Genomic DNA, 57,671 nt, shown 5'->3' on the forward strand with positions numbered 1-57,671 from the left:
GAAATCATAGATAAAAACATTGAATTATCCGGAGGTTTAACGAACTGGAAGCTTTTAAACTCAGTGTTGCTTCAGGGAAAAGTAGTGTTGGGGATCAAAGATGAATACCCTATAAAAATTTATCAGCAGCGTCCAAACCTTACCAAAACAATCATTACAATCGGAGGAAAAGAAACAGCGATAGAAGGCTTTGACGGAAATAAAGGGTATGCCATGAACTATGCTGCCAATAAACTTCAGGAATATCCTGAATATGTACCGGAAAGTTTTGATAATGACTTCATTGATTGGGAAAATAAAGGGTTTGATGCCAAATATCTTGGAAAAGAAAAAGTAGGAGAGATCTACTGCCATAAGGTAGAGCTTACCAAAAACGTAAATAAGAATATGTATTATTTTGATACAAAATCTTACATGCTTTTAAAAGAAGTAAAAAAAGACGAAACCGTAATATATTCTGATTATAAGAAAGTTGGGAATCTTATCATGCCATTTAGAATAGAATCTTCAAGCTCTAAGAAAGATGGAGATTATGTAATGCTGTTCAATAAGATTGACGTTAACAAAGTTTTCCCTTCCAATATTTTTAAGTTTTAAATCAATAGCAGTCTGACTGCATAAATTTATAAGAAATGAAAAATATTTTTTTAATGCTGTTTGCATTCGTTGCTTTACTGCAAAGCTGCACCAATCAAAAAAGTGAAATTTCTAAAGCTAAAACCACAGAACTTATGGGAAAAACAATATACGACTTCAAAGTAGAAAGCCTTGACGGTAAGGAAATCAACTTTGCAGATTTTAAAGGAAAGAAAATCCTTATTGTAAATACAGCATCAGAATGCGGATTTACCCCGCAGTATGCAGATTTGGAAAAATTGTATGAAGAATATAAAGACAAATTGGTAATCGTAGGTTTTCCAGCGAATAATTTCGGAGGACAGGAACCGGGAACCAATGCTGAAATCGGAACTTTCTGCCAGAAAAATTATGGAGTAACATTCCCGATGGCTGCAAAAGTTTCTGTAAAAGGTGATGATACAGCACCGATCTTTAAATATCTTACAGAAAAAGATCTGAATGGAGTGAAAAATTCAACCATTCTTTGGAACTTTACGAAATTTCTGATCGATGAAAACGGAAAGCTTATTGATTCTTATGTAAGTACTACAAAACCAACCAGTGAGTCCATTACAAAGCATTTAAAATAAATAGATAGATTTATAAAATAGAACGCGAATGATAATTCATTCGCGTTTTTATTTTGGATAAGATTGATTAAAAATATCGAATTTGATGTAACGCTTTACGTTAATAGTAAATAAATAGGCATAAAATTAAGCATCAATGACTTTGTCCGCAAAACAGAAAATATTTCCCAGTTTGATACTTGAATAGCCATTGCTTTTAATTTTAGAAGAATTAATCATTGCTTTTGCTAAAATATCAGTAGGTAAAGGTTTTTGGCTTTCCAATAATCCAAGCTTATTGGCAAATTTTATAATTCTGCTGCCTAAAACTTCACCCGTTCTTTCAGAATCTTTCCGCTCCAGCATTCCGGGTTTGAAAATCGTAATTTTATTGAAATGTAACTGTTTTACAGCTTCTTCCAATTCACCTTTCATTTTAGAATAGAAAATCTTAGAGGCAGGATTTGCTCCGTAGGCGGAAACCAAAACATAATCTTCCACATCATTTTCCCTTGCGGCTTTGGCAAAATCATACTGATAATCAAAATCTACTTTTTTTTGAGCTTCTTTACTCCCTGCATCCTTTAAAGTAGTTCCCAGACAGGAAAAAGCAACATCACCTTTTACCATTTGCTTCCACTCGTCAGGTTTTTCAAAATCGATGACATGAACCTTAAGCTTTTCATTATCAATATCCACAGGTTTTCTTACAAAAATATTTACTTCCTCAAAATCTTTATCATTGAGTAACTGATTGACTAAATCCTTTCCTGTAGCGCCTGTAGCACCGATTACTAAAGCTTTCATAACAATATAGTTTGATGTGATGATATTTCTTTCTTAAATTTACTAAATTTGAATAAAAGATGAAAGAATAATTTAAATCCTTAATTTTATTCTCTAAACTTATTGATCATTAATTGCCTGTTACTTATTACTAATAAAACTCATGGATGCCAACGAAATTTTAGAATATTGCCTTGCTAAAAAAGCAGTTACGGAAAGCTTTCCTTTTGATAATGAGACACTCGTATTAAAAGTAGATACTAAAATGTTTCTGTTGATGGGGCTGGAAAGGCAGCCATTGTCTATTAACGTGAAAACAGATCCGGAATGGAGCGCAGAGCTTCGGGAACAATATCCGCAGATTACAGGAGCTTATCACATGAATAAAACCCATTGGAATTCTGTATCTGTAGATGGGCTGAAAAGGGAGCTTATTTTTAAACTTATTGATCATTCTTATGATTTGGTATTTAAATCTTTAACCAAGAAAATTCAAAACACAATCCATAATTCTTAAAAAAACTAAACTAATAAACATGAGAAAAATTTTGATCTCGGCTGTCTATTTCCTGGCAGTCGGAGCATTTGCCCAGTCAAAGGACCACTCTAAAACGTGGGAACTTTTACTGAATAATAAGAGAAATGAAGCAAGAAACTATTACGATAAAACCCTTCAATCCCAAAAACTTAAAAACTTTGAAACTCTTTTTCTGGATGCTTTGATAGATCAGGAAATGGGGAAATTTATTTTTGATGAAACCTTTATCAAAAATTTTGTCAGTATTACTGATGAAGAAGCTTATCTGTATCCTATCGTCAGGGAGAAATTTATGATTGGTAATGTGGAAGAGAGCGGATATGATGATTATACCTATAAGAAGGCAGATATTCTTTATGAAAGTAAGAATTTCCAGCATCTGAACGGAGCTATAGAATATAAAACCTATTTTGATTTCCTGAGAAATAACATTAAAGGATCTGCAGAAGCACTTGCAAAGTTGGGAAGAATTGATAAATGGCAGTATGCCGGAGTTTTCGAAAACCTAAATGGCAGTGGAATGGATAACGAGTATGAACCCGAAACCTATGCCAAAAATGATAAACTTTTCAATACCGGAAATTTTGGAAATGTAGGTTGGTATAACAGGAAATATCCTGATAATGATGGGTTCAACTTTTTCTTTAATGAGCTAGAATACGGAAGAGGAATCATATATGCACAAACTTTCATTAATAATCCGGAGGAAAGAAAAGTCCTGTTGGAAGTGAATGCAACCAATGAACTCAAAGTTTTTCTTAATGATGTCGAAATATTATCCAGTACCAAAGACGGCTATACTTCCGCAGGATCACATCTCGTAGAAGTTGTATTGCCAAAAGGAATGAATCGTCTTCTTGTTAAAAATGATTCACAAACTAATAAAATAGCAGGATTACTGGTGGTTCCTTTTGATACAAATTATCAGAAAATCAGGGATCTGATGTATTTTGATACTTATCAGGAGTACAACAAGAGTACATTCGCACAGCTTCAGCCAAAAGAATTAGAATTAAAATTTGAACAAAGACTGAAAGAAAAAATAATACAGAATCCGGATGATTTCATTTATGAATTTATTCTCACCTTAGGCTATATTAATAATCAGCAGAATGATAAGGCAAAAGAGAAAATAGATGCTTTTATTCAGAAATATCCTAAATCATCCCTCATTCAGAATGTTCTTTCCCGATATTATGCTAATTTGGATGATAAAGTAAAAACCACGGAAATTTTAAAAAATATAGAAGCAAATGATCCTGAATATTATCAGGTTCCGGTCATGAAAATAGCAGATGAAAGCAGTTCAAGCACCATGAGTCTTCAGGATCTGGAAAAATATAAAGCTATTCTTACTAAGACGAAAGCTAAAGCTATGGTAGATCTTTTTGATATGATCATAGCTGCAAGAAATCATGATCTTGAGAAGATGAAGCAGCATGTGGCAAGCATTAAAACAGCATTTGCCAATAATGAAAAATATTTCGTTTTATTTACATCGCTGGAGGAAGCTGAGAAAAAAGATCAAAGCAGTATCATTAAAAAGCTTGAAGACTTTCTTGCCACAAGAAACAATATTGAGATCATGTATTCACTATTGGATTATTACGAAAAATCCAACAGAATAGAAGATGAAAAAAAACTTCTTAAAAGATTTATAGATACTTATCCGTCCCTAAATATATTAAGAACCAAATATGTTTCTCTTTTACAGGAAGATCCTAAAAATCCTGAGATTATGAAGCAGATTGATGAAGGGCTTGCTAACTTTCCTTATTCATATTCACTGCTTGCTTTAAAAGCGGAGATCATGGCATTACAGAAAAATAAAGACGAAGCTGTGAAATATGCCAAAGAATCACTTGCACACAATGCGGAAAATGAGCGTATGTATAAGCTGATTAGAGATTTGGGACAGACAGAGGATGAAATAGATCAGGTGGCTGTTAAAGACTTGAAAAAATTAGCCCAGGAAAGAAGAAATAAAGGCGTAAAAGGAAAAAAAGGAGTTACTACATTACTTGATGAATATATTGTGAACGTATATCCCGAAGGTGGTTTTAAGAAAAGAGTTACTTATGCTTATGAGATTACTTCAGAAAATGGAATTGAAGAACTTAAAGAATATTACATCAATTATTATGATGATGTAATAAAATCTGAAATCATTAAACCCAACGGAAACATTGTTCCTGGAGAAAAATCAGATGATCAGATTGTATTTACCAATCTTGAAGTAGGAGATGTGGTGCTGATACAAAGAGAAAGTATTGAAAGACGTGGTGGACGTTTTTATAAAGATTTTAATCTGAGTTCTTATTTTAATTCAGAATATCCTGTGGTGGAATCTGTTTTTACGGTAATAACACCCGAAAATATGCCTTATCAGGTAAAAACTAACAATGCAGAAGTAGCTTCAACTCAGAAGAAAATAGGAAATAAACTTTTCCAGACGTGGAAACTTAATAACCTCCCAGAAGTAAGTTTTGATGAAAATTATACTCCGACTTACTATGATGCAACAATTTCAGTTACAGCAAACTCAATAAAAACATGGCAGGAAATAGCTAATTGGTATTCGGACCTCACAAGAAAAAGCCTGGTTTCTGACAGAGTGGTAGAAAAAGCTTTCGCAGAAATATTCCCTAATGGTGTTTTAGGCATGAAAGACACGGAAAAAGCAGAGAAAATTTATAATTATATTGAAAAAAATGTGACCTATAGCTCTGTAGATTTCCGTCAAAGCGGATTTATCCCACAAAAACCCTCAAAAACATTGGTAACAAAGCTGGGAGACTGCAAAGATTTATCCACTTTATTCGTTATTCTGGGGAATCAGGCTGGATTAAAATCAAATCTTGTACTGGTACAGACCAATAACAACTCGCCACAACGCCTTCTTTTACCGAACCTGAGTTTTAATCACTGTATTGTAAAAGTACAGCTGGACGGTAAAGAAACCTTTCTTGAAATGACAGATAAATATCTTCCTTTCAATGCCATTGTAAAAGGAAATTATAAAGCAAAAGCACTGGTAATCTCTACCGATAAAAATAATAAAACTCCTGCTCAACTGATTGATATACCTGCTGATAATAATACAAAAAATCTTTTCAAATCAGTGAGTGAAGTGCAGATTAACGGAGATGATCAGAATTTTGTACTCAGACAATATACAATGGGAGAAACGAAAAGTTACTACAATAATTTGTTCCAGAGCTCACAGACTGAAGAAAACCGTAAAAAAAATATGGAAAAAGAATATGTAGGCACTCTAGACAAGATGATCAGTGTAAAATCTGTGAAATTACTAGATGGAAGAGACCTTACATCCAAACCTTTATCCTATGAGGTTCAGTTTAATATCAATGATAAACCCCAATCTGTAGGAAGTTTAAAAATTATGAAGATTCCGTTCTTAACCAAACCTTTTACCAAAGATATTGTTGCAACAGAAAAAAGGAATACCGATATTCAGTACACGCAATATGAAAGGCAGAATGAATATTTTGAGGAAATATATCTCAATATTCCTGAAGGGATGAAATTCATAGAAATTCCAGAGAATAAAACCCTTGCATACAATAATTTTAATTATTCCATTAATTATCAGCTGGAAAAAAATAATAGATTAAAAATTACAAGAAGTTCTCAAACACCTTGGGATAATATTAAAAAAGAGCAATATCCTGAGTTTAAAAAATTTGTAGAAGATGCTATTAATGCAGAAAATCAGATTTTAGGATACAAATAATAAACTTATTAACCGGATCAGCAATGATTCGGTTATTTTTTTAAATTTAGATTGATAAAAATCCTGTTAAAAATTCTATTATATATTGAGAATTGTGATTCAGGTACAGATTTTGTTGTCCAATAGAGGTGAATTAAATAAACCTTTATTAATTTAAAATAGAAACAAATGAGAAATCACCTTTTATTATTCATGGTAGCTGGCGCATTAACGTTATCAAGCTGTAATAAATCTGAGAAGAAAGACCCGTCCGCTACAACTGCGCCCGAAACTACTGAAAATGTAAAATCTGAAACTCTGAAGATAGAATTTACAGGATCAGAGACTTTTACAATTAAAAACCCTAAGCTTAAAGTGAGCTTATATGGTATAAGTGAAGGCTTACAGGATGCTCCTGCAACATTGATTACCGAGAAAGAAGTAGAAGGAAAAGCCATCCCTTTTACTATTGAACTTCCGGTACCTGCTGATGCAGAAAGTAAAATCAATCCTAAACCTACAAACGGTGCCAAATATTATATCGCTACAGAATGGGATTCTGATGGAAACGGAAAAGCTAATGAAAAAGGAGATATCTTCATAGACCATGATAAGGAATTTCCCAATGTGAAAATAAATAGTGAAACACCACAAAAAATTTATGTGAAAACATTGAAATAAATAAAAAAATAAACGGCTATTTAGTACTGAATAGCCGTTTTTATATTTTAGAATTTAAATTCTGCAGTTAACCGTTTATCTTCATCAAGTCTTTCGATAAGCTTTTCCAATCCCTCAAACTTGATTTCATCATGAAGGAAATCCCTGAACTTTACCGTTATTCTTTCATCGTAGATATCATCATTAAAATCAAGAATATACACTTCCACTGTTAATTTTTCTCCATTTACCGTAGGATTAGTTCCAATGCTCAGCATTCCTTTATAGTGTTGACCTTTTACGTCAACTTCTACAATATAAGCACCTTTTTTAGGTAAAAGCTTAATAGATTGCGTATCAATATTAGCGGTTGGATACCCAATTGTTCTTCCGATTTTCTTACCATGAACTACCGTTCCGGAAACAGGGTAGGAGTATCCCAGCATTTCATTGGCTTCTTTAATATTCCCTGTTAAAAGAGCATTACGAACCTTCGTAGAGCTGATATTGTTTTCATGAATATTGATAGCCTCCATTTGTTCTACCTCAAAATCAAGCTCTTTGGACAGCTTTTGAAGAAGTTCAAAGTTTCCGCTTTTATTTTTTCCGAAAGAATGATCATATCCTATAATAAGATATTTCACATTAAGCTTATCAATTAAAATCTGGCGCACAAATTCTTCACCGGTTAAATTCCTGAACTCTTCATCAAATTCTTTCAGGAATAAATTATCAATACCATATTTATCAATCAATTGCTGCTTTTCTTCTATGGTATTCAAAAGCTTTAAATCCTCATTAGGATTAAAAACAAACCTTGGATGTGGCCAAAAAGTAAGTATGGCAGTTTCCAGATTGTTAGCTGCTCCTACATTAATAAGTTCGTCGATAATACTTTTATGTCCCAGATGTACTCCGTCAAACATACCTAAAGATAATGCTAGAGGCTTTTGAGAGGAATAATCTTTAAAATTTTTAAAAACTTTCAAAACGGAAAAATTTTGACTGCAAATATAGATATAATGTAACAATCTATCAATATAACAATGAATCAATATTTTTTACTGTTAAATAGGGTTGTGAGATTGGTAAATGGCTACTTTGGCAAATTTGTAAAAAGTATGATAAAAATCTTTTTTTTACCAATTGCGGGTTTATGAAGAATCACTATATTTGCACCAAGAAAAAATTTAGCAATGGCAAACCAAATTAAAGGTAAAATTTCTCAAATTATTGGTCCGGTAATCGACGTTGTCTTCACAGATGTGGAAGCAGTTCCTGCAATCTATGACGCGTTAGAAATTACAAAAGAAAACGGTGAAAAAGTAGTTTTAGAGGTAGAACAACATATTGGCGAGGATACAGTAAGATGTATTGCAATGGACGCTACTGACGGTCTTAAGAGAGGTCAAGATGTAATCGGATACGGAAATCCTATTACTATGCCAATCGGAGAGGCTGTAAACGGAAGACTATTCAACGTTGTTGGTGATGCTATCGACGGACTTCAAGATATTTCTAAGGATGGTGGTCTTCCAATTCACAGACCAGCTCCAAAATTTGATCAATTATCAACTTCAGCAGAAGTTTTATTTACAGGTATTAAAGTAATCGACCTAGTTGAACCTTATGCAAAAGGAGGTAAAATTGGATTGTTCGGTGGTGCAGGTGTAGGTAAAACAGTATTGATCCAGGAGTTGATTAACAATATTGCAAAAGGACACGGAGGTCTTTCTGTATTCGCCGGAGTAGGTGAAAGAACGAGAGAAGGAAATGACCTTTTGAGAGAGATGCTTGAATCAGGAATTATCAAGTATGGTGATGATTTCATGCACTCTATGGAAAACGGAGGTTGGGATCTTTCTAAAGTAGACCTAGAGGCTATGAAAGATTCAAAAGCAGCATTCGTATTCGGACAGATGAACGAGCCGCCAGGTGCAAGAGCTAGAGTAGCACTTTCTGGTCTTACATTAGCTGAGTACTATAGAGATGGTGGAGAAAGCGGACAAGGTAGAGATGTACTTTTCTTCGTAGATAACATCTTCCGTTTTACACAGGCTGGTTCTGAGGTGTCTGCACTTCTTGGTCGTATGCCATCAGCGGTAGGTTACCAACCAACTCTTGCTTCTGAAATGGGTGCGATGCAGGAAAGAATTACTTCAACTAAAAATGGTTCAATTACTTCAGTACAGGCAGTATATGTACCTGCGGATGACTTAACTGACCCGGCTCCTGCGACAACGTTTGCTCACTTAGATGCAACAACAGTACTTGACAGAAAGATTGCTTCATTAGGTATTTACCCAGCGGTAGATCCATTAGCTTCTACTTCAAGAATCCTTGCTCCAGAAGTTATCGGTCACGATCACTATAACTGTGCTCAAAGAGTAAAAGAAATTCTTCAAAGATACAAAGCGCTTCAAGATATTATCGCGATCCTTGGTATGGAAGAACTTTCTGAAGAAGATAAAGCAGTTGTTTACCGTGCAAGAAAAGTTCAGAGATTCTTATCTCAGCCTTTCCACGTAGCAGAACAGTTTACAGGTATCCCAGGATCATTAGTAGATATCAAAGATACTATCAAAGGATTCAACATGATTATGGATGGTGAATTAGATCACTTACCAGAAGCTGCTTTCAACTTGAAAGGAACAATCGAAGAAGCTATCGAAGCAGGACAAAAAATGTTAGCTGAAAACGCTTAATAAATTAGACATAAGATTCTTAGACGTGAGATGAGAGACATATAATGTTTGTCAAAATCTTTTAATCTTTCAATCTTTTAATCTTTTAATCTAAATTAAAATGAATATAAAAATTTTAACACCAGAATACGTAGTTTTTGAAGGAGAGGTTAACTCTGTATTATTGCCTGGAAAAAATGGTGAATTCCACATCATGAAAAACCACGCAGGAATCGTTTCTTCATTAATCGGTGGTAAGGTAAAATTATTTACTAATTCAGTAGATGAAGCTTATGCTAAAAACCTTACTAAAGAAAATGATAAAGACTCTGTTTTTTCTTATGCTATCAAAAGCGGTGTTGTAGAATTTAATCACAACAAAGGAATTATCCTTTGCGAATAATTAAATGAAAAGCTAAATATATTTTCAAAAAAGTGTAACTTTGGTTACACTTTTTTTATTTCATTTTGTGTAAAAATCTGATTCTATGAAGAAAAGTATAATCATATTCTTTACAATACTGGGAATTGCCCTCTCCAATGCCCAGAATATTAAGACCAAAAGAGGGATTATTAATTTAGACGGAATTCCTGTTGCTAAAATATCAAATAAGTCCAATGAATATATTTTTATGGACTTAAAAGAAACACCTCTATATACAATTAAATTTATTGATAAAAGTATAGTAGACTCTGTGAGAGACAGCTATATTCAGATCAATAGAGTGTATAACAGGGATAAAACCATCGAAGTAGATTATATTTCGCCGTCTGCATTTTCCGGTGAAGAAAAGTCAGCAGTTTATACATCAATAAAAGGATTCAAAATCATTGATAATATGGGAATCAATGTAAAAAATCTTGATGATTTGTTTTCCAATGTACCGAAAAGAAAGCTTGATAATAAAACAAAAGATGCTTATACCGTCAGAAAAAAGATAGATAAGCTAAACCTTGAGGTGAATAAAGTTGGCGAAATCCTTAGTAATGGTGTTCCGGTAGGATATTTTACCAATTTGCCAGTTAGCTTTGGTTCCGATGATAAGATTATAGAGAAAAGCTTTATTGATATTGAAATTTATGATGCTAAAAGTAAATATATCGGAAAATATATTACCACTACAAAGCAGTTAAAAACCGCTGGCGGAAAATCATTTACCCTGTATAAAGAAATGTCAGGAAGGGCATCTATTCTAAAGTATCCTACTTACAAAGCAATTGCTGAAAGAATAGCCATTATGGATCCGAATTTTATTAAAATACAGGAAAAAGTATCGGTAGGACCTGTCTCAAAAGATACACCTAATTAATGTATTCCACGCAAAAGCATATAAAATAAACCCTTTGAAAATCTTTCGAAGGGTTTTTCTTTTTATCCAGATGGCACATATTTTTTTCAACTAATACACGAATTTTTCTTTTTTACAGTATAAAATAGTGCATAATCATCTGCAAAATCCGCGGAAGTTTTTTGAATTTTGTCATTAAGTAAGAACCTAAACATTGTAAAATAGATGGCTGATGATAATGGATAAAAACTTAAAATAGGAGTAAGAAGAATCTACTATAAATCCTCAAAATAATTTTAAGGTTTCATTTAAGTTTATATAATCTCACTTCATTCGTGCATTCGTGGCTGATATTTTTTGCCACGAATGCACGAATTTTTTTTAGTATATATAATAATTTTACTCTTATATTTTTATTTTTGGGGTCTTGTCATTCTGTAAGAATTCAAATAGAGATATTACCGAAGCTAATTAAATTTCCTAATGAATAAAGATTATTCTATTATCATAAAAGATATGTGAGGTTAAAGGTCATTCAATAGGAATGGGTTTTAGTCCGTTTAATAATAAACGATAAATTTCATTTGGCTTCCCAAACCCAAGATTAAACGTAAAATGTATGAAAATTTTCGAAATTTAAAAATCCTGATGAAAAATTAACCTGATTTTATAAACTTAAAATAACGCCGTTTTCTTTTAATTGTTGCATCGGTTTTGAGAACCAAAACAATTCAAAATCTTCAAAATTTTCTTCAAACTGATGCTTAAGTTGTTGAGCTGTAGGTTTTTTCTGGTTTTCAATAGAATTCTCTTCCAATATATTCATCAGCCATTCTGCTTTCTCCAGTTCCATTTCAACCTTTACAATATTGGTTTTTAAGTGGAATGTAAGAAGCGTGTATGTACCAGAATATTTCTTTTTATTTTTTACGCGATTCTCAGCGATTACGTTTTTCGTTAAAAATACAACTTTTGAGTTTCCTTTAAAATTAAACTGCCCATCGTCTAAAAGACAATCATGAATATAATCCGGATGAATCTGAGTTCTTGGAATTTTAAAATCAAACCATTCCTGAAGCGGAAGTTCGAAATTGACTCCATGCATATAATTGAACAAAGATTTTTTTAATCCAAAGCTAAACTTATTATGATCAATTCCTGTTTTATCTTTAAAGTCAACATCATTGTTGGCAAACAAAATTTCCTGCTTTACGGGAACAACATCAAAATTTTCAGGATTCATTCCCACAGGTGAATGAGCAGTCATTGCAAATTGATGCCAGAAGCCACTTTGAAGAATTCCCATTTCAAACATTTGTCTTACCATTTCCAAAGAGTCAACGGTTTCCTGAACGGTTTGAGTAGGGTAGCCATACATCAGATAAGCATGAACCATAATTCCGGCTTCTGTAAAATTTCTTGTTACATTGGCAACCTGTTTTACGGATACTCCCTTATCAATCAATTTTAAAAGTCGGTCACTTGCTACTTCAAGACCTCCGGAGACAGCAACACAGCCGGAAAGTTTCAGTAAATAGCAAAGATCGCGGGTAAAGCTTTTTTCAAAACGGATATTGGTCCACCAGGTAACCACAAGTTTTCTTCTGAGAATTTCAAGGGCAACTTCTCTCATCAAAGCGGGTGGTGCGGCTTCATCTACAAAGTGAAAACCAGTTTCCCCTGTTGTTGTAATAAGTTCTTCCATTCTGTCAACCAAAATTTTGGCGGAAATGGGTTCGTATATTTTAATATAGTCCAAAGAAATATCACAGAAAGTACATTTTCCCCAATAGCATCCATGAGCCATTGTCAGTTTATTCCATCTTCCGTCACTCCATAAACTGTGCATGGGGTTGGCAATTTCAATGACAGAAATATATTGATCCAGCTTTAAATCTGTATAATCCGGAGTCCCGATGTCGGCTTGTTTATAATCATGTCTCTTAGAGTTATTTTTATAAACAACCTCTGCATTTTCCAATAGAAATGTTCTTTTATATTCTGCTGTTTCTACTGGTGTTTCCAAACTTTGATGTAAAAGTTCAATAGGCAATTCACCATCGTCAAGAGTGATAAAATCAAAGAATTCAAATACTCTTTGGTCTTTTACTTCTCTTAATTCTGTATTGGGAAAGCCGCCGCCCATTGCAGTTTTGATATGTGGGAAATTTTTCTTTATAAGCTGTGCGCATTTGAAAGCAGAGTATAAATTTCCAGGAAATGGTATCGAAAAGCAAACTAATTTAGGCTGAACCTTTTCTATTGTTTCACGAAGAATAGTCAGGGTAAAATCATCAATGAATGTTTGCGGGTCAGATAATTTTGAATATAATTCATCAAAGGAATTAGCACTTTTCCCTAGACGTTCAGCGTATCTGCTGAAACCAAAATCAGGATCAATATTTTCAACAATATAATCTGAAATATCCTCCAGATATAAAGTGACAAGATGTTTTGCTTTATCCTGTAAACCCATATTACCAAAAGCAAATTCCATATCATCCAATTGGTTGAAACGGGAAGCTTCAGGCAGAAAGTTCATGCTACAGATTTGCCTTGCGAGTGTCGGGCTTTTTCCTTGTAAAAAAGGAATAACCTGATCAATAGTTTTTAAATATTCTTCTCTTAATGCATAAATTCTCTGAGAGTTTTCAGAGGTATTATGAATATCAATTTCTTTATTGAAAACCTTTTGTAGCCCACTTTTTGAAAATAATTCCAAAATAACATCTATTCCCAAATCAATCTGATAGCTGGAAATATTTTTAGTATTTAAAAACCCTTTAATATAAGCAGTTGCCGGATAAGGAGTGTTAAGCTGGGTAAAAGGCGGGGTAATAAGAAGTAGGTCTTTCAACAGAAATTTTTTGCAAAGTTATTCTAAAGTTTTTTTAGAAAAAAATTTTTTGCTCTGATTATAAACAGGTCTAAATGGTGTTGAAAAAATTCTCCCGCAGATCTAATAGGTTCCGTAGATAAAATGAATTGAATTATGTGAAAAGTGGAGTATGATATTGGAGATTTTTTGACGCAAAGGTTTTATGAAGGGTGCTACCTATTTTTAAGGAAGCAAAGTTAGGAATCAATTTCATTGATTCATTCTAAGCGAATGCATAAATATAGAGGTTCTTCAGCGACAAAGTCGCACTTCTTTTGCTTCCTAGAATAAGGCGTTAGAATAATTAGAACTTTGCGTCTAAAATTATTTAAATACTGAATCAGGTGGATGATTAGTGATAAAATTAAGAAAAGACTTTTCATCAAAATAACCATTCTCCTCTAGAATTGCAGGATTCAAAAATTCGGCTTCATTGGATCCGTCTAAAGTTATCTTTTCAATATATCTTCCTGCTTTTCCTTCTATTACATTATGAAGACTTATTAAATATTTTGAATGAATGCTGCCTTGAGCAACGGTGTACTGTCCGTTTTCAGCAATCAATGATGTGGTAATATTTCCATCAATATAAGTTTCATGATCATTGCCGGATGCGCCAAAGAGGACTTCACAAGTAATATTTCCTGAACAGTATAATGAACCATTAACAATGATATTTTTTGCTTGTATATTTCCGGTAACAATAAGGAAAATATATTCTTCAACAAAAAGATCTCCGGAAAGAACAATATCCTGATCAAACAAAATTACTTTAAATCCTTCTTCATCCCCGGTTGTTAAATCAAGAGACTCTGAGTTTTTATTTTCAGCAAGTATAATTTTAGGAAGTTTATCTTCATCCGTTGATGTTTCTTTTATCTTTTGTACAGTTTCTATATCCAATATTTCTAGAAATTCTGAAAGATCTTCTTCATCTAAGGTCTGATCTCCAAATAAAGAAAAATCTAAAGTTGATGAAACTGTTGTGTGAAAATTTTCTGATTGCTTATTAAGATAAGTATATAATTGATCTTTTGTAAGTTGTTGCAGTTCTTTCATTGAGCTTTGTACTATTTTATCTCTTTACTTTCAAATAGGAAAGTGCAATATAAGAAAATATAAACCCCGAAGAGCTTCAATTTTTCGGGGATATTTTATAATGTATTTGAATGTATTTAAGCATGGGCTATATTTTTCCGGTCAGAGATCACATTCAAAATAACGCCTAGTAAAATAAGTGTAATCCCGATTAATAAATTGGTTGTGAATTGTTCGTGAAACATGAATACACTTACCATGACAGCAACTACAGGTTCAAGTGCTCCTAAAATGGCAACGGGAGTAGAACCGATATATTTAATTGCATATACAAGACACAAACTGGAAATTACCGTTGTAAGGAATGCAAAAATAAGGAAGTTAATAAAAAGTGTTGTTGAAGGAATAGCAAATGATTGATGTCCTATAACAGATTTGGTCATAAAAAATAAAGAGGTAAAAAGCATAGAGTAGAAGGTAAGCTTGAACCCTGAAACTTTCAATTTTGATTTGTTAACAATCACCATATAAAGAGCATAAAATAATGAACTAAACATCACAATTCCTAACCCTGCAAAGTTAATTTCAAATCCATTTCCTTTAAGACATAAAACAATTACCCCTGCAAAGGCAAGAAGAAGTGAAACGATAGATAATTTTGTAAGCCTCTCCTTATAAAAGAAAAACATAATCAGAGCTACAATTACCGGATAGATAAAAAGAACTGTAGAAGCAATTCCCGGTGTAAGAAAATCATAACCTATAAACAGAAACTCTGAGGAAAGGGCATAACATATTCCGAGAATAGCAAGGATCAAAGCTTCCTTTTTATTAATTCTAAATTTTTGTTTGGAATAGATAAGATAAGCACCCACCATTAACGCAGAAAAGAAAAATCTGTAAAAAAGTGTAATGTCCATTGAAAAATGAGCCTGCTTGATCGGCAAAATAAAAATGGGGATCAACCCATATGAAACTGCCGATAAAACGCCCAATAAATAACCCTTAAGTTTCATTTGCTATAGTTTGTAGTTTTTAAAATAAAAAACCACTGAATTAATCAGTGGTTTTTTTATGTTGTTTAAAGATTAGATCGGTTTAAAACTTAATCCTTGTTCCTGCAGTAATATTTGTTCCTGCTCCTTATAGTAACCACTTACTAATTTATCGTGAATTGCTTCAAATGCGGCAAGAGTTTCATTAATCTCTGAATCCGTATGTGAAGCGGTAGGAATTAATCTTAAAAGAATCATCCCCTTAGGAATTACCGGATATACTACCACAGAGGTAAAGATTCCGTAATTCTCTCTCAAGTCTTTTACCAGTAGAGTCGCTTCTACAGGAGTTCCCTGCATCATTACCGGCGTTACACAAGTATTGGTATCACCAATATTGAATCCTCTTTCTCTTAATCCGTTTTGTAGTTTTCCTACATTTTCCCAAAGTTTAGCTTTGATTTCAGGTCTTGATCTCAATAGCTCTAATCTTTTTAAACCTCCGATTACCATTGGCATGGTAAGAGATTTTGCAAAGATCTGTGATCTAAGGTTAAATTTCAGGTATCTGATGATTTCTTTGTCACCCGCAAGGAATGCTCCGAAACCAGCCATTGATTTAGCAAAAGTAGAGAAATATACATCAATCTGATCCGTACAGTCTTGTTCTTCACCTACACCAGCTCCTGTTTTACCTAATGTTCCGAAGCCATGAGCGTCATCCACTAAAAGTCTGAACTGGTATTTTGATTTAAGTTCGCAGATTTCCTTGATCTTTCCTTGTTGTCCTCTCATTCCGAAAACTCCTTCAGTAATCACAAGAATACCTCCTCCTGTTTCTTCAGCTACTTTCGTTGCTCTTTGAAGATTTTTCTCAAGACTCGCCATATCGTTGTGCTTATAGGTAAATCTTTTACCTGAATGAAGTCTTACTCCATCCACGATGCAGGCATGAGAATCCATATCATAAACAATTACATCATTTCTGCTTACCAAAGCATCAATGGTAGAAACCATCCCCTGGTAACCGAAGTTCAATAAATATGCTGATTCTTTTTGTACGAAGTCTGCCAATTCTCTTTCCAACTGAAGGTGCTGGTCTGTTTCTCCAGACATCGCTCTTGCTCCCATTGGATAGAACATTCCGTATTCTGCAGCCGCCTTTGCATCTGCTTCTATTACTTCAGGATGATTACACAATCCTAAATAATCATTGGCACTCCAGAAAATTACTTCTCTACCCTGAAATTGCATCCTAGGACCGATAGGTCCTTCAAGTCTCGGGAAAATAAAATATCCTTCTCCGTAATCTGCAAATTGTCCAAGAGGTCCTGGATTTTCTTTTATTCTTTCAAAAATATCCAACATTGTATCGTAATTTTTAAGTAAAAAAGCCTTTTTTGTAGAACACGCAAAAGGCTTTATTTATATCGTGATTTTATTTATTCCTATTTAATAAACTCTGTTTTGAAAACTTCGTCATAGTTGTGAACACAGTTGTTGACAAACCCTTGTTCAGCCATCCACTTGTCGCTGTACACTTTTGTGATGTATCTTGAACCGTGGTCAGGGTATATTAAAACAATTACATCATTTTCTGTTAATTCATGAGATTGTGCGTACTGCATCAGTCCCTGAGTTACAGCTCCTGTTGTATAACCTCCCATAATAGCTTCTTTTAAAGCGATCTCACGGGTTCTGTAGGCTGCCATTTCATCATTTACCCTTACAAATTCATCCACCTTATCGAAAAGCAGGGCAGAAGGGATTAAATTTTTTCCCATTCCCTCAATCTGATAAGGATGTACATCTTCCTTGTGAATTTCACCTGTCTCGTGATAGCTCTTTAATATAGATCCGTCTGCATCCACCCCGATAATTTTAATATCCGGGTTTTTCTCCTTCAAAAACTTTGCTGAACCAGACAATGTTCCTCCTGTTCCGGTGCAGGCAAAAAGGTGAGTGATCTTACCTTCTGTCTGTTCCCAGATCTCAGGACCCGTAGTCTGATAGTGGGCATCAATATTCAGTTCATTAAAGTACTGATTGATGTAAATAGAATTGGGCGTTTCCAAAGCGATTCTCTTCGCTACTTCATAATAAGATCTTGGATCATCCGCAGGTACATTGGCAGGACATATATAAACAGTAGCTCCTAATGCTTTAAGATAAGCAATTTTCTCAGGTTTTGTTTTGTCGCTTACTGCGAGAATACATTTATATCCCTTAATGATACATACCATTGCAATAGAGAACCCTGTGTTTCCGGAAGTAGTTTCTACAACCACGGAATCTTCTTTCAATAAGCCTTTTTTCTCTGCGTTCTCTATAATATGAAGTGCGATTCGGTCTTTGGTGGAATGTCCAGGATTATATGATTCTAACTTGGCATAAACGGTTGCTGGAATATCTTTTGTAACAGTATTTAGCTTCACCATAGGAGTGTGTCCTATTAGGCCAAGAATATTATCGTAAACATTACTCATTATTTGTTATTTTCAATAAAAATCTGACTGCAAAAATACAAAAAAATAAATAATTACTAAACTTTTGTTTGATTTCTAGGGCACAGTTTCGTAAAAAAATATTTTCCTGTTTATACTTTTAGCACGAGTGTAATCACAAATTCTAAGCCAAATTTTTAAATTTTGTTAAAAACAATATAAAATAATATAAAAGCCTTATTTTCGCATAATTGATTTAATACTATGAAAAATTGGACTTTTAGGCAATGGAACACCGTTTTAGGATGGGTGATTTTCGTCATTGCGTTTTTCACGTACTTGTCCACAATAGAACCCAATTTCAGTTTTTGGGATTGTGGTGAGTACATTTCTTCTGCAGTAAAACTTGAAGTAACGCACGCTCCCGGAGCTGCATTATTCCAGATCGTGGGTGCCGTGGCAGCCATTTTTGCATTAGGGAAAGGCGAAAATTATTCCATCGTAATCAACGCGATGTCTGCATTGTTCAGTGCGCTGACTATTTTATTTTTGTTTTGGACAATCACGCATTTTGTGAGAAGACTGCTAAACAAAGATTTTGATGAAATTACGAAACATCAGGAAATTTCTATTTTATTTGCCGGAGCGGTAGGAGCACTTTGCTTCACTTTCTCAGATACATTCTGGTTCTCGGCTGTAGAAGGAGAGGTTTATTCTATGGCTTCTATGTTTATCGCGCTTTTGGTCTGGTTGATCACAAAGTGGGAAAATGAGTATAAAGCGGCAGACAGTGAGAGATGGATTATTCTTATTTTCTTTATCTTGGGACTTTCTGTTGGGGTACACATGATGTGTATGCTGGCGATTCCTGCTGTATGTCTGGTATATTATGCCAGAAATTATACATTTACCTGGAAAAACTTTATCTGGGCAAACCTTATTACCCTTGGGATTTTGATTATTGTTTTCAAAATTATCTTCCCTCTTATCATGACCATGTTCGGAAGACTGGAAATTTTCTTTGTGAACGGTCTTGCTCTTCCATTCCATTCAGGAACTATTGCAGCATTTATTTTAATGGTAGTAATTTGTTATTTCCTGATCAAATATGCGAGAAAAGCAAAAAGAAACATTTATCAGACAGTAGCTTTATCGGTAGTTTTCATGATGATCGGGTTTTCTTGTTGGATGGTTATTCCAATCAGAGCCAATGCTAATCCACCGATGAACCTTAACGATCCGGATACTGCAATCGGAATGTTGGATTATTATAACAGAGAACAATATGGTGACTGGCCAACAATGTATGGACAAAACTATACGGCATTCCTTGATGCTAACGGGATTGAAAAGAATGAAGACGGAAGTTTTAAAACAAAAAAGACCGGAGAAATCTACGAAAAAGATGAAAGAACCGGAACTTACAGAAAAACTGGAGATCGTTTCAACTATGTATTCAATAAGTCTCAGGTAAGTCTTATGCCTAGAATGTTTAATGAGGATAAAGATGTAATGGCAAACTATATTTCCATGTACGGAGCTCCTGATTTTACATTTAACTATGCAAATGAAGACGTGGCAGACAATCCTCAGGCTAAGCAGATTTTCGATGAGTTAAGAACAAAATACGAAGATAAATCGATTACGGCAGCAGATTATTTAAAGGTAAGACCTTATAACCTTATCAATGTTCAGAAGCCTTCACTGCTTCAGAATATGGATTATTTTATTACTTTCCAGAATGGTTATTACTTTGTAAGATATCTGATGTGGAACTTCGTGGGAAGACAGAATGATCTTGAAGGAAACATGGAAATTACTAAAGGAAACTGGATTTCCGGAATTCCTTTTATTGATAGCGTTAATGTAGGGAACCAGGATAAAATGCCTGCGAAATTTAAAAATGAAAGTACGGTTGCTTTCTTCTTCCTTCCATTAATTTTAGGTTTAATCGGATTCTTTTTCCAGTTAAACAGAGACTTCGGAAGATTCTATGCACTATTATCGTTATTTATTTTAACAAGTGTCGGAATTATTTTTTATACCGGAGTAAAACCTTTTGAGCCAAGAGAAAGAGATTATGCAATGGTAGGTTCTTTCTATGCTTTTGCAATCTGGATCGGATTAGGAGCTGGAGCTATTTTATGGTTCTTCCAATCTAAAATTAAATCTAACGGTGCTAATATTGCATTAGGAGTGGTTTTATTAGGAGTTCCTTTTATGATGGGCTTCCAGAACTATAATGTTCATGACAGAAGTGAAAGATATACTGCATACGATTATGCTTATTCAGTATTAAAGTCATTACCGAAAAATGATATCTTATTCGTATATGGTGATAATGATACTTATCCGGTTTGGGCTATTCAGGAAACAGAAAGGTTCAGAGATGATGTAAAAGTAGTGAACTTTACGCTTGCTTCTACTCCTTGGAATCTTGATCAAATCAAAAGAAAAACATACAACGCAGAAGGAATTCCAAGCCAGCTGACTCATGAAGATTATAGAGATGGTGTAAATGATCAGATCTATATGATGAAGAAAGAAGATTGGGAAGGAGTTTTCTCTATGTTAAAAGAGCAGGGAGTTCCTGATACAGAATTCCAGGCGTTCAGAAAGTACCTTACACAGGATTCTTTAACATTGAAGCAGGCAATCGAATTTATTAAGTTCAAATCTCCTGAAAAAGATCAGCTTTTGAAAATGTACTTCGGAGAAGAGAAATATGAAAAGTATAACATTCTTCCGGTAAACAAATTCATTCTTCCGGTAAACAAGGAAAATGCATTGAAGGCGGGAATCATCAATCAGGCAGATCTTCCAAACGTAGCCAACCAGATTATGATTACTTACAAAGGAAACACGCTTTACAAAAATAACCTAATCCTGTTAGATTTACTGGCAAACTTCGACTGGAAGCGTCCCATCAACTTCTCATCAGGTGGAATTTATGACAGCGAAAATATTTTCTACCTTAATGATTATCTTCAGTTTGACGGGTTCAGTTACAGATTAGTTCCAATTCAAACGCCACCTTCAGAAGACGGAGATATGGGAAGAGTAGATCCAAATGCGCTTTACAACGTAGTGAAAAACTTCAGATGGGGTAACTTCAAGAACCTGAATGCTCACTTTGATGAAACGGCGACTTCTAATATCATCAGCTACAGAATGTCAGCAAGCAGAGCAGCATCAGCATTGGCATTAAGCGGACAGAAAGCAAAGGCATTAGAAATTCTTGACCTTGCAGCAAAAGAAATTCCGGCTGAGAAATATAATGATCCACGTTCATTAAGCTCAATTGTAACAGGATATATTATCGCAGGACAGGAGCAGAAAGGATTACAGTTGGCAGAAGTTCTGAAGAAAGGAATATTTGAAGAATATGACTATTACATGAGTCTTTCAAAATCTGATCAAAGCTATCTGAGAAGACAGATGAGAACAAAACCAATGGAATATTCTTTAGTTGTAGCAGCAGTTACCGACGCTTATAATAAGATCGGACAAAAAGAAAAAGGATATGCTTATCTTGTAAAATCCATCGAGCCGATTGATAAAAAATTCAATGCTTTTATAAAAGAGCTTCAGCTTATGGGAAGAGAGAAAGCAATAAAAGAGTCTGACGATGTACAAAAGATCACGCCATTCTATCAATATTTATTTGACGTAATGCAGCCTTATGATTCTACTTACTCGAAAGAAAAGGAAAATCAGATTACTTCAGCAATGATGAAGGCGACACAATAAAATACTTTTAAAAACGGAACTTCGGTTCCGTTTTTTTGTTATTGGGAATCCTGAATTTTAAGATTATATTTGTGAATCTAAAAATGCATAATGGCTGAAACACAAAATAGCAAACTCCCAATTTATGCCGTAATAATTACGGTAGCTTTTAAACTTCTTTTTTTACTGACTCATTATATTCAGGAAGATGCTTTCATCACCTGGAGAGTGGCTCAGAATCTATTGGATTATGGCGTAATCGGTTTCAATGGAGATACTAAAATTTCAGCGTCTACCACCCATTTATATGTTTTTGTATCTTATATTTTCAATTTGATTTTTGGTAAAGGACACTTTATTGAACCTCTTTTGACCTTTAATTCTATCCTTTTTACAATAGGAACATTATTCTTATCTCATTTACTTCTTAAAAACCCTTGGCATAAAGCTATTTTTATATTTCTGATCGGAATTTTACCACCCGCAATTAAAATTTCAATTCTTGGGATGGAATATGGCATTCTGTTTTTCCTGGAAATGTCTCTGCTATATTACGGATTCAATAAAGGAAAAAAATGGGTGCTTACTCTTCTTCCGATTCTGATTATGTTTACAAGAATTGATACTGTTATATTCCTGGGAATTGTATTTCTTGTTGACCTGTTCTGGAATAAAAAAATCAGATGGAATTATATTTTTGGGGGAATATTAGGATTGTTTTCAACTGTTGCTTTCAATTGGTTTTATTTCGGAGAAATTGTAAATAATACCATTACTGCCAAAAAATTACTTTATGAACAGCAATTCACGTTTGCTCAAAATGTAGAGTATTTTCTGGTAAGCTTTGGTAATTTCTGGGGGATGTTAAAAGTTCCCGGAAACTTCAATCCGTTTACAATCATTGTCCTTATTTTTGAACTGCTTTGCTTTATTTATCTTATCAGACAAAGAGAAAAAAGAAATTATTTCTTGTGGATGATTTTCATTTTCGGATGGACAAAACAGATTATTTTTATTTCTCAAAAAAGCTTATTCGACTGGTATTATTGGGTGCCTCAATTACTGCTTTTCGTTCCTGTTCTTATTTTTGTGTTGGAGCAGAAAGAGAAAAGAAAACTTTGGCTTTCATTACTTGTGATGTTTTATATTGTGCCAATGCTGGCTTTCCAGACCATTCATGCATTTGCTACCGGAAATGGTGAGTGGAACTACAGAAGAAATATCGGGCTATTTTTAAATACCTACGAAAAAGATAAAAAACAATGGATTTTACTGGAACCTGCAGGATATATCCCTTATTTTTCAGGATTAAAAACTATTGATGAAGTTGGATTGGTAGATAAGCAAATTCAGGAAGAAATTAAGAAAGATAAACCCAATTACTGGATCAATACTGTAAAAAACAGGAAACCAAAATATCTTCTTTCTTACCAGAATTTGTACGAAGGAAAGAATGGAGAATATTATCAGGCTCATTATAAATTATTGAAGGAATTCAGAATAAAAGATCACTTAAAAAGCGATAATAAATTGCTTGAAAAAATCTATAACCTGAAGCCTTCCGGAACAGACTATAATTTATACATAAGAGTTGATTAAAAACTGAAGAAAAAGATTAAAATTTTTAAATTCCTGTACTATTTTTAAACCTAATGCCTAAAAAATGAAATATTGTGCTTTTCTCCGCGGTGTTAATGTAAAAGGAACCAATATGAAAATGGCAGAGGTCTGTCAGGTTTTTACAGACGCTGGAATGAAGGATGTAAGTTCTGTACTTGCTTCGGGAAATATTGTATTTTCATCTGATAAAGATGCTGGTGAGTTAAAAGTAATTTTGGAAAAAGCCATGTCAGACCACTTTTCTTATGAAGCCTTTCTATTCGTAAAATCGCATGAAGAAACAAAGGTTTTCTGGAACAGTATTCCTTATAAAAAGGATGAAACCCTTCATATTTATGGTTTTGTTGGAATGGCAGGAATAGAACATATTTTAATGAGAGAGTTTGCAAAAGCGACTCAAACAGAAAATGAAAAGGCTGAGATTGTGAATGATATATTTTATTGGCAGGTTCCAAAAGGAAATACGTTGGATTCTACTTTTGGAAAGGTTTTAGGAAAAAAAAGATTGAAAGATCAGTTTACCAGCAGGAATGTTAACACATTTGAGAAAATATTAAAGAAGATGGAGTAGATCATATTATAGTGCTTCAGATCAGAGAATAATCATGTAACTATGGGAATTTTGAAAATATTCTGGTGCTAACTAAATATGAAACGTTAAAAACATAAATAAATTATTTTGAAAAAAGTAGTTACAATAATAGGTTTAGCGTTTGACTGGCAGTCAAAAGATCATGGATTTTAGCGATTTGTTTTCCTTATTAATGAGGCTTATTGATTTGATGGTATTTTATAGAAGTAAATAGAGGTAAATCTGAAACTTGCGATGTTTTTACATTATTAAACTAGTTAAATGTACAGATCGTTATGAATTGTACTTTAGCATAAAAATGAAAAACAAGAACAATTAAACCTCATTATATACAGAGAATATCATGCATGAAAACTACTTTTAATACTGAGATTACTGCTCATCGTTATGCTGCTTGTCATGTTGGCACAAAGAATCAAAATTGCCTTTCCTATTTTTCTGGTTCTTGCCAGGTTGGGAATCAGTATGATTCCGGGAGTTTCCATATTAAAGCTGGATTCGGATATTATATTTCTTATTTCCTTACCACCATTATTGTATGAAGCGGCATGGTATACCTCATGGAATGACTTCTGGAAATGGAAACGTCCCATCAGTTTATTGGCTTTTGGATTGGTATTTCTGACCTCTTTACTTTTATGCTTGAAAATATCATTAAGAACATTACATGATTATTACCATTACTCCGGATGAATAAAAAATTTTCACAGAGGAATTGTTTGCAAAACATATCCTAAGAAAACCGTTTTATCAAGAAAAGGAGAAATCTGTCAGTTTGAAGGGTATATTCATAAGGGATGTTCCAAAGGAATTTTGCTATACTCCAAGGCTAGTTTGGTGAACACGATTTCAAAAGCCGCTTCAAACCTTGAATTTATCAAAAAGTATATCCTTTCATCCCGCAAAGAGTAGCACAATACTATATCTTATTACTCTAAATTTATAATATCAAAAAGGCTGAGATTTTGGATTTGTTAAAATTTCTGGTTATTTCCGGTTCGAACATTAATTGATTTTAGGAAATATAGAGGTTTTGATGATGGTTTCCAATGTTGATTTAGTGGTAAAAATTAAACAGTATCTTTTTTAAGAGTGAAATTACCTTTGAACTATCCAACAAAATGCCCCAACAACAAGAAAAAATCAACATCATCATAAAAATATATTAAAAATACACTGAAATGTAAAGTCGTAGAACTACGACACTTTTTAAAATAATAGCTATATCATTTTGTAGTGAATTCGAAAGAGTATATATTGCAAATACTCAATCACTAAAAAAACTTATGAAAAAAAACCAAAACCAATTTTGTAAAGGATTGTACCTCAATCTTTAAGTTATAAATTTCTTCCCAGAAATTTTTAAAGTGCCATCTCAAAGCAGAAAATAATTAGTATTGTTAAGAGACTAGCAAACTAATCCTGCTTCTTGAATGAGTCTGTCTCATCTATGACCATTAATCACAACTGAAAAAATTATGTCATGTTTCAAGAAGATAAGAACCATCCCACGTCAGGAATAAATTCGAATAAAACAGATTTTGTTGACAAAATAAAAGGAAAAGTGAACATTCCAGATGTTCAGCAAGCTGCCTCTCAAGTTAAGACTGCGGCAGATAGCGGAAAACAATTTTTCAATAAACCATTACTACCGAACGAACCAGCGATTACACACGATAAGGTCTGGGGAAAACAGCCAACTTCTAAAATATTTAATGCACAGGCTATCCCTGAGCATGCAATTACGGGCATAAACCGTGTTGTACGCCTAGATATCCATATAGAGGGTAAATCAATCAAATATTTCAAGCATTTTAAATTGGTTCAGAGTGCTACAAAACATCATGAGTTTGATCTGGTACTAGCACATGATACACTTGGAAAACCCGAAAATCATAATCTTGAGGAGGGGCAGAACTTCTTAGGTAAGAGAATAACCGTTGTTTTCAAATATAAAGATATAGAGGAAGGACCAGAAAGAAATTTTGTGGGGGTAATTACGGAAGTAGGGTTCAGTCAGGAAAAAGGCAGCTTAGGAAATCTAGTACTGAAGGGTTTTAGCCCAACTATATTATTGGATGCGGCTCCGCACATCCAGAGCTTTGGTGGTGCCAAACCAATAAGTTTAAATAGTATTGCTCAACAGGTGATAACTGAAGGTTTGGGACAGGGTAAATACGATTTTCGGGTTGATGCAAAACACGGAAACGTAAGTTACAGTTCTCAGTATGAAGAGACCCATTACAATTTTTTAGCCAGGCTTGCAGAGGCATATGGTGAACAATTCTTTTATGATGGTGAGGTATTGCATTTTGGACAATTGCCACCTCAGGAAAAACCTATTATTTTGACTTACGGAAGTAACCTGAGTGATGTGAGCATCAAAATGAAAGCACAGCATGTTCGTCCTTCTTTTTACGGTTATAATAGTAGCAAGAACGAAAAATTCAAAGGTGCTACAGTAAAAATAAATCATACTTCTGATATAGCTAAGCGTGCTTATGAAATTTCGGAGAAGACTTTCCAAACCCCGTCACTTCGAGTAGCTCCAATAAAGGCATCTTCTTTTCTGGATATCGATGCATCACAGAAAGGTACTGCAGGAAGCAAAGCTGCAGAGGTTTTTGTTACTTCTGGAAATACGACTGTACCATTTCTATATCCCGGCTGTATTGCAGATATAGAAATGCGTAAAAGTGATACCAACGATACTGCATATTTTACAAAACTTATGTTGATCGAGGTAACGCATGAGGTAGATGCCCGTGGTTATTATGATGGTTCATTTCAAGCAATTGCCTCCGATACGGGTTTTATCCCAAGACCAGAATTTACCGTTCCAGTAGCTGAACCGCAATTTGGAAAGGTAATCTCCAATGCAGATCCTGAGAACCAGGGACGTGTACAGGTGCAGCTTGATTGGCAAGGCGGTCAGGATACGACGGAATTTATTCGTGTGATGTCACCAGATGCTGGAAGCAGTGATAAAGTTGGCAAGAATCGCGGTTTTATGTCTATTCCTGAAGTTGGGGATCAAGTGATCGTAAACTTTGTCCATTTACATCCTGATAGACCATTTGTGATGGGCGGCATGTATCATGGAGGGATTGGTGCAGGAGGTGGAGCAGGGAATAATATTATGAGTTTTAGCGGTCGTAGTGGTGCTGAATTAAAATATGATAATGGTACCGGATCAATGAACCTTAAGGATCAGGGAGGAGCTAATATGCACTTTGATGGCTCAGGAAATGCTACAACCACAGCTAATACAAATCATACCGTGAATGCTGGAAGCACGAACATCATCAATGTAGGGGGAAAGAAGAATGCACCACCGCAGTCACTTTTGAAAATGGATGCTGGCGGTAATATTATATTAGATGGGAAAACAAGTATTACATTTCAGGTTGGGGGCAACAAGATCGTTATTGATGGAAAGGGAATAACCGGTACTGTTACCAATGGGAATATAAATTTTGACGCGAAGGCTGGGACTTTTACGATGCATAGCCAAGCAGCTATGGAAATAAAAACTGATGCTACGTTATCCGTGGATAGTAAAACATCTAAGATTAACTCAGCTGGTACAACAAACATCACCGGTGCGGATGTGGAAATTAATAAAGGTTAAATATGGAGTTTACTACTGAGGATATTGGGAAAAAGAGGAAATTTACTTTTTTACGTGAAGAACATTATAGGTTTCAGGGAATAGCAAATGAAAACTATATAGAGATGGATCTCGAAGTTGATCTTCTATCAATTAAAGATGCACAACCTGTTTTTAAAATAAACTTATTCAATTATAAGCAGAGCAATGCTCAGGGAGCCTACTCTTGGGTTGGCGATGTTCATGAAATAAGAAATGAATTGATTTGCACCCTCAATGACAAAGGACAGCTGGGTTCTATTTTAAACATTGAGGAGATCAGACAAAAATGGGAGAAAATTAAGCCTGAATTGCAGAAAAGGTATAAGGAAGAATCATATAAGAACATTTTTATTTCAGGCATTTCGGAACTTCTTGAAAATCCCAGAGGATTCGTCGATTCCCTGCGATTTGCACATCCTTATCTACTCCTGTTTCCAGGAATACATAAAAGTCGTTATAAAAGGGACGAAGCTTCGAGCGGATATCGTGAACTGCCAAATTTTTTAGCTGCAAAAATGATCCCGATTATAACCGATGAGAAATTAACTGAATTGCCGGATGGTAAATTTCAGATTGATGTTACTGGTAAAATAGATGAAGATCATTTCGAACAGGATAAAGTAACGGGTATGATACGTATACTTAAGAATAGACCACGAGTTCCAACGCAATTGGAACTCGGATATATAGAACGATATAGGTTGGAAGAATGGCCTTGGTCTGAGCAGAGCATGTGTATGAGTATAGCGGAGATACCAGGCACCCTATACCGTGAAGAGAAAAACATCCTTAAAGCATTATGATATTTAAGATAGAGGATATTGTATTTCAGAATGACCGATATTTCATGCTGTTCCATAATAAAGATGCTGAAATTCTAGCAGAATTACAATGTCTGGACATTTATGCTGACAATATTAAAATCAAACGATTATCACACTGTGAAGTATCGGAGATTTTAAGGATTCCGGATTTTACCGTTTTGGAATCGAAGGAAAACCTAAGTGAAGTGGAGCGGATTTTTAGAAAGATTAGACTTGTCGAAATCTGCACCTGCGTTAAAAACGTTAATTACAAATAACTGGAATATGGCAAAAAAATATGTGCCGGAAGGAGCATTTTTAGCCTGCAATAAAGGGACAAGTCCATCAACCTTACGTGTTAGCTATAACAAGAATACCACGATTTACGCTGTTCCCATGGCTACGGAAGCTGATAAATTTCCGTTTTTTCATTTAAAGCCTATGGGACTTTGTACTTGTCCGGCAAAATGGGCAACAGGTGTAACATGTGTCCCAACGACATTACAATGGGATAATCCCAAAGACGGTATCAAGATCAACGGAAATCGAATGTTGTTGGAAGATTCTACCTGTAACTGTATATTCGGGGGCAAAATAAGCATATTCTTTGACCGTGCCTCAGCGGTAGCATATGGTGTTGGCGAAGGAAAAATGCCCACCGATTATATCAAGGAAGGATTTGATTGGTTTGAACAAAAGACTAAAGAAAGTAGAGCAGAGCGTGATAAGTTCATTCCCGATTGGATGAAGCCAATTACAGGGGCTAAAGATTGGTTTGATGATTTGGGAACCGGGCTTGTAGAAGGCGCTGTAAATGGAGTGGTAGGTCTTGGAGAGGTTATCTATCAAGTAGGGCAGGATCCTGTAGGTACTGCTGAAGCAATCGGTGGAATGGTTAAGGATGGTTACAAAGGGGCCAAAGATGCCTATAAGTGGACGACTACACCTGGTAATCTGGAAAAGGCAGCCAATGCTTCTTGGGATTGGGCAAGTAAAGAGGAAAACTGGCAGAAATTAGGGAATGATGCTGTTCAGGGAGTAAAGAAAACTGGAGACTGGATTGGCAAAAATCCTCGTAAAATAGGGACTACCGTTGGAGAATTTATTCCTGATGCAGTTGCCGCAGCGTATACGGCAGGAGGTTCTTTAGCTGTTACAGCAGGAAAAACAGCCCTAAAAGAAGGTGCTGAAGTTGTTGTTGAAAAGACTGTGAAGGAGGTTGCCGAGGCTGGTGCTGAAAAAGCTGGTAAGGAAGCTTTGGAAGCTGGTACAAAGAAAGGAATAAAGGAAACTTTAGAGCAGTTGGCCAAGAAGGAAGGAGATGATATTGCCGCTGTAGTAACAACTGACGTTATAGATTGGGGGTTAATAAAAAAGTATATAAAGCATTTACAAGAAATTACCAATAGAAAGCTTCACCCTAAACAAATAGAAGAATTAAAGAAAGCCCTTAGAGGTAAAAAGTATGAAAAGCTCTCTCCAGCAGAAACAATAAAAAAACGTAAAGAATTTAATAAATTAAAAGATAAACTAATAAAAGAATGGGAAGAAAAAACTGGACAGGAATGGCCTACTTATACTGAAGACCTGGTAAATAAGGATGGGAAAATTATTAGAAAAAAAGGAGATAAGTATGATGCTCATCATATCATTGAAAATAATTATGATGGTAATGATGAATGGTGGAATATGCATCCAGCTAAGTTTCCTGATGAACATCAAGGAGGTATCCATGGAAAAGGTGCTCCTTCTAGAGATTTGTTTAAATAAAAATAGTAAATTAGCAATATGAGTAACTTCTTATTTTTAAATGAGTATAGGGTTCAGAATGAAACCCAAAGTAATGATTTGGATAATATATTTTATCCACTTTCACAAGATGACATCAAAAAAGCAGAGATAGAATTTGGATATGAATTACCCACTGAATTAAAAGAGTTTTATTTACAGATTGGTTATGGTTTCTTTCATAAAGCTCAAGGTGATATTAATAGGCTTATTGATACAACTTCATTATTTCAAATAAATTTGAAACAGGATGAATTCGAATTTGATCCAGATTTAGAAGTTTATGATGATTTGTATAATGGTGAAAAACTATTGTTTTTCGAAGTAAACGAAGGTGTTTATTTAGCAATTGACAAGATTGCTGAAAATGGGAAAAATAAAATTTATTATACAGATTCAAAAATATCGGATTCTTTGGAAGAATTTATTAAGTCTTTTCTCAATAATCCAGAGCTTATTAATCAGTTAGATTAATTGAGGATTTTCAAGCATTATTTGGAAATTTATGAAACCAACTGAAAGACAAAAAGAACTTTATAAAAAACTAGCCCCTATTATAGGTATTGAGCCTAGAGTAATAAAATATGGCGATGACACAGGTGATAATGCAATTTTCATAATGGAATGTCCCGATCCAACTGATAAGGAGGTAGTATTTTATTCAACTATTGGTTTATCGGATTATCCTGTAAGAAATCAAAAGTATGAACTGATGATTACTGGTTATTCTTCTGAGGATAAATTTGGAAATATTTTAAGTACCAGTGCTTTTTTTTGTATTAAGGATAATTGGAAGCTCTCACACGGTGCGGTTTTTGAAAAGTTAGTGGAAATGTATTACAAGGATTCTGAAATGAAACACTTGTATTTTACTAGCCCGTATATTTGGGAGGATAAATTAGAGGATTTTAAAGTTGAAAATGAAAATATATATTTTTTACTGTCCATTCCGATTTCTGAGGCCGAATTAAATTTTCTAAAAGACAAAGGTTCAGATGCTTTAGAGACATTGCTTGAGGAAAATGACGTTGATATCTTTGATATTAATAGGAAATCCCTTGTATAAGCGACTGCTTTTTACAAGCTAGATGCAATAAACATTAGTAGTAAATTTAATCTTAAAGAAAATCTATCAAAATTACTGTAAGATTAAAAAAGTATCTTCAAAATGAGCTTGAAGATATTGCAGGAAACTTTTGGTTACTCATCAAATTCTTATCAATAATATTTCTGATGAAAAAATGTCTAGGCTGAAAGGAAAAGCACCTATTTAAATGTGCATTTATGCCCATAATTTATTAAAAAAAAATTTGTAAAAGCGAAATGTTAAATATGTTTGAGGCATTTTTTAAACGATATCCTGATTATACCATTCAGGAAAAACCTACGAATGAAATTATTGAAAAATATCAGGACCAATTACCTGAAGGACTAATCGCTTTCTGGAAAGAGTATGGTTTTGGATCTTTTGGAGATGGCTATTTAAAAGTTGTAAATCCAGATGAATTTGCTACAATTCTAAATGAATCTTACAGTCCTGTTTATCAAAATCCTATTGTAATGTTTGCAACTGGATTGTCAGACTTGATTATATGGGAAAACAATTATACAATTCTGCTTGATTACCGACATGGCACATCAAAGGTATTAGAATCAGGTCTTAAATATTTTTTTGAAGATTTAGCAGATTCATCCTATATTGATTCAGATTTATTGGGCAAGAACTATCTGCCAGCTAAAAAGCGATTGGGAAATCTAAGCTTTGATGAATCGTTTGGTTATGTCCCTTTATTAGGTTTGGGTGGACCCGAAAAATCGGAAAACTTGGAAAAAGTAAATTTAATAGTACATATTTCTTTGATTGCTCAAGCTTTGGGTAAAATAGGTCAAGAATAATTGATTAAAGTTTGACATTCTTTCGGAGCAAATGAAACCAACGGAAAGACAAAAGGAGCTTTATAAAAAATTATCACAAATTGTAGGAATTCAGCCAAAAGTAATTAAATATGGTGATGATACAGGTGATAACGCAATTTTTATAATGGAATGTCCTGATCCAACCGACAAAGAAGTAATATTTTACTCAACTATTGGGTTATCGGATTATTCTGTTGGAGATAAAAAGTTTGAACTGATGATTACCGGTTATTCTTCTGACGATAAAGTTGGGAACATTTTAAGTACAAGCGCTTTCTTCTGTATTAAAGATAATTGGAAAGTTGCTGATGGTACGGTTTTCGAGAAATTAGTTGAAATGTATTATAATGATTCAGAAATGAAGCATATTTATTTTACAAGTCCTTATTTATGGGAGGATAAGTTAGAAGGTTTTGAAGTGCAAAATGAAGAAATATTCTTTCTGCTAGCTATTCCAATTTCTGATGCAGAATTAAATTTTCTAAACGACAAAGGTTCGGATGCTTTAGAAACATTGTTTGAGGAGAATGATGTGGATATCTTTGATGTTAATAGGAATTCATTTAATTTAAGCAATTGCCAAGCCGAAATAGACTGTTGTTAACACTAAAAACAAGATTGATAATACAGGAATTATGATACGGTCTTGAATATGAGATGAGTAGTAAATCAAAATTTAGTACAGAATTCTACGGCCTTCCATTTTTATTATTTCCTGTTTAACCATCTTTTTTACGGTTCTGATCACAGTTTCAACCCTCAATCCGGTTAGATCAGCAATTTGCTGGCGGGTAAGTTCCACAGGAAAACACTGCTGGCAGTCTCCGTCATGATAACTTTTCAGATAGTCCAATAATCCTTTAAGGCGTTGAATAGGATCTGCTGATGCCATATCACGTACCATTAGACTGTTATAATATAATCTTTGTGATAAACACATATTCATTTCCAGTGAAAGATCTGGGTAGGCTTTAATCATTTCTATGAAATTATTTTTAGGCATCCTGACCACTTCTGTGGCTTGTAAACTTATGGCATTGGTTGGATAAATTTTTTCGATAAACAGTAATGGGTCTCCAAAACTTTGATTTTTGCCAAGGATGTTATGGATAAATTCTCTCCCGTTTTCAGTAAACGTGTTTAGCTTGACTTTACCATCTATAATCTGGAAATAATATTGAGAATGTTCGCCTTCTTTGAAAATCAATTCCTTGGGCTTGTATATGACAGCTTCACCTCCAAATGAATAAAGAATTTCCACATCAATATTCATGCAGCTGATTGTTTTTTTCATAGTTTATTTTTTTGAAATTAGAACTTTTTTCTTATGATATTATAAACACTTTCAATCCCTGTGCCATTGATTTTTTTCATGTAAAATGTGGTATGGAATTATTATGGATTATCCTTTAAAAATTACTGTTTTTCGAAATATTGTGAGTATTTTTGATGCTAAAGTATCCGTAACTAATTATTGATTTTAACCTCTATGATTTTAATTGTTGATGACAACCAAAGTAACCTTTATTCACTTCAAAAATTACTTGAATCTAAGAATTTTCAGGTCGAAACGGCCAGCTCTGGTGAAGAGGCTCTGGGTAAAGCGCTGAAGAATGAATATGCCTTAATCATTTTAGATGTTCAGATGCCGGATATGGACGGCTTTGAAGTTGCAGAAACCCTTTCAGATTACAGCAAAACGAAAGATGTACCTATTATATTTTTATCAGCAGTCAATACAGATAAAAAATTTATAACACAAGGGTACGCTTCCGGTGCTAAAGATTACGTTACCAAACCGGTAGACCCTGAAATACTTTTACTTAAAGTAAAAACATTTTATAATCTTCAGGAGCAGAATCTTGCCATGAAAAAAACACAGCAGAATCTCGAACTTGAAGTGAAGGGTCGACGTGAATCTCAAGTTACCATGAAATCTCAGCTGGATCATTTTCACCTGATGTTAGAGTCTCTTCCTCAGATCGCATTTACGCTTAATGAAGAAGGAATTGTCGATTTTGTGAACGGTAAATGGTATCAATATTCCGACTCAGAACAAAGTTTTCCTGAAACACATCCTGATGATCGTAATATAAAAGAGGAATTAGAGAGGTGTAGAAAGAAAGGAAAAGCGCTGGAATTAGAAATCAGAATTAAAAATCTTGTCTCAGGGAAGTACCGCTACCATTTACTGAGAATCACTCCTGTATACGATGAAAATCGTATTAAAAACTGGGTAGGAACATTTACAGATATTGACGATCAGAAAAAAGTAGAAAAGGAAAAAGATGAATTTTTAAGTATTGCAAGCCACGAATTAAAAACTCCTCTTACCAGTATTAAAGCATACGTTCAGCTATTGGAAAGAAAGCTGAAATTAGATAAAGAAAGCCCCGAAGCAGGATTTGTTACTAAAGTTCAGGGTCAGATTGAAAAACTGAATACCCTTATCACAGATCTTCTGGATGTTTCAAAAATTGAAAATGGTAAACTTAAAATCAATAAAAAGCCTGTTAACCTGGAAAACGTTATCAGTAATGCCGTTGAAACGATATTACAGACCCACGACGAGCAACAGGTGAGGATAGAACGCCACGGAACAAAACCCGATATTTTAATTCCGCTGGATGAGATCCGTATTGAGCAGGTACTCATTAATTTTCTGACAAATGCTATTAAATATTCTCCTGACAATAACCAGGTCATTGTGACAACATTTGTAGATAAGGAAGCTCAGGAAGTCAGAGTAAATGTCACCGACTTTGGTATTGGAATCCCTGATTTTAAACAGGATGCCGTATTTAAAAAATTCTATCGCGTAGAAGAATCGTCACTGCAATTCCAGGGAATGGGAATTGGGCTGTTTATATGCGCTGAGATTATCAAGCAGCACCATGGAAGTGTTGGGGTTTCCAGCATCGTAAACGAAGGCTCTACCTTTTATTTCACTCTACCTTTAAATTAATTTTCATGCCGAGAAAAATTATACGAAATCTTCAGGTTGGGATAGGCCTTTCCCTTCTGATTTTAATAGCGAGTTCAGTAGCGTCATACTGGAGTATTCAGAATCAGATGAACCACCGTGAAAGTCTTTCCCAAAGCAGACGTTCTGTGACAGCTGTGAAAGATGTGTTGGTAGCCCTGCTGGATGCCGAAACAGGAAACAGAGGGTATCAGCTGACTGGCAGAGAAGACTTTCTTGAACCCTATAAACGAGGAGTAAGAGAATATTCTAAAGCGTTAGTTCTGGCAGAGTCATTAGGAGTACAGGATAAAAACCAGCAGGAAAGATTAAATGAATTAAAAACAGCAGTAAGCCATGTAATGGTTAATCTGAAAAATCTGGTTGAGAACAGACGGAAAGGAGTTGTGATGACCCAGGGACAGATTGTTGCCAGTAAAGCTTATATGGACGAATGCCGCAAAATTGTAAAAGATTTTGTACAATACGAAGAGAATCAGGTTGAAATTAAAAATAAAGATTTAACACGTTCCTCAGAAACAACGGTCATATTTATTGTTTTCTCTGCGCTGGCCGCCGTAGTGGTAACCGCATTTTTCTATTTTAAAATGCGCGCAGATCTTATCAGAAGAGATGAACTTGAGAAGATGCTGAGAGATAAAGATCAGGAAATGACACGCCGTGTAAGTGCCATTCAGAAAATTGCAAACAGAGTAGCCAACGGTGATTACAGTGAGAAAGCAGTGGATAACGCAGAGGATGATCTTGGTGGCCTTGTAGAATCACTGAATCATATGACTGAATCCCTGAAAACATCTTTTGATAAAATTAATAAAAGCGACTGGCGTCAGAAAGGCCTTGCATTACTGAATGAATCCCTGGTTGGAAATAAATCAGTACAGGAAGTCTCTAACAGGGCTTTACACCAGCTGATTGAATATGGAAATTGTATCAACGGTTCATTATATCTTTTTGATGAGGGTATTCTGAAGCTTAATAAAGCATTTGGATTAGAAACCAATATGAAGAGAACTTTTGATCCCGGAGAAGGAATGGTAGGACAGGCTTTCCTGAATGCTAAAACCCAGGTATATAATAATCTTCATGAAGAAGATTTTGTTGTAACCTTTGCCAGCAGTACCATTAAAATCTATGGCATAATTCTGATACCCATTTTCGCAGATGGACATGCAATAGGAGTTCTTGAATTGGGGTCTACCTCCAATTTTGAAGAAGACCGGATCAGTTATTTTGAAGAGTGTTCCGTGAATATAGGAATAGCACTGAATGCTGCCAAAGGAAGAGAAAAAGAACAGCAGCTTCTGGAAGAGACGCAGGCTCAGTCTGAAGAATTACAGGTACAGCACTCCGAGCTTGAGAATCTCAATACTGAATTGGAAGCCCAGACACAAAAGCTGCAAGCCTCGGAAGAAGAGTTAAAAGTACAGCAGGAAGAATTAATGCAGGCCAATGCAGAGCTGGAAGAACGCTCACGATTACTGGAAGAAAAAAATCATTTAATTGCAGAACGTAATAATGAGATCCAGAAAAAAGTAGAGGAACTGGCACTTAGCACAAAATATAAGTCTGAATTCTTAGCCAATATGTCCCACGAATTGAGAACTCCTCTTAATTCAATCCTTCTTTTATCAAGATTAATGGCTGAAAATCCGGATGAAAACCTTAATGAAGACCAGATGGAATCTGCCAGGGTTATTCAAAGCTCAGGAACAAGTTTATTGACATTAATAGATGAAATTCTTGACCTGGCAAAAATAGAATCCGGCAAAATGACGCTTGAATATCAGGAGGTTGTTATTGAGGATATTGTAAAAGATTTAAAAAGTCTTTTCAATCCGGTATTTCAGGAGAAAGCACTTCCATTCAATATTCAGATAGATTCGGATGTACAGAAAGTTATTGAAAGTGACCGTCTTAAAATTGATCAGGTCCTAAGGAACCTGTTGTCTAATGCTTTAAAATTTACAACAAAAGGAAGCATTGATTTACACATAAAAAAACATTCTGAAAAACCTGAGTTTATTGTATTCTCAGTAAAAGATACCGGTATCGGCATTGCAGCAGATAAACAGAAAATTATCTTTGAAGCCTTCCAGCAGGCTGATGGATCTACAAAAAGGAAATTTGGAGGTACCGGTCTGGGACTTTCAATAAGCCGTGAAATTGCAAAACTTTTAGGGGGGGAATTAGCCCTTGAAAGTGAAATAAATAAAGGCAGTGAATTCAGTTTTGTGATTCCTGTACATCCCGTTACTGACATTGCTCATTCCGAAACTGACCAGGATCTGGTAGAGATTATCCGGGAAGATGTTGAAGAAATTCAAAATATTCTTGATGAAGGAAATTCTAATCAGGTTAATACCTTACAAATTCCTGAAGATGTGGAGGATGACAGGGATAATATCCAAGAAGGTGATAAAATCATCCTTATTATCGAAGATGATACTAATTTTGCAAAAGCATTACTGAAATACGCCCATTTACAGGACTATAAAGGGATAGTCGTGGTGAGAGGTGATTACGCTCTTTCTGCAGCTCAACAGTATCATCCTCATGCCATTTTACTGGACGTTCAGCTTCCTGTAAAAGACGGATGGGAAGTGATGGATGAACTGAAATCGAACCCTGATGTGAAGCATATTCCTGTACACATGATGTCTGCTCTTCATGTGAAAAAAGAAAGCCTTATGAAAGGTGCTGTTGATTTTATTAATAAGCCGGTAGCTCTTGATAAAATGACTGATGTATTCAGGAAAATTGAAGAAGCATTACAAAAAGGACCTCAAAAAGTTTTGATTGTTGAAGAAAATGCCAAACATGCCAATGCATTGTCTTATTTTCTGAGTAATTTTAATATTTCCTTATCGGTGGAACATAATGTTGAAGATAGTGTAAAAGCACTTACTTCAAATCTTGTTGATTGTGTAATCCTGGATGTTGGGGCTGCAAAAGGCAATGATTACCATATTATTGAATCCATCAAAAGCTATCAGGGGCTGGAGAATCTTCCAATTATTATTTTTACTGAACATCATTTATCTAAAGAGGAAGAACTTAAAATTAAACAATATGCAGATTCTATTGTTGTAAAAACAGCACATTCCTATCAAAGAGTTTTGGATGAGGTTGGTTTATTCCTACATCTGGTAGAAGAAAAAAACGGATCAACGGAAAATAACAGAGGCAGGATGCTGGGGTCTTTAACAGAAGTTCTTAGTGGGAAAAAAATACTTATTACTGATGATGACGTACGTAATATTTTTTCTTTAACAAAAGCACTTGAAAAATATAAAGTTGAAGTCATTGTAGCGATGGACGGTAAACATGCCCTTGAGCAAATTAACCAAAATCCTGATGTAGATATTGTTTTAATGGATATGATGATGCCGGAAATGGATGGGTATGAAACCATTAAGGTAATAAGGAAAATGCCGGCATTTAAAAAGCTGCCTATCATAGCGATTACTGCCAAATCGATGATTGGTGAGCGTGAGAAATGTATAACAGCAGGAGCTTCTGATTATATCTCAAAACCAGTAGATATTGATCAGTTATTATCGCTCCTTCGTGTTTGGATGTATGAAAGTTAAAAAGATAAATTCTGATGAATAAGAAAATCTTAATTGTAGATGATGACCCACGCAATATATTTGCACTGAAATTAACACTTAAAGCGCGTGGATATACAGTTGAATCCTGTACAATGGCTCAGGAAGCTTTAGAGATACTGAAATCTGATGCCCAGTCGTATATTGTACTGATGGATATGATGATGCCGGGAATAGATGGGTATGAAGCAGTCAGGATGATAAGAACTACTCCCGAAATAAAGCATGTTCCTGTAGTTGCCGTAACTGCACAGGCAATGCCTGAAGACCGTCAGAAATGTGTAGAAGCAGGAGCAGATGATTACGTATCAAAACCGATTGATGTTGATCTTTTAATAGTAGCAATAGAAAAAATTTCATAGATGCTGGAACCAAGTATCGTAAAAGATGAAGAAATAGAATATCTGATCAGAGATGTTTATGATCTTTATGGCTATGACTTTTCTGGATATAGCAGAGCTTCCTTTAAAAGAAGAGTAAACCGCATCTGTCTGTTGGACAGGTTTACAAGCTTTGCAGAGCTTAGATATACCATTATCAATGATATTGAATATCTAAAACGTTTTGTAGAGGAAGTTACGGTGAATGTTACAGAAATGTTCAGAGATCCCTCTTTTTTTAAAACATTAAGGGAAAAAATATTACCACAGTTAGGCACCTATCCGCTGATCAGGATATGGGTTGCAGGCTGTTCAACGGGAGAAGAAGCTTATTCTGTTGCGATTCTACTGAAAGAAGCCGGACTTTATAATAAGTCACTGATCTATGGTACCGATTTAAATCCTGCTGTTCTTGAAAAAGCAAGAGCAGGTGTATTTCCCTTGCAGCAGATGAAGCTTTATTCAGAAAATTATATGCTTTCCGGTGGAATAAAAGATTTTTCTGATTATTATACCGCCAATTATGACAGTGTGCGGTTTGATAAAAGCTTGCAGGAAAAACTGATTTTATCCACTCACAACCTTGTATCAGACAGTTCCTTTAATAGTTTTCAACTGATTATATGCAGAAATGTACTGATTTATTTTGACAGAGATCTTCAGGAAAGGGTTTTCAGGCTTTTTGATAACAGTTTAGAGAATTTAGGCTTTCTTGCACTGGGAGCAAAAGAAACCTTGCGATTTTCTGCCATTGATAAAAATTATCATCAGATCGAAGATCAGAAGATCTGGAAAAAAATTGATCATCATTAATGTCTGATGCTATGAAGTCACAAAGCAATACGAAATTAATTGTTATTGGAGGATCAGCGGGAAGTCTTCAGGTTATTATTGAAATGATTAAAAACCTGGATGATACAATTGATATTCCTATTTTACTGGTCATTCATCGTAAAGCGCAATCCGGGGATATTCTTAGGACCTTACTGCAGCAGTTTACAAAAATATCTGTTGTGGAGGTTGAGGATAAAACTCAGCTTGAAGAGAATACGATATATATTGTTCCTGCCGATTATCACTTACTGTTTGAAGATAATAAAAATATGTCCTTAGACAGTTCTGAGAAAATGAATTATTCGCGCCCTTCCATAGATGTTACCTTCAGATCTGCAGCAGAGATTTACGGGGAATATGTAATTGGTGTTCTGCTGTCGGGAGCTAATGCTGATGGAGTGGAAGGATTAAAGTATATCAAAAAACATCATGGAAAAGTATGGATTCAGGATCCTGAAACCGCAGAAGTGGAATACATGCCCAGGCATGCTATTGAAGAAATTGACTATGAACTGATTATAACACCCGGTACTTTAGCGAATTATATAAAGCAATTATAATATTTAAGAATATAAATAATCATAAACAATATGAGTAAAAAGAAAATTTTAATTTTTGATGATGATACAGCGATCTTAGAAGTGATTACCATCATATTTGAAGAAAACGGATATGATGTCAAAATCTCAGAAACATCACATGATATTATTGAGAAAGTAGCCGATTATCAGCCGGATGTTATTCTGATGGACAACTGGATCCCAAAAATAGGAGGTGTAGAAGCTACAAAACTTCTTAAGAGCACGGAAGAATTCAAGCATATTCCGGTAATTTATGTCACCGCAAATAATGATATTGTTGCCTTAGCATCAGAAGCACAGGCAGATGATTATGTTTCAAAACCATTTAATTTAGATGACCTTGAAAGAATGGTAGAAAAACACATCAAAGAACAGGTCTGATTAATATCAAATATTTTAGCGATAAAATCTCTCAAAATCTGAGAGATTTTTTATTTTTCTTTAAGGCATGTTATAATCTGTTTTTTCGTTACTGAACGCGTATTAATTCCCTGAATTAAAGAAGATAACAGAAGGTATAATGAGGGATTTATCATGATAGTGTCTGAAAATGTTTTTACAAGTATTAATTTTTTTGAAACAACATTCTGTACAACCACATATTCATTTTTAACATTGATATCAGTATTCAGCTCCTTTTTAATAATACAACTGAAGTATTCATCAATTAATTTTTTATCGTTGTTTAAATGTAATGGTTCGGCTTTTATTCGGTCCATGACAAATATTTTAATTGTTTATTTCTAAACAATTTTTATGCCGTAATAATATTTGATTTCACTTAAATAATATAGTCATTTTGCTAAGATTTAAGTAAAAGTTTTGAGTTTTTATGTTGTGACGTTAATTCATTTGAATGCATATGCAAATTTTCCTTTATAATATTGGTATATTTGTAGACTATTATAAAGTGAATTAATTATATATTTATTAAAGATTTTATCAATGTGTTGCATGAATTGGAAACAGAAATTCAGGCTTGTCCGGTTTTTATCTAGAAATTATTAATGAGAATGGATTTTCGGTAAGAAAAAATGTTCAAAAAGAAGATACAATTAAAGAGCTTTATTGGAAATTACGGAGCTGGGCAGGTGGAGGTCTGGGATAGCGGAACTTATGAACCTCTGGAACAAAACAGTAAAATTTCGGATGAAAAAGAACTGATTAAAGAATTACATTCAGGCTCTATAAAATTTGTTCTTCATGGTAAATAACTGAAAGGAACATTGATCCATTATATGAAAATTTGAAAATTTAATGAAAAAAGTACATTAGTAAATATTGAGTTTCACTTTATATGCTCCTGTTTTTTTAAGTTAAAATATTTTTTTGTTTATTAGTTGTCTAATTGTAGGTAAATAAAACTTTATGAATGATTTTAAGATCGAACCTTTTCTGCATAGTGAGAACAGTCTTCATTTTATCACAACAAAAGGAATATCGGATCTTCTCCTAAGTAGACCTAACCAGCTTTTTCAGCCACATAAAATATTATTTAACTGCATACATCTTTTTTGTGAAGGGGAAGGATCAATCAATATTGATTTTAAAAAGATCAATATTAAAGAGAAACACATTTTATTTGCATCCCCGAATCAAATCTGCCAGTTCAATACCCCTGTTGATTATAAAAGTAGAGTAATGATCTTTACTGAAGATTTTCTGTGTCAGAGCAGTTCCCAAACTCAGTTTTACGGTGAAACTAATTTATTTAATGATCCCCTGAATATCGCATATTTCAATTTGGAAGATCGATTTGAAGAAGTATTGTTTTTATTCAACTGTATACAGAAAGAATTGATTAGACCATATAGAGAGATACAGAATACTATATTAAATAACTATTTGTTTAATATCCTGCTGATTGCGGAGGATGTATCGACAAATTCTAAAATTAAACTGGATTTTTGTGGGGATAAACTTTTAGTTTCCAGGTTTAAATCTTTGGTTAATAAAAAGCTTAACCAACATCTAAGCCTTGATTACTATAGCAAGGTATTAAATATAAATCTTCGAACATTACAGAGGACTTTTCTTAAAGTAGAAAAGGAGACACCCAAACAGTGGCTAATTAATAGAATGATATTAGAGATCAAAAGGAATTTGACCTATAATGAATTGAGTGTTAGTGAGATTGCGTATTCGTTAGGATTTAAGGAACTTACTAATTTTACAAAATTTTTTAAGGCAAAAACAGGGATGACTCCAACACAATTCAGGAAATCGCTGAAAATCTAGTCATTCATACAATAAATTCAATTTAATAATTCCAGATATTGCTAAAGTTAAAGCACAGAAATATAATAAATCATTTCCTGCAATCTGCGAAGATTTTAATTTTGCCAGATTTTCAATACCAAGCAAAACAGATAATCTAAAATAATTCTTAAGAAAATAGATTGTGGTTGTAATTTATTATCATTTTTTTTCGTTTTTCTATCATTATAAATGAACTGTTGAACCTATTTTTGCAATTCGAAATAATTTTTTTCACCATTTGTGTTTTTATCTCCGGTCCTGCCGGAGATTTTGTTTGTTTGAAGAATGCTTATAAATAAGACAGTTCTTAAGGAGACTGGTACGATATTACTCTCTATCGTATTTTACTAAACTATCTCTATGAAATTCACCAACTTGTAAAATTTCCTGAGAAAACCAGATACATTCAAAATACTCAGGACTTCTCATGCCTATGTCATTGATTGTCATGATCGTTCTCGCATCTGATTTTAAGTAAACTGTGTCGCCTATTTTTAATTCCATGTGTTTTAGTTTAAAAGTTGATATCAAATATAAGGAAAACTGATATTATCCAATGATCAATCTTTTATAAAGTCTTGAAAATAAATTTTTACACAAAAATACTTGCATATATCTTATAAATACTTACTTTTGTATCGCTTCATACGGGGGATTGGCGCAGTTGGCTAGCGCGTTTGACTGGCAGTCAAAAGGTCACGGGTTCGACTCCCGTATCCTCCACTTTTTAAACAAAAGAGAATTTGTAAATTATTGAAAAATAAATAATTACATTTTCTCTTTTTTTGTTTTTTCTATCCTAAACTACCTGAATCTTTGAAAAAAGCTTTTTTATGGATCAAGCCCAAAAGTTGTGGGGCTTAGAATATTTAGATCAGTTTAATTTTAAAATTTAACGCAAAGGATTTCTATTATCTGGTGTTTTATTTTAGGAAGCAAAGCTTGAATCAATTATATTGATTCTTTCTAAGCGTACGCGTATCTACATAGCTTCATCAGCGACTTTTGTCGCTTTCTTAGCTCCCCATCATGTCTTTGCGTTTAAATAAAATTTAAGTATAAAGCTTAGAGGAGTAAAAAGATAATTTATTTTCTTCTTCAGATTAACGAAACTTTTTGCGTAGCCCCCAACTTTTGCTCCTGATCCTTTTTTATACAATGGTTGTACGATTCCTTAAGCATAATTAGTAGGCTTTATTTTATTTGAAAAACATCTATACAACTTGTTAATAGATAGAAATATAAAATCTGGAACATAATACCAATGCATATTACAAATAATAATTCCTACTTCATTCATTCTTAAATCACTCATATAATAAAAGAGGTTAATCGTAGTTCTGCTACAATTTTTAAAATTTAGTTTCAAAAATCTTTTTTGATATTGTTTTTTATCTAAATTTAGTGATATAAAACACACAAATCGTCATGAAAAAAAATAACTCTAATGCCGAGAAAATTTCGGATAATCATATTGCAGGCATTAACCGTGTGGTGAAGCTTGATATTGTGATTGACGGAAAACCTATCAAATACTTTAATCAGCTTCGGGAATTGGAAGAGGATAATATTATTGAGCGAACTGTCTTTGCAGAAATTCCGCCTAGAGTTGAATATACTATTTCTCCATATGGTAAAACAATGTTACCTTTGATTGTTTCCATTCAAAAATGGGGTTTGGAGGATATGGAGAAAAAGAAATAATACCTTGGAGAAAACAGATAGATGAATATTTTATTTCAAAATTACTTTCCTTAAGCGTTCCTGATGCTCATCTCCCCAGTTTCCTAATGTAGAAATGACAGGAATTAAGGTCTTTCCAAATTCAGTAAGATTATATTCCACTTTAGGCGGTACAACAGGATAAATGATTTTTGTAACCAATTCATGTTCCTCCAATTCTTTCAATTGTACATTCAAAACTCTACGTGAAGCATCTGGTATTTTGCGCTGCAATTCACTCGGACGTTTATGTCCCTCATTGATAAACCATAGTAAACGCATTTTCCATTTACCATAGAGAACTTCACCAATTAAGTCTAAACCACAATTCAGGTTTAAAGGAATTTTCTTTTCGTACATACCTCAAAATTAACTCAATGTTCTAAAATGCACAATAGGTGATAAATTTATCCCTATGCAATTCGTTTTTCCGTACTTGTATAAACTGTTGATACTTCTGAACTTTGCCCTAAAATATTTCAATAAATGGAACAGATATTTGATTTCAATAATGAATTATCAGGCAAAATTGCTCTGGTAACAGGGGGTACAAAAGGTACAGGAAAAGCAATCGCTGAGCGGTTGCTAAATGCAGGAGCAACTGTGATTATTACAGCAAGAAATACGCCTAAACAAACCAACGATAACTTGCATTTTATTGCTGCCGATCTCAGTCAGTCTATCGGAACACAAAAAGTGCTTTCAGAAGTTCTTCAGAAATTTGGAAGACTGGATATTCTTGTCAATAATCTTGGGGGTTCAGATACCAAAGGCGGAGGCTTTTCCGTATTGAGTGATGAAGATTGGGAAAAAACTATTCATACCAATCTTCTTGCACCAGTTCGTTTAGACAGAGGCTTTTTGCCACAGATGTTGGAGCGAGGAAATGGTGTTATTATCCATATTGCGTCTATTCAGGCAAGATTACCTTTATATGATGCTACATTACCTTATGCAGCCGCCAAAGCCGGATTGATCAATTACAGTAAAAATTTGTCAAATGAAGTTTCTCCAAAAGGGGTAAGGGTCTTAACCGTTTCTCCGGGTTGGATACAGACAGAAGGCTCAGCGGGTATGATGCAGGAAATTGCAGAGCGAACAGGAGTTACCATTGAAGATGCCATACTGCAGGTCATGCAAAGTTTGGGTGGTATTCCTTTTGGAAGACCTGCAAAACCTGAAGAAGTTGCCGAATTGATTGGCTTTTTGGTTTCACCACGAGCAAATTATCTTACAGGAACGGAGTTCATTATAGACGGAGGAACAATACCAACCATATAATATAAAATTATGTCAGCATATATCATATTTACCAGAATCAAAACAATAGAACAAAGTGAGCTAGAAAAATATTGGAGTCTGGTTCAGGAAACAATGAAAGGGCATCCAATAGAAGTATTGGTACCTTATGGAAAGTTTGAAATTCTCGAAGGAGAACAAATTGAGGGAATAGTAGTTGCCAAATTTCCGGATATGGAAACCGCCAGAAAGTGGTATTTAAGTGAGCCTTATCAGAAAGCCACCAATTATCGAAAAATAGGTGCTGTTTATAACGGAATTCTAGTAGAAGGGATCGCGTAGTATAGTAACAATCAAAAAAATAGAAGAATGAACTTACCAAAAATAATAGAAGACTTAGTAAAAGCACAAGATAACTTTGATGCAGTTGCTTATGCTCATTGTTTTTCAGAAAAAGCAATTGTGTTTGATGAAGGTAAAACATACAATGGACGAAAAGAAATTGAACAATGGATATCGTCTTCAAATGAGCAATACAGAACAGTAATGAAACCCGTCAGTATGAAAATAGGAGAGAAGGAAAGTGTTTTGAAGGCAGAGATTTCAGGCACATTTCCAGGAAGTCCCATTGTATTGGATTATCATGTTAAAATTGTTGATGATAAAATACAATCGCTGAGAATTTCGATATAATAGAAATGGCTAAATGTTAGTATAAAAGGATAATATAGAATTTTGACAGCAGAAAGGGATTATATTTGTATTCCTAATTGAACCAAAAACTATGAAAACCAAATTCCTTTTTATTTTCTTGATAATATCGCAATTATGTTCTTCGCAGCAAATAAACCAGATAAGTACTAATGATTCTGCTGACAAAATAAAAAGTATGATCGATAGTACCCTGAATAAAATGATCAAAAAGCCACTTATCCATTCAGCTTCTATAGGGATTGTTTATAAAGGAAATAAAAGTATTGGACATTATGGTGAGCTAGAAACAGGAAAGAATAATCCCCCGGATAATGAGACCATCTATGAAATTGGTTCCCTCAGTAAGACTCTTACAGGAATGCTGGTTGCAAAAGCAGTAAGTGAAAAGAAATTGAAGCTTGATGATTTACAAAAATACTTAGAAGGTCATTATCCCAATTTACAATTTAAGGGATCTCCAATAAGAATAAAAGATCTTCTTTCCCACACCAGTGGTCTTCCCAATATGCTTCCTTCTGCGGCAAATGTGATTCTTCAGGATTTTCCAGCACATGATACACCAAAGAAACTCAATGCATTATATACAAGTTACGGGAAAAAAGATTTTTTGCGTGATCTTCATCAGGTGAAAATAGATACGTTGTCAGGTTATAAATATGCTTATTCAAGTGCCGGAACCCAACTTATTGCTTCAGTTTTGGAGAACGTTTACAAAACAGATTTTGAAAAACAGCTCACAGATTATGTATCTCAAAATTTAGGGATGAAAAATACCAAAATCCGCTTAACGACCCAAGAGCTGAAAAGACTTGCAGTGGGCTATCATAGTGATAATCCCGTACCGACATCAGTCATGCCCCTATTGCCTTGGGGTGCGTCTGGTAATGTAAAGTCTACTACGCCAGATATGTTGAAGTATATGGAATTTCAGCTTAAAAATGATAAAGTAGTTGTGGAATCCCATCGGACGATAGTAAAATTTGATCCAGAATACAGTATCGGATACTTTTGGAACATCATCACGGACGATAAAAAACTGGGAACATATTACTTCCATCATGGTGGGGTACCACGTTCACAATGCTATGTCTACATCATTCCTAAATACGAGCTAGGGGTATTTATTATTACAAATCAAAGTGGTAATGATACAGCTTCGGTAATGGACGAGGCATTAAAGGAAATATTTGAAAAAATCGTTATGATGTAGAAATCTGACTTTAGATTATACACGAAGAATAGATGCTGTAAACAGACAAGAAAATAAAAATAGCCATGTATATGATTGCATGGCTATTTTTTATTATAAACTTCTCGAACGGGCAACTGAAAGTAAATACACTAAATGAGAGTACATACTACGCTTTACAGACTCTATTTTTACATTACCCGTGGATGGAGTGATGGTGGTCACCAGATCAGCGGTACATTGTCCTGCAAAATCTCCACTCCCTTGATATCGTGCCAAATTAGGACTTGGATGATGAATGATCGGATAACTTGGAGGAACCTGATTAAGAATAGGTGTTGTATTGATGTATCCCTTATTATCTATATAATTGGCTCTCCATATTCCTGAGAAATTACCATTTCCCGAAAGAATTTCCTGTCCTACTATAATTTGAGTATGGATAGGAGTTTCAAAATTAGTACATGACGTGTAATGATTGATGGAAACAGTACATGAAGAAGAATTATCAGCAGGCTGAAAACATTTTCCTTCATAGATTACAGCCCTTTGTTCAGCAGCAGATGAAGAATTATTTAATATAGCTTTTGGAGATAAAATTTCTGATGGTGAGATTAATGTCAGTTCCCCCTGTGTGTCTGCTGTAACAATCATTTTATCAGGATTGGATAAATCTCTTACTCTTAAAGAGCCATTCACATCTAAGGTTTTAGTAGGAGTGGAGGTATTAATCCCCACTTGTGCGCTTACGCAACTGCAAAAAATAAGCGCTGATAACAAAAAAGGCTTTGTTTTCATGGTAATATTTTGAAATACGATTAATTTTTCACTAAGGTAAGAAATATTATTGAGCATAGAAAATATGAGTATTAAATATGCTTAATGTTATTAATTAATATTATGAATTTGATTAAATAGCGAAAATTTTACACTAAATGTTTTAATGCCTATTCCGAGTTTTTAAATTCATGAATTTGTTTGGGAAATATTTGTATTTTAGACAGAATATGTTTGTTTTTAATAAATATATTGACGTCTAATTAAAATTCAGATAATTTGAATTAAAAAATTAGTAGATTTGCACGGAACAAAAAATAAATACATTATTAAACTCATTCTCTGTAAGAGGAGATAACAGGATTTTTGGTTATAAAACTACTGAAACTATGAAGAAACTTTTTTTACTTTTATTAACAGGATTTTTATTTATCGGTTGCAGCTCTGATGATGAAACTATTTATGATTATATAGGAACATGGTCAGGAACATATGAAGGTGCTGATAAAGGAGTCTGGAACTTTGTGGTAGACAATACAGGTAAAGTGTCGGGAACAATGCATTCCGAAGTTAGTAATGACAATTATAATATTTCCGGGAGCTTAAATAATACAGGAGATCTTACCGGAACAGTAGGATTACCGTCAAAAGGAGAGTTTAAAGGAAAATTGAATCCAGATAAAAATGGAAACGGAAGCTGGTCCAATTCACTTCCAACCCCTGCACAATATGGTACCTGGAAAGGAACAAAGAAATAAAAAATAAAAAGTCTGCAGATTTGCAGACTTTTTTATTTATAAAAACCCCATGTGGATAATTTCATTTTTATGATTCTTTAATGTAACAAAATACAAGATCAAATCCTCCTTTTCGAAGTGTGATTTAAAAGGAATTCGTTGTTGATCCACAATAATTTTCTCTTCAATATATTCAGTATTATAGCCTTTCACATCCAATTTTATTGTAGAAAGGACAGCTTTGTCTGCAATCTCAGTATTTTTTATCCAAAGATTCTGATCCCGAATTTCAATATCGTCTACCAGATTTTCTATTTCCCCGAATTGAAATTCTCTGAGTAGCTTTTTCCCGGTTTCAGTTTGTAATCCGTTTCCAACCGTTCGCTTTCCCCGTTCAGAAACAGCATCCAAATCCTTTATTTCAGTCATAAGCTTCGCAAATTTCTGATAGAGTAGAGGATCACCGACTTCTTTAATAGATGCGGAAAGACTGGCTCGTATAATTTTTCCCACTTTAGAACAGTGCCCGAACTCAGAACTATTCTGCCTTACCTTTTCATAAGAAGGATCTTTTTTGAAAGCCGTTTTATTGAACCCGCTTTTCTTCCGAACAACATTTTTACCATTCAGATTATAAAAAACAAGGTCACCTACAGCCCCTTTGATCTTAATTATACTTTCATATGTTGCCATATTGCAAAATTGAAGTCAAATATAGCAATAAATAATGTAAACCAAAATTTTAACATATATTTATCATATAGTTGTAGTATAGTTTTATTATAATTAAAATATAAAATGTATATTTGTGCATCAATCGTTAATAGGGTAAAAATCAGAGGAATATGAGATCGGGATTATTGAAAAATAAAATAAGTATAAAGCAGCTGTCTGTTTTACTGATTGCGTCTGCTTTTGTAGTGTCTTGCGGAACATCCAAGAAGGTTTCATCCGGCAAAAAAACAGGAAATAAGACGGTGACAAAATCTGAAAACCTCAGAAAGCTTGATTCAAGATTTGATGGAAATGTCCCAAGATCGATCAATGATATTTTAAAGGATGCAGAAAAGTATCTGGGCACACCTTACAAATTCGGAGGAAATACCTCAGCAGGTTTCGATTGTTCCGGATTTACGGTGAAAGTATTTGAAGAAAACTCCCTTGACCTTCCAAGAAGATCCTCCGATCAGGCTGGAACAGGCAAAAATATTGATATTGCAGAGGTAAAACCCGGAGACTTATTATTTTTTGCAACAGCAGGAGGAAGCAGAGTTTCCCATGTAGGAATTGTACATGATATCGGTCCGGACGGCGAAGTGAAATTTATTCATGCTTCTACATCCAAAGGTGTTATTATTTCCTCACTAAACGAAAAATACTGGAATAAAGCCTATCTTCACGCTCAAAGAGTGTTATAAATAAACAATAACCAACCAATGATTTAAAGTCTGATGGAAAACAGAACATTTGCTTTTATTAAGACAGATAAAAAATTAGTGAAGATTTTCTTTAAAGACATTAATTTCATCAAAGGGTTGGGAAATTATGTGGAAATACATATTACAGATCAGAAAAGATATATTTATTACAAAACACTCAAAGATTTGATTGAAACTCTTCCTAAAGAATTTATGAGGGTTCACAACTCTTATATTGTTAATCTGTCCAATATTCAATCTTTCGAAAATAATCAGCTTTTATGCGGAGAGTTAAAAATAACGGTTGCTAAAAGCTATAAAGATTGTCTTCTTGAAAGCCTTGGTAAAATGATGCTTTAGATCATTCACATTTACAAAATATCCATCTGCATATTATTTCTGATCATCTGTATAAAAAAGTTTTTATCTGGTTTTTCTTGTTCTAGTTTTACTAAAAACTTATCAGGATGAACAAAAACAAAGCATTAAGCTGTATCAAAGAAAATAATCTTATCGGTATAAAAGCCGGACTTCATAGACTGACCTTTCTGGAGATCTGGATGGTTGTTGTAGAAGACAGAATTTTTGCCAGATCATGGGGGCTTGCAGAAAAAAGTTGGTATAATACCTTTTTAAAGAGTTCAGAAGGGCAAATTCAATGTGGAAATACTGTTTATAATATACAAGCTTTGATTCCTGATGATCTGGATCAAATTACTGATGAAATTAACAATGCATATATAGAAAAGTATAATTTTGAAGATAACAGTAAATATGCAATAGGTATTACTAAAGGAGATCATATCGGGAAAACAATGGAATTCATTATTGATGTAAAGACAAATGACCCCAATATTTTTCATTAATAATTACAAATACGTAAAATCTTATTATTGACCTTTTAAAAGAATATTATAACTGTAAAATTCTTAAAAAGAAAACATGCTGCTCAATAGCAACGGGCTTTAGCCCATGACAAAATATATTAAACATTCCATTGGTTTTAGACAAAACCTATTTAATAATAACAAAACAATCCATCTTTATGAGATGGATTGTTTTCATTTAAAATATAATTTTTTATACAATTAATCGGTTAGATATTTTCACACGCTGATGTTGTAAATTCTTCCTGACTGATTTTTTCCTGCTCTGCAATCTTTTTGGGAAACGAAAAAAAACTTAGAAAAAAAGTTGCTACAAGAAGCAAAATACTCACAGAAAGAATATGTTGTACTCCATAATACGAACTTACAATTCCGCCCAGAAATGCCCCTAATGAAATTCCGATATTAAAAGAAGACGTAAGCAAGCTGTTTACAAATTCCAGTGCGTGATGAGGAATATTTTGTGTAGTTCTGATATTTGACACCAAAAAACCACCTGTATGAATCATTCCCCAAAAAGATACAATAATGACCATAGCAATAAAAGTTCCTCCTAGTAGGTAAGCCAGAATTTGTACTGTAATTAATAATAGTAAAAACAGTCGTGTTGTTAGTTTTACATTTCGGTTTAAAGCAATTCCCATAAGCCAGTTCCCAAGAGTTCCCATCCCTCCGAAAAGAAGCAGCATAATACTGATTTGAGCACCGTCCATTCTGGTAATTTCTTCAAGATAAGCAGTGAGATAGGTATAGCTGGAGAACATAGCTGCCAATGTCCCAATGGTAGAAATCAGGTTAATCCACAAAAGAGGATTTTTCAATATGGTTAATTGGTTTTGTTCAGATTTTTCTTTTTCTGCTGGGATAGAGGGGATGAAAAGCAATAATCCCATAAATGCAATTAAACTGATTGCACTGCTTAGAAAAAAGGAAGCTTTCCAATCGTGAAAAAGATCAGCCGCATAAGTGGTCATTGGAATACCGAGAACGGTAGCAAGACTTAGCCCGAGCATTACAGTAGATACTCCTTTTGCTCCCTTTTCTTTAAATGCAATGGCAATGGAAATATTCCAGAACAGCGGATGTAATATTGCCGGCAATATACGCGCTATCATCAGCATGGTAAAGTTCGTAGAAAAAGCAGATATAAGATTCGAAAGTACAAATATGCTCATCACAAGGCATAAAAGAAACTTACGGTTTATTTTGGAGGTAAATGACGTAATAAAGGGTGAAGAAACAGCCACTGTTATTGCAAAAGCACTCAGAAGCCATCCTGCAGCATCAATAGATACTCCGAATTGACGACTGATCGTAGGAAGAATTCCCACTACTCCAAATTCAGTGGTAATAATTCCAAATGCTCCTAACGCCAGTACATAAATTGATCTTTTCATTAATTCTTAAAATTTTGATGTAGCAAATTTGAACAGAAAAAATGTAAATAATCAGTATATTTTAATGATAAATAAGTATTTTTGCTCTATGAAAAGAGAGAATATAGATCAATTGGTAAAAGTAGAGTACCATCAGACCGATAGATGTCCTTTAAAAAGCAATCAGTTTTCATTTTTTCAGATTGTATATGTCATTTCCGGAAAAGGCTTTTTTACGATAAATGATAATCTGGCTTCTTATGGTAAAGGCAGTCTTATTCTATTAACACCCAATGATCAGCACTCTCTGGAGATAGAAGAAAAAACCGAACTTCTTCTTGTTAAGTTCAGTGAGCTCTATGTTAAAGATTATAAATGGAACAGCATTGATTCCATAGGATGTTTACTGTATGGAGCATCTTACCTTTCCGGCTGTATACTACAGAATAAGCCCGATATTGTTTTGGTAGAATCCATTGTGAAATCACTTTTGCATGGCATCAATTATCCTGATCTTTACCAACAGGAACTGACCCTTCATTACGTGAACGCACTGATTGTAATTGCTGCCCGAAACATTTCTAAGATGCGGACAGAAAATATAGCATCCAATGCCGATAAAAGAATACTGGATATTATCAATTATATTCAGGGAAATATCCATGATCCGGCTCTGTTAAAAGTTTCTGTAATTTCCCAAAAATTCGGGCTTTCCGAAACTTATCTTGGAAGCTATTTTAAAAATCAGTCTGGCGAAACAATCACCCATTATATCTTAAATTATAAAATGAGACTGATCGAACATCGGCTGCTCTTCAGTGATATGAGAGTGAATGAGATTGTCACAGAATTTGGATTTTCAGATGAAAGTCACCTCAATAAGTTCTTTAAAAAACAACATAAAATGAGTCTGACAGAATTTAAAAAAGCAAAAGGGAAGCTGAAATCAATAGTTTAAATGAATGATGTATAATATATATAATTAACAGGTTATAATATTTTATTAAATTTTAGTTTAATAGAAATAGACTTTAGCCTGTTTAATAATTTAAATACATATCATTGGCTTTAGCCGGAATTTAAGAAATAGTTGACGGTGTAAAATCACTCATTCAAAATTCTCTGAATTTCAAAGTAAGAGCATGTTTTATTTGCCAAGTATACGATCCAATTTGAAAGGGAAATAAAAGAGGTTTGCATGTATGCTGAGCCTTTATTAAAAGCATAAACTTAAAAGTCGTTTTGCTGAACTTTTTTGTATCTTTGGCAGGTATAATTTTTCAAACTAATTTAAATAAGAAACATGTCGTTACAACAAACTATTGAAAATATCTGGGACAACAGAGAATTATTGCAGAATGAAGACAGCCAAAAGGCGATCAGAGAAGTTATTTCTTTAGTTGATAAAGGGGAACTTCGTACTGCAGAGCCTACAGAAAACGGATGGCAGGTAAATGAGTGGGTGAAGAAAGCCGTAGTAATGTATTTCCCAATCCAGAAGATGGAAACTATTGAAGTAGGTCCATTTGAATTTCATGATAAAATGCCTTTGAAGAGAAACTATGCTGAAAAAGGAGTGAGAGTTGTACCACATGCAGTAGCAAGAGAAGGAGCGTACATTGCTCCAGGTGTTATTATGATGCCTTCTTATGTAAATATTGGTGCTTATGTAGATTCAGGAACAATGGTAGATACTTGGGCTACAGTAGGAAGTTGTGCACAGATCGGTAAAAACGTTCACCTGAGTGGTGGTGTTGGTATCGGTGGTGTATTAGAGCCATTACAGGCAGCTCCGGTAATCATTGAAGATGATTGTTTCATTGGTTCAAGATGTATCGTTGTAGAAGGTGTTCACGTAGAAAGAGAAGCTGTATTAGGAGCGAATGTTGTTTTAACGGCTTCTACAAAAATTATCGATGTTACAGGTTCTGAACCTATCGAAATTAAAGGAAGAGTTCCTGCACGTTCTGTAGTAATTCCGGGAAGTTATACAAAACAGTATCCGGCTGGAGAATATCAGGTTCCATGTGCATTGATTATTGGACAGAGAAAAGAATCTACAGATAAGAAAACTTCTCTGAATGATGCTCTGAGAGATAATAATGTAGCTGTTTAAGATTAAATTTTTAATCTAATACCACAATCTTGAAAGAAAAATTTCTTAAAATACTATTAAACCCTAAATATATATTTGGGGTTTATCTTATTATATCGGTTGTTACTGCCATTTCCAAATACCTGAGAGGGGATTATGCAATCAATAATTATCTGATCTTTAAAAACGTATTCTTTAATACGGTTGATCAGAAAAACCTGTTTATCCATTATCCGGATCTCTATTTTGATTTAAATCATTACGGCGTATTTTTCAGTGCATTGATTGCTCCATTTGCTATGATGCCTGATTGGCTGGGGATTTCCCTTTGGAACATTGCCAATACCTTTATTTTTATTTACGGAATTTACAAACTCCCTTTTTCAGATTCCAAGAAAGCTATTTTCGGATTGCTTTGCCTTCAGGAATACATTACAGCTGCATTGAGTCTGCAGTTTAACGTAGCACTTACAGGGCTTTTGCTGCTATCGGCAGTATACATTTATGAAAGAAAAGAAGTAAAGTCAGTTACAGCAATTTTAATAGGTGTATTTGTAAAAATCTACGGAATTGTAGGTCTTACACAGTTTTTCTTTATTAAAAACAAAACGAAATTCATTATTTCAGGAATCGTCATTGCTGCCCTGTTTTTTGCCCTTCCCATGGCGTATTCAAGTCCAAAATTTGTTATTCAGTGCTACACAGATTGGTTTCAGTCTATCGTAGAGAAAAATAATGAAAATCAAGTACTTGGGAATATGCAGGATATTTCGTTAATGGGTTTTGTAAGAAGAATTTTAGGAGATGCTTCCATTTCAAATCTGGTATTTTTAGCGTTTGGATTGCCGTTGTTTGCGTTACCTTATATAAGAATTAAGCAGTACAAACATTATGCTTTCCAACTGATGATTCTGGCATCCACACTGCTATTTTTAGTACTGTTCAGTTCAAGTTCAGAATCTCCAACGTATATCATTGCAGTAGTAGGCGTTCTGATCTGGTTTTTCCTGCAAAAGGAAAGAACACCTTTTATTATCGGATTGTTGGTTTTTGTGATAATCTTCACATGTTTTTCAACTTCAGATCTATTCCCGAAATTTGTAAAAGAAAATTATATTATCAAATACTCTTTAAAAGCGGTCCCTTGTATTGTAATTTGGTTTAGGGTAACGTATGAGCTTCTAACAAAAGATTTTGAAAAAAATTACAGCCTGAAATAATAAATATGAAGAAAATTTCAATCGTAATTCCCGCCTATAACGAAGAAGGAAACGTTGCAATGATTCATCAGAAAATCAAAGAGGTTTTTGACGGATTAAGCAATTATGACTTTGAAATCATATTTGTAAATGATGGCAGCCGGGATAATACCCAACAAAAACTGGAAGAACTTTCCAATCAGTATGATGAAGTGAAATTTATAGAATTTTCCAGAAATTTTGGGCATCAACCCGCCGTAAAGGCAGGAATGGATAATGCACACGGAAACGCCATAATATCTATGGATGGAGACCTTCAGCATCCGCCACAACTGATTCCGCAACTCATCAAAAAATGGGAAGAAGGGTATGATGTAGTCTTTACCTTCAGAACGTATCCTAAGGAAATTTCCTTTTTTAAAAGAAAAACATCTGACTTATTTTACAAGCTTTTATCAAGTCTGTCCGACGTTAATTTAACGAAAGGGGGAGGCTCAGATTTCAGACTGATGGATGCAAAAGCTGTTGAAGTCATGAGAAGCTTTAATGAAGACGACTTATTCCTTCGAGGCTTAACGAGCTGGATGGGATTCAAACAAATAGGCATTGATTTTACTGCCGCAGAAAGACTTTCAGGAAAAAGCAGTTATAACCTTAAAAAGATGTTTACCTTTGCCTTTACAGGAATTACAGCATTCAGTGTGAAGCCTCTGTATTTAGCGGCTTATCTGGGCTTTTTATTCTCAGCACTTTCAGTAATCGGATATGGAGCATACGTTATCCATTCGTTTATTGCAAAAACAGAGATCTCAGGTTGGGCATCGTTAATTATGACCATTGTGTTCTTTGGAGGGCTGCAACTGATCATTTTAGGGATCATGGGAATCTATTTAGGTAAAATATTTAAACAAGTGAAAGACAGACCTAATTATATTATTAAAAACAAAAATTTTTAAAATGGTTTTATTGAGTTTTGACATTGAAGAATTTGATATGCCATTAGAATATAAGGGTGAAATTCCCTTTGAAAAGCAAATTTCAATTTCACAGACAGGATTAGAACGAATTCTGGATATCCTTAAAAAACATAACGCAAAAGCTACCTTTTTTTCAACCGTAGTTTTTGCAGAAAATAGCAAACACCTTATCGAAAGGCTGTTAAATGATGGACATGAACTGGCTTCTCACACCTGGTTCCATTCAGAATTTGAAGAAAAACATCTTAAAGAATCAAGAGAAAAACTGGAAGAGTTGTTTTCCACCAAAGTGACCGGATTAAGAATGCCGCGAATGATGCCCGTAAACGAAAAAGAAGTGGAAAAAGCTGGTTATTCTTACAA

The 57,671-nt window shown here is 34.2% G+C and carries 56 protein-coding genes and 1 tRNA gene (2 of these 57 running past the window's edge); 43 read left to right on the forward strand and 14 right to left on the reverse strand.

Annotation, left to right across the window (positions count from 1 at the left end):
* Both AC5YGG_RS08750 and AC5YGG_RS08755 read left to right on the forward strand, forming a co-directional pair.
* Positions 1–597, forward strand: partial view of a histidine kinase gene (locus AC5YGG_RS08750; RefSeq protein ID WP_496144131.1) — the 3' portion only. Its footprint begins 66 nt before the window's first position; only the last 597 of its 663 coding nucleotides appear in the window; its start codon lies beyond the left edge, outside the window; its stop codon occupies positions 595–597.
* 35 nt (positions 598–632) lie between these two features.
* Positions 633–1,208 (forward strand): glutathione peroxidase, encoded by a 576-nt coding sequence (locus AC5YGG_RS08755; RefSeq protein ID WP_496144132.1) that lies wholly within the window; start codon positions 633–635, stop codon positions 1,206–1,208.
* Between the two features lie 126 nt (positions 1,209–1,334).
* Here AC5YGG_RS08755 and AC5YGG_RS08760 read toward each other — a convergent pair whose 3' ends face one another.
* Positions 1,335–1,994, reverse strand: coding sequence for an NAD(P)H-binding protein (locus AC5YGG_RS08760; RefSeq protein ID WP_496144133.1), 660 nt, complete (start codon positions 1,992–1,994; stop codon positions 1,335–1,337).
* Between the two features lie 142 nt (positions 1,995–2,136).
* On the opposite strand from AC5YGG_RS08760, the gene AC5YGG_RS08765 reads away from it, so the two are divergent.
* The 3 genes from AC5YGG_RS08765 (at position 2,137) to AC5YGG_RS08775 (ending at position 6,925) form a co-directional block, all read left to right on the forward strand.
* Positions 2,137–2,490 carry an MmcQ/YjbR family DNA-binding protein gene (locus tag AC5YGG_RS08765; RefSeq protein ID WP_496144134.1) on the forward strand — a complete coding sequence of 118 codons (354 nt, stop codon included), beginning with the start codon at positions 2,137–2,139 and terminating at the stop codon, positions 2,488–2,490.
* 19 nt (positions 2,491–2,509) lie between these two features.
* On the forward strand, positions 2,510–6,265 hold the full coding sequence (locus AC5YGG_RS08770; RefSeq protein ID WP_496144135.1) for a DUF3857 domain-containing protein: 3,756 nt from the start codon (positions 2,510–2,512) through the stop codon (positions 6,263–6,265).
* 168 nt (positions 6,266–6,433) lie between these two features.
* Positions 6,434–6,925 carry a hypothetical protein gene (locus AC5YGG_RS08775; protein WP_496144136.1) on the forward strand — a complete coding sequence of 164 codons (492 nt, stop codon included), beginning with the start codon at positions 6,434–6,436 and terminating at the stop codon, positions 6,923–6,925.
* 47 nt (positions 6,926–6,972) lie between these two features.
* On the opposite strand, the gene AC5YGG_RS08780 is transcribed toward AC5YGG_RS08775, so the two are convergent.
* Positions 6,973–7,893, reverse strand: a complete 921-nt coding sequence (locus tag AC5YGG_RS08780; RefSeq protein WP_496144137.1) for a bifunctional riboflavin kinase/FAD synthetase — start codon at positions 7,891–7,893, stop codon at positions 6,973–6,975.
* A gap of 207 nt (positions 7,894–8,100) precedes the next feature.
* On the opposite strand from AC5YGG_RS08780, the gene atpD reads away from it, so the two are divergent.
* From atpD to AC5YGG_RS08795, 3 genes are all read left to right on the forward strand, one after another.
* Complete coding sequence (gene atpD, locus AC5YGG_RS08785; protein WP_065397992.1) at positions 8,101–9,609, forward strand: F0F1 ATP synthase subunit beta; 1,509 nt, start codon at positions 8,101–8,103, stop codon at positions 9,607–9,609.
* 100 nt (positions 9,610–9,709) lie between these two features.
* A complete protein-coding gene (locus tag AC5YGG_RS08790) occupies positions 9,710–9,991 on the forward strand; it encodes a FoF1 ATP synthase subunit delta/epsilon (protein ID WP_496144138.1) in 282 nt (93 codons plus the stop codon).
* A gap of 85 nt (positions 9,992–10,076) precedes the next feature.
* Positions 10,077–10,898: a hypothetical protein gene (locus AC5YGG_RS08795; protein ID WP_496144139.1), complete on the forward strand. Its 822-nt coding sequence runs from the start codon at positions 10,077–10,079 to the stop codon at positions 10,896–10,898.
* A gap of 646 nt (positions 10,899–11,544) precedes the next feature.
* On the opposite strand, the gene AC5YGG_RS08800 is transcribed toward AC5YGG_RS08795, so the two are convergent.
* The 5 genes from AC5YGG_RS08800 to AC5YGG_RS08820 form a co-directional block, all read right to left on the reverse strand.
* Positions 11,545–13,734, reverse strand: a complete 2,190-nt coding sequence (locus AC5YGG_RS08800) for a B12-binding domain-containing radical SAM protein (protein ID WP_496144140.1) — start codon at positions 13,732–13,734, stop codon at positions 11,545–11,547.
* 345 nt (positions 13,735–14,079) lie between these two features.
* Entirely contained in the window at positions 14,080–14,814 is a 735-nt protein-coding gene (locus tag AC5YGG_RS08805; protein WP_496144141.1) for a polymer-forming cytoskeletal protein, read from the reverse strand.
* A 116-nt stretch (positions 14,815–14,930) separates the two neighbouring features.
* The gene (locus AC5YGG_RS08810; RefSeq protein WP_496144142.1) at positions 14,931–15,809 is read right to left on the reverse strand and encodes a DMT family transporter; all 879 of its coding nucleotides are present in this window, start codon (positions 15,807–15,809) and stop codon (positions 14,931–14,933) included.
* A 72-nt stretch (positions 15,810–15,881) separates the two neighbouring features.
* Positions 15,882–17,153: an aminotransferase class I/II-fold pyridoxal phosphate-dependent enzyme gene (locus AC5YGG_RS08815; RefSeq protein ID WP_496144272.1), complete on the reverse strand. Its 1,272-nt coding sequence runs from the start codon at positions 17,151–17,153 to the stop codon at positions 15,882–15,884.
* 83 nt (positions 17,154–17,236) lie between these two features.
* The gene (locus tag AC5YGG_RS08820) at positions 17,237–18,274 is read right to left on the reverse strand and encodes a PLP-dependent cysteine synthase family protein (protein WP_496144143.1); all 1,038 of its coding nucleotides are present in this window, start codon (positions 18,272–18,274) and stop codon (positions 17,237–17,239) included.
* Positions 18,275–18,496: 222 nt separating this feature from the next.
* Between AC5YGG_RS08820 and AC5YGG_RS08825 the strand changes: the two genes are divergently transcribed.
* The 12 genes from AC5YGG_RS08825 to AC5YGG_RS08880 all read left to right on the forward strand — a co-directional run bounded on the left by AC5YGG_RS08825 (position 18,497) and on the right by AC5YGG_RS08880 (position 32,937).
* Positions 18,497–21,982, forward strand: coding sequence for a glycosyltransferase family 117 protein (locus AC5YGG_RS08825; protein ID WP_496144144.1), 3,486 nt, complete (start codon positions 18,497–18,499; stop codon positions 21,980–21,982).
* A gap of 90 nt (positions 21,983–22,072) precedes the next feature.
* Positions 22,073–23,560, forward strand: coding sequence for a DUF8728 domain-containing protein (locus AC5YGG_RS08830; RefSeq protein ID WP_496144145.1), 1,488 nt, complete (start codon positions 22,073–22,075; stop codon positions 23,558–23,560).
* A gap of 64 nt (positions 23,561–23,624) precedes the next feature.
* The gene (locus AC5YGG_RS08835) at positions 23,625–24,152 is read left to right on the forward strand and encodes a DUF1697 domain-containing protein (protein ID WP_496144146.1); all 528 of its coding nucleotides are present in this window, start codon (positions 23,625–23,627) and stop codon (positions 24,150–24,152) included.
* 420 nt (positions 24,153–24,572) lie between these two features.
* Complete coding sequence (locus AC5YGG_RS08840; RefSeq protein ID WP_496144147.1) at positions 24,573–24,866, forward strand: cation:proton antiporter domain-containing protein; 294 nt, start codon at positions 24,573–24,575, stop codon at positions 24,864–24,866.
* A 790-nt stretch (positions 24,867–25,656) separates the two neighbouring features.
* On the forward strand, positions 25,657–27,804 hold the full coding sequence (locus tag AC5YGG_RS08845; RefSeq protein WP_496144148.1) for a type VI secretion system Vgr family protein: 2,148 nt from the start codon (positions 25,657–25,659) through the stop codon (positions 27,802–27,804).
* 2 nt (positions 27,805–27,806) lie between these two features.
* Entirely contained in the window at positions 27,807–28,628 is an 822-nt protein-coding gene (locus AC5YGG_RS08850) for a hypothetical protein (protein WP_496144149.1), read from the forward strand.
* Positions 28,625–28,906 carry a hypothetical protein gene (locus AC5YGG_RS08855; protein ID WP_496144150.1) on the forward strand — a complete coding sequence of 94 codons (282 nt, stop codon included), beginning with the start codon at positions 28,625–28,627 and terminating at the stop codon, positions 28,904–28,906. The genes AC5YGG_RS08850 and AC5YGG_RS08855 overlap by 4 nt, the downstream gene beginning before the upstream one ends.
* Positions 28,907–28,913: 7 nt before the next feature.
* A complete protein-coding gene (locus AC5YGG_RS08860) occupies positions 28,914–30,398 on the forward strand; it encodes a DUF4280 domain-containing protein (RefSeq protein WP_496144151.1) in 1,485 nt (494 codons plus the stop codon).
* Between the two features lie 18 nt (positions 30,399–30,416).
* A complete protein-coding gene (locus AC5YGG_RS08865; protein WP_496144152.1) occupies positions 30,417–30,890 on the forward strand; it encodes an SMI1/KNR4 family protein in 474 nt (157 codons plus the stop codon).
* Positions 30,891–30,921: 31 nt separating this feature from the next.
* Entirely contained in the window at positions 30,922–31,482 is a 561-nt protein-coding gene (locus AC5YGG_RS08870; RefSeq protein WP_496144153.1) for a suppressor of fused domain protein, read from the forward strand.
* A gap of 257 nt (positions 31,483–31,739) precedes the next feature.
* On the forward strand, positions 31,740–32,312 hold the full coding sequence (locus AC5YGG_RS08875; RefSeq protein ID WP_496144154.1) for a T6SS immunity protein Tdi1 domain-containing protein: 573 nt from the start codon (positions 31,740–31,742) through the stop codon (positions 32,310–32,312).
* A gap of 31 nt (positions 32,313–32,343) precedes the next feature.
* A complete protein-coding gene (locus AC5YGG_RS08880; protein WP_496144155.1) occupies positions 32,344–32,937 on the forward strand; it encodes a suppressor of fused domain protein in 594 nt (197 codons plus the stop codon).
* A 72-nt stretch (positions 32,938–33,009) separates the two neighbouring features.
* Here the strand turns inward: AC5YGG_RS08880 and AC5YGG_RS08885 are convergent, their stop codons facing one another.
* Entirely contained in the window at positions 33,010–33,627 is a 618-nt protein-coding gene (locus tag AC5YGG_RS08885; protein WP_496144156.1) for a Crp/Fnr family transcriptional regulator, read from the reverse strand.
* Positions 33,628–33,822: 195 nt separating this feature from the next.
* On the opposite strand from AC5YGG_RS08885, the gene AC5YGG_RS08890 reads away from it, so the two are divergent.
* Genes AC5YGG_RS08890 through AC5YGG_RS08915 form a run of 6 tightly spaced genes read left to right on the forward strand, consistent with a single transcriptional unit; the run spans position 33,823 to position 41,100 of the window.
* Positions 33,823–35,298 carry a hybrid sensor histidine kinase/response regulator gene (locus AC5YGG_RS08890; protein ID WP_496144157.1) on the forward strand — a complete coding sequence of 492 codons (1,476 nt, stop codon included), beginning with the start codon at positions 33,823–33,825 and terminating at the stop codon, positions 35,296–35,298.
* A 5-nt stretch (positions 35,299–35,303) separates the two neighbouring features.
* Positions 35,304–38,906: a response regulator gene (locus tag AC5YGG_RS08895; RefSeq protein ID WP_496144158.1), complete on the forward strand. Its 3,603-nt coding sequence runs from the start codon at positions 35,304–35,306 to the stop codon at positions 38,904–38,906.
* Between the two features lie 14 nt (positions 38,907–38,920).
* Positions 38,921–39,286 carry a response regulator gene (locus AC5YGG_RS08900; protein WP_496144159.1) on the forward strand — a complete coding sequence of 122 codons (366 nt, stop codon included), beginning with the start codon at positions 38,921–38,923 and terminating at the stop codon, positions 39,284–39,286.
* Positions 39,287–40,117: a CheR family methyltransferase gene (locus AC5YGG_RS08905; protein WP_496144160.1), complete on the forward strand. Its 831-nt coding sequence runs from the start codon at positions 39,287–39,289 to the stop codon at positions 40,115–40,117.
* 11 nt (positions 40,118–40,128) lie between these two features.
* Positions 40,129–40,698: a chemotaxis protein CheB gene (locus AC5YGG_RS08910; protein ID WP_496144161.1), complete on the forward strand. Its 570-nt coding sequence runs from the start codon at positions 40,129–40,131 to the stop codon at positions 40,696–40,698.
* A gap of 30 nt (positions 40,699–40,728) precedes the next feature.
* Complete coding sequence (locus AC5YGG_RS08915; RefSeq protein ID WP_496144162.1) at positions 40,729–41,100, forward strand: response regulator; 372 nt, start codon at positions 40,729–40,731, stop codon at positions 41,098–41,100.
* 50 nt (positions 41,101–41,150) lie between these two features.
* Here the strand turns inward: AC5YGG_RS08915 and AC5YGG_RS08920 are convergent, their stop codons facing one another.
* On the reverse strand, positions 41,151–41,438 hold the full coding sequence (locus tag AC5YGG_RS08920) for a hypothetical protein (protein ID WP_496144163.1): 288 nt from the start codon (positions 41,436–41,438) through the stop codon (positions 41,151–41,153).
* Positions 41,439–41,753: 315 nt separating this feature from the next.
* Between AC5YGG_RS08920 and AC5YGG_RS08925 the strand changes: the two genes are divergently transcribed.
* Positions 41,754–41,933: a DNA polymerase ligase N-terminal domain-containing protein gene (locus AC5YGG_RS08925; RefSeq protein ID WP_496144164.1), complete on the forward strand. Its 180-nt coding sequence runs from the start codon at positions 41,754–41,756 to the stop codon at positions 41,931–41,933.
* A 154-nt stretch (positions 41,934–42,087) separates the two neighbouring features.
* The gene (locus AC5YGG_RS08930; protein WP_496144165.1) at positions 42,088–42,957 is read left to right on the forward strand and encodes an AraC family transcriptional regulator; all 870 of its coding nucleotides are present in this window, start codon (positions 42,088–42,090) and stop codon (positions 42,955–42,957) included.
* Positions 42,958–43,305: 348 nt separating this feature from the next.
* Here AC5YGG_RS08930 and AC5YGG_RS08935 read toward each other — a convergent pair whose 3' ends face one another.
* Positions 43,306–43,482, reverse strand: coding sequence for a YodC family protein (locus AC5YGG_RS08935; RefSeq protein WP_496144166.1), 177 nt, complete (start codon positions 43,480–43,482; stop codon positions 43,306–43,308).
* 145 nt (positions 43,483–43,627) lie between these two features.
* Between AC5YGG_RS08935 and AC5YGG_RS08940 the strand changes: the two genes are divergently transcribed.
* A tRNA-Ala gene (locus tag AC5YGG_RS08940) sits at positions 43,628–43,701 on the forward strand.
* A 705-nt stretch (positions 43,702–44,406) separates the two neighbouring features.
* On the forward strand, positions 44,407–44,682 hold the full coding sequence (locus tag AC5YGG_RS08945; RefSeq protein ID WP_496144167.1) for a winged helix-turn-helix transcriptional regulator: 276 nt from the start codon (positions 44,407–44,409) through the stop codon (positions 44,680–44,682).
* 30 nt (positions 44,683–44,712) lie between these two features.
* Here the strand turns inward: AC5YGG_RS08945 and AC5YGG_RS08950 are convergent, their stop codons facing one another.
* A complete protein-coding gene (locus tag AC5YGG_RS08950) occupies positions 44,713–45,060 on the reverse strand; it encodes a winged helix-turn-helix transcriptional regulator (RefSeq protein WP_496144168.1) in 348 nt (115 codons plus the stop codon).
* Positions 45,061–45,186: 126 nt separating this feature from the next.
* Here AC5YGG_RS08950 and AC5YGG_RS08955 point away from each other — a divergent pair, with 126 nt between their 5' ends.
* From AC5YGG_RS08955 to AC5YGG_RS08970, 4 genes are all read left to right on the forward strand, one after another.
* Positions 45,187–45,981, forward strand: coding sequence for an SDR family oxidoreductase (locus AC5YGG_RS08955; RefSeq protein WP_496144169.1), 795 nt, complete (start codon positions 45,187–45,189; stop codon positions 45,979–45,981).
* Positions 45,982–45,990: 9 nt separating this feature from the next.
* Positions 45,991–46,281, forward strand: a complete 291-nt coding sequence (locus tag AC5YGG_RS08960) for a DUF1330 domain-containing protein (protein WP_496144170.1) — start codon at positions 45,991–45,993, stop codon at positions 46,279–46,281.
* A gap of 27 nt (positions 46,282–46,308) precedes the next feature.
* Positions 46,309–46,632 (forward strand): nuclear transport factor 2 family protein, encoded by a 324-nt coding sequence (locus AC5YGG_RS08965; RefSeq protein WP_496144171.1) that lies wholly within the window; start codon positions 46,309–46,311, stop codon positions 46,630–46,632.
* A 196-nt stretch (positions 46,633–46,828) separates the two neighbouring features.
* On the forward strand, positions 46,829–47,863 hold the full coding sequence (locus AC5YGG_RS08970) for a serine hydrolase domain-containing protein (RefSeq protein ID WP_496144172.1): 1,035 nt from the start codon (positions 46,829–46,831) through the stop codon (positions 47,861–47,863).
* Positions 47,864–47,956: 93 nt separating this feature from the next.
* On the opposite strand, the gene AC5YGG_RS08975 is transcribed toward AC5YGG_RS08970, so the two are convergent.
* Complete coding sequence (locus AC5YGG_RS08975; RefSeq protein ID WP_496144173.1) at positions 47,957–48,640, reverse strand: hypothetical protein; 684 nt, start codon at positions 48,638–48,640, stop codon at positions 47,957–47,959.
* A gap of 368 nt (positions 48,641–49,008) precedes the next feature.
* Between AC5YGG_RS08975 and AC5YGG_RS08980 the strand changes: the two genes are divergently transcribed.
* Positions 49,009–49,377 carry a hypothetical protein gene (locus AC5YGG_RS08980; protein ID WP_496144174.1) on the forward strand — a complete coding sequence of 123 codons (369 nt, stop codon included), beginning with the start codon at positions 49,009–49,011 and terminating at the stop codon, positions 49,375–49,377.
* 36 nt (positions 49,378–49,413) lie between these two features.
* Here the strand turns inward: AC5YGG_RS08980 and AC5YGG_RS08985 are convergent, their stop codons facing one another.
* Positions 49,414–50,049: a hypothetical protein gene (locus AC5YGG_RS08985; RefSeq protein ID WP_496144175.1), complete on the reverse strand. Its 636-nt coding sequence runs from the start codon at positions 50,047–50,049 to the stop codon at positions 49,414–49,416.
* Positions 50,050–50,201: 152 nt separating this feature from the next.
* On the opposite strand from AC5YGG_RS08985, the gene AC5YGG_RS08990 reads away from it, so the two are divergent.
* The 3 genes from AC5YGG_RS08990 (at position 50,202) to AC5YGG_RS09000 (ending at position 51,640) form a co-directional block, all read left to right on the forward strand.
* Positions 50,202–50,774 (forward strand): C40 family peptidase, encoded by a 573-nt coding sequence (locus tag AC5YGG_RS08990; RefSeq protein ID WP_496144176.1) that lies wholly within the window; start codon positions 50,202–50,204, stop codon positions 50,772–50,774.
* 33 nt (positions 50,775–50,807) lie between these two features.
* Positions 50,808–51,134, forward strand: a complete 327-nt coding sequence (locus tag AC5YGG_RS08995) for a LytR/AlgR family response regulator transcription factor (protein ID WP_496144177.1) — start codon at positions 50,808–50,810, stop codon at positions 51,132–51,134.
* A gap of 107 nt (positions 51,135–51,241) precedes the next feature.
* Positions 51,242–51,640: a DUF2255 family protein gene (locus AC5YGG_RS09000; RefSeq protein ID WP_496144178.1), complete on the forward strand. Its 399-nt coding sequence runs from the start codon at positions 51,242–51,244 to the stop codon at positions 51,638–51,640.
* Positions 51,641–51,870: 230 nt separating this feature from the next.
* Here the strand turns inward: AC5YGG_RS09000 and AC5YGG_RS09005 are convergent, their stop codons facing one another.
* Positions 51,871–53,058, reverse strand: a complete 1,188-nt coding sequence (locus AC5YGG_RS09005) for an MFS transporter (RefSeq protein WP_496144179.1) — start codon at positions 53,056–53,058, stop codon at positions 51,871–51,873.
* 88 nt (positions 53,059–53,146) lie between these two features.
* On the opposite strand from AC5YGG_RS09005, the gene AC5YGG_RS09010 reads away from it, so the two are divergent.
* From AC5YGG_RS09010 to AC5YGG_RS09030, 5 genes are all read left to right on the forward strand, one after another.
* Positions 53,147–53,995 carry an AraC family transcriptional regulator gene (locus AC5YGG_RS09010; protein ID WP_496144180.1) on the forward strand — a complete coding sequence of 283 codons (849 nt, stop codon included), beginning with the start codon at positions 53,147–53,149 and terminating at the stop codon, positions 53,993–53,995.
* Between the two features lie 345 nt (positions 53,996–54,340).
* Complete coding sequence (locus AC5YGG_RS09015) at positions 54,341–55,153, forward strand: 2,3,4,5-tetrahydropyridine-2,6-dicarboxylate N-succinyltransferase (RefSeq protein WP_496144181.1); 813 nt, start codon at positions 54,341–54,343, stop codon at positions 55,151–55,153.
* A 29-nt stretch (positions 55,154–55,182) separates the two neighbouring features.
* Complete coding sequence (locus AC5YGG_RS09020; RefSeq protein ID WP_496144182.1) at positions 55,183–56,352, forward strand: glycosyltransferase family 87 protein; 1,170 nt, start codon at positions 55,183–55,185, stop codon at positions 56,350–56,352.
* A gap of 5 nt (positions 56,353–56,357) precedes the next feature.
* Positions 56,358–57,287, forward strand: coding sequence for a glycosyltransferase family 2 protein (locus AC5YGG_RS09025; protein ID WP_496144183.1), 930 nt, complete (start codon positions 56,358–56,360; stop codon positions 57,285–57,287).
* A gap of 1 nt (position 57,288) precedes the next feature.
* Positions 57,289–57,671 carry the 5' end (the start) of a polysaccharide deacetylase family protein gene (locus tag AC5YGG_RS09030; RefSeq protein ID WP_496144184.1) on the forward strand. It continues 394 nt past the right edge of the window, so the window shows 383 of its 777 coding nt (coding positions 1–383); it begins with the start codon at positions 57,289–57,291; the stop codon falls past the right edge of the window.

Source organism: Chryseobacterium sp. CS2K3 (assembly GCF_059515185.1).

What these genes read in the sequence shown, in the direction of transcription:
- AC5YGG_RS08755 (WP_496144132.1), top strand. Translation starts at nt 633, where the DNA reads ATGAAAAATATTTTTTTAATGCTGTTTGCATTCGTTGCTTTACTGCAA.
- AC5YGG_RS08760 (WP_496144133.1), bottom strand. Translation starts at nt 1,994, where the DNA reads ATGAAAGCTTTAGTAATCGGTGCTACAGGCGCTACAGGAAAGGATTTA.
- AC5YGG_RS08765 (WP_496144134.1), top strand. Translation starts at nt 2,137, where the DNA reads ATGGATGCCAACGAAATTTTAGAATATTGCCTTGCTAAAAAAGCAGTT.
- AC5YGG_RS08770 (WP_496144135.1), top strand. Translation starts at nt 2,510, where the DNA reads ATGAGAAAAATTTTGATCTCGGCTGTCTATTTCCTGGCAGTCGGAGCA.
- AC5YGG_RS08775 (WP_496144136.1), top strand. Translation starts at nt 6,434, where the DNA reads ATGAGAAATCACCTTTTATTATTCATGGTAGCTGGCGCATTAACGTTA.
- atpD (WP_065397992.1), top strand. Translation starts at nt 8,101, where the DNA reads ATGGCAAACCAAATTAAAGGTAAAATTTCTCAAATTATTGGTCCGGTA.
- AC5YGG_RS08790 (WP_496144138.1), top strand. Translation starts at nt 9,710, where the DNA reads ATGAATATAAAAATTTTAACACCAGAATACGTAGTTTTTGAAGGAGAG.
- AC5YGG_RS08795 (WP_496144139.1), top strand. Translation starts at nt 10,077, where the DNA reads ATGAAGAAAAGTATAATCATATTCTTTACAATACTGGGAATTGCCCTC.
- AC5YGG_RS08805 (WP_496144141.1), bottom strand. Translation starts at nt 14,814, where the DNA reads ATGAAAGAACTGCAACAACTTACAAAAGATCAATTATATACTTATCTT.
- AC5YGG_RS08810 (WP_496144142.1), bottom strand. Translation starts at nt 15,809, where the DNA reads ATGAAACTTAAGGGTTATTTATTGGGCGTTTTATCGGCAGTTTCATAT.
- AC5YGG_RS08820 (WP_496144143.1), bottom strand. Translation starts at nt 18,274, where the DNA reads ATGAGTAATGTTTACGATAATATTCTTGGCCTAATAGGACACACTCCT.
- AC5YGG_RS08825 (WP_496144144.1), top strand. Translation starts at nt 18,497, where the DNA reads ATGAAAAATTGGACTTTTAGGCAATGGAACACCGTTTTAGGATGGGTG.
- AC5YGG_RS08830 (WP_496144145.1), top strand. Translation starts at nt 22,073, where the DNA reads ATGGCTGAAACACAAAATAGCAAACTCCCAATTTATGCCGTAATAATT.
- AC5YGG_RS08835 (WP_496144146.1), top strand. Translation starts at nt 23,625, where the DNA reads ATGAAATATTGTGCTTTTCTCCGCGGTGTTAATGTAAAAGGAACCAAT.
- AC5YGG_RS08840 (WP_496144147.1), top strand. Translation starts at nt 24,573, where the DNA reads ATGTTGGCACAAAGAATCAAAATTGCCTTTCCTATTTTTCTGGTTCTT.
- AC5YGG_RS08845 (WP_496144148.1), top strand. Translation starts at nt 25,657, where the DNA reads ATGTTTCAAGAAGATAAGAACCATCCCACGTCAGGAATAAATTCGAAT.
- AC5YGG_RS08850 (WP_496144149.1), top strand. Translation starts at nt 27,807, where the DNA reads ATGGAGTTTACTACTGAGGATATTGGGAAAAAGAGGAAATTTACTTTT.
- AC5YGG_RS08855 (WP_496144150.1), top strand. Translation starts at nt 28,625, where the DNA reads ATGATATTTAAGATAGAGGATATTGTATTTCAGAATGACCGATATTTC.
- AC5YGG_RS08860 (WP_496144151.1), top strand. Translation starts at nt 28,914, where the DNA reads ATGGCAAAAAAATATGTGCCGGAAGGAGCATTTTTAGCCTGCAATAAA.
- AC5YGG_RS08865 (WP_496144152.1), top strand. Translation starts at nt 30,417, where the DNA reads ATGAGTAACTTCTTATTTTTAAATGAGTATAGGGTTCAGAATGAAACC.
- AC5YGG_RS08870 (WP_496144153.1), top strand. Translation starts at nt 30,922, where the DNA reads ATGAAACCAACTGAAAGACAAAAAGAACTTTATAAAAAACTAGCCCCT.
- AC5YGG_RS08875 (WP_496144154.1), top strand. Translation starts at nt 31,740, where the DNA reads ATGTTAAATATGTTTGAGGCATTTTTTAAACGATATCCTGATTATACC.
- AC5YGG_RS08880 (WP_496144155.1), top strand. Translation starts at nt 32,344, where the DNA reads ATGAAACCAACGGAAAGACAAAAGGAGCTTTATAAAAAATTATCACAA.
- AC5YGG_RS08885 (WP_496144156.1), bottom strand. Translation starts at nt 33,627, where the DNA reads ATGAAAAAAACAATCAGCTGCATGAATATTGATGTGGAAATTCTTTAT.
- AC5YGG_RS08890 (WP_496144157.1), top strand. Translation starts at nt 33,823, where the DNA reads ATGATTTTAATTGTTGATGACAACCAAAGTAACCTTTATTCACTTCAA.
- AC5YGG_RS08895 (WP_496144158.1), top strand. Translation starts at nt 35,304, where the DNA reads ATGCCGAGAAAAATTATACGAAATCTTCAGGTTGGGATAGGCCTTTCC.
- AC5YGG_RS08900 (WP_496144159.1), top strand. Translation starts at nt 38,921, where the DNA reads ATGAATAAGAAAATCTTAATTGTAGATGATGACCCACGCAATATATTT.
- AC5YGG_RS08905 (WP_496144160.1), top strand. Translation starts at nt 39,287, where the DNA reads ATGCTGGAACCAAGTATCGTAAAAGATGAAGAAATAGAATATCTGATC.
- AC5YGG_RS08910 (WP_496144161.1), top strand. Translation starts at nt 40,129, where the DNA reads ATGAAGTCACAAAGCAATACGAAATTAATTGTTATTGGAGGATCAGCG.
- AC5YGG_RS08915 (WP_496144162.1), top strand. Translation starts at nt 40,729, where the DNA reads ATGAGTAAAAAGAAAATTTTAATTTTTGATGATGATACAGCGATCTTA.
- AC5YGG_RS08920 (WP_496144163.1), bottom strand. Translation starts at nt 41,438, where the DNA reads ATGGACCGAATAAAAGCCGAACCATTACATTTAAACAACGATAAAAAA.
- AC5YGG_RS08925 (WP_496144164.1), top strand. Translation starts at nt 41,754, where the DNA reads ATGTTCAAAAAGAAGATACAATTAAAGAGCTTTATTGGAAATTACGGA.
- AC5YGG_RS08930 (WP_496144165.1), top strand. Translation starts at nt 42,088, where the DNA reads ATGAATGATTTTAAGATCGAACCTTTTCTGCATAGTGAGAACAGTCTT.
- AC5YGG_RS08935 (WP_496144166.1), bottom strand. Translation starts at nt 43,482, where the DNA reads ATGGAATTAAAAATAGGCGACACAGTTTACTTAAAATCAGATGCGAGA.
- AC5YGG_RS08945 (WP_496144167.1), top strand. Translation starts at nt 44,407, where the DNA reads ATGAAAAAAAATAACTCTAATGCCGAGAAAATTTCGGATAATCATATT.
- AC5YGG_RS08950 (WP_496144168.1), bottom strand. Translation starts at nt 45,060, where the DNA reads ATGTACGAAAAGAAAATTCCTTTAAACCTGAATTGTGGTTTAGACTTA.
- AC5YGG_RS08955 (WP_496144169.1), top strand. Translation starts at nt 45,187, where the DNA reads ATGGAACAGATATTTGATTTCAATAATGAATTATCAGGCAAAATTGCT.
- AC5YGG_RS08960 (WP_496144170.1), top strand. Translation starts at nt 45,991, where the DNA reads ATGTCAGCATATATCATATTTACCAGAATCAAAACAATAGAACAAAGT.
- AC5YGG_RS08965 (WP_496144171.1), top strand. Translation starts at nt 46,309, where the DNA reads ATGAACTTACCAAAAATAATAGAAGACTTAGTAAAAGCACAAGATAAC.
- AC5YGG_RS08970 (WP_496144172.1), top strand. Translation starts at nt 46,829, where the DNA reads ATGATCGATAGTACCCTGAATAAAATGATCAAAAAGCCACTTATCCAT.
- AC5YGG_RS08975 (WP_496144173.1), bottom strand. Translation starts at nt 48,640, where the DNA reads ATGAAAACAAAGCCTTTTTTGTTATCAGCGCTTATTTTTTGCAGTTGC.
- AC5YGG_RS08980 (WP_496144174.1), top strand. Translation starts at nt 49,009, where the DNA reads ATGAAGAAACTTTTTTTACTTTTATTAACAGGATTTTTATTTATCGGT.
- AC5YGG_RS08985 (WP_496144175.1), bottom strand. Translation starts at nt 50,049, where the DNA reads ATGGCAACATATGAAAGTATAATTAAGATCAAAGGGGCTGTAGGTGAC.
- AC5YGG_RS08990 (WP_496144176.1), top strand. Translation starts at nt 50,202, where the DNA reads ATGAGATCGGGATTATTGAAAAATAAAATAAGTATAAAGCAGCTGTCT.
- AC5YGG_RS08995 (WP_496144177.1), top strand. Translation starts at nt 50,808, where the DNA reads ATGGAAAACAGAACATTTGCTTTTATTAAGACAGATAAAAAATTAGTG.
- AC5YGG_RS09000 (WP_496144178.1), top strand. Translation starts at nt 51,242, where the DNA reads ATGAACAAAAACAAAGCATTAAGCTGTATCAAAGAAAATAATCTTATC.
- AC5YGG_RS09005 (WP_496144179.1), bottom strand. Translation starts at nt 53,058, where the DNA reads ATGAAAAGATCAATTTATGTACTGGCGTTAGGAGCATTTGGAATTATT.
- AC5YGG_RS09010 (WP_496144180.1), top strand. Translation starts at nt 53,147, where the DNA reads ATGAAAAGAGAGAATATAGATCAATTGGTAAAAGTAGAGTACCATCAG.
- AC5YGG_RS09015 (WP_496144181.1), top strand. Translation starts at nt 54,341, where the DNA reads ATGTCGTTACAACAAACTATTGAAAATATCTGGGACAACAGAGAATTA.
- AC5YGG_RS09025 (WP_496144183.1), top strand. Translation starts at nt 56,358, where the DNA reads ATGAAGAAAATTTCAATCGTAATTCCCGCCTATAACGAAGAAGGAAAC.